Source organism: Vibrio sp. 10N.222.52.C12, assembly GCF_041474215.1.
GTDB lineage: Bacteria > Pseudomonadota > Gammaproteobacteria > Enterobacterales > Vibrionaceae > Vibrio > Vibrio crassostreae_C.
On the sequence record NZ_JBFRTR010000072.1, the window covers coordinates 1 to 57,671 of the forward strand.

The 57,671-nt window shown below is 43.2% G+C and carries 43 protein-coding genes and 1 pseudogene (1 of these 44 running past the window's edge); 20 read left to right on the forward strand and 24 right to left on the reverse strand.

Annotation, left to right across the window (positions count from 1 at the left end; all coding sequences use genetic code 11):
- The first annotated feature begins 76 nt into the window (after nucleotides 1-76).
- Entirely contained in the window at nucleotides 77-2,209 is a 2,133-nt protein-coding gene (locus AB4623_RS13615) for a TonB-dependent hemoglobin/transferrin/lactoferrin family receptor (RefSeq protein WP_017060089.1), read from the forward strand.
- Between the two features lie 358 nt (nucleotides 2,210-2,567).
- On the opposite strand, the gene galE is transcribed toward AB4623_RS13615, so the two are convergent.
- From galE to AB4623_RS13635, 4 genes are all read right to left on the reverse strand, one after another.
- Nucleotides 2,568-3,581: a UDP-glucose 4-epimerase GalE gene (gene galE, locus AB4623_RS13620; protein ID WP_372146655.1), complete on the reverse strand. Its 1,014-nt coding sequence runs from the start codon at nucleotides 3,579-3,581 to the stop codon at nucleotides 2,568-2,570.
- An 85-nt stretch (nucleotides 3,582-3,666) separates the two neighbouring features.
- Nucleotides 3,667-5,640: a diguanylate cyclase domain-containing protein gene (locus AB4623_RS13625; RefSeq protein WP_372146657.1), complete on the reverse strand. Its 1,974-nt coding sequence runs from the start codon at nucleotides 5,638-5,640 to the stop codon at nucleotides 3,667-3,669.
- A complete protein-coding gene (locus tag AB4623_RS13630) occupies nucleotides 5,640-6,176 on the reverse strand; it encodes a YfiR family protein (RefSeq protein ID WP_017060086.1) in 537 nt (178 codons plus the stop codon). Before AB4623_RS13630 ends, AB4623_RS13625 begins: the two co-directional genes overlap by 1 nt.
- On the reverse strand, nucleotides 6,166-8,229 hold the full coding sequence (locus AB4623_RS13635) for a TonB-dependent receptor plug domain-containing protein (RefSeq protein WP_372146659.1): 2,064 nt from the start codon (nucleotides 8,227-8,229) through the stop codon (nucleotides 6,166-6,168). Before AB4623_RS13635 ends, AB4623_RS13630 begins: the two co-directional genes overlap by 11 nt.
- Before the next feature lie 170 nt (nucleotides 8,230-8,399).
- On the opposite strand from AB4623_RS13635, the gene AB4623_RS13640 reads away from it, so the two are divergent.
- The 3 genes from AB4623_RS13640 (at nucleotide 8,400) to AB4623_RS13650 (ending at nucleotide 10,972) form a co-directional block, all read left to right on the forward strand.
- The gene (locus tag AB4623_RS13640; protein WP_372146661.1) at nucleotides 8,400-9,143 is read left to right on the forward strand and encodes a 5-oxoprolinase subunit PxpA; all 744 of its coding nucleotides are present in this window, start codon (nucleotides 8,400-8,402) and stop codon (nucleotides 9,141-9,143) included.
- Nucleotides 9,144-9,276: 133 nt separating this feature from the next.
- On the forward strand, nucleotides 9,277-10,029 hold the full coding sequence (locus tag AB4623_RS13645; protein WP_017060083.1) for an allophanate hydrolase subunit 1: 753 nt from the start codon (nucleotides 9,277-9,279) through the stop codon (nucleotides 10,027-10,029).
- Complete coding sequence (locus AB4623_RS13650) at nucleotides 10,022-10,972, forward strand: biotin-dependent carboxyltransferase family protein (RefSeq protein WP_372058323.1); 951 nt, start codon at nucleotides 10,022-10,024, stop codon at nucleotides 10,970-10,972. The genes AB4623_RS13645 and AB4623_RS13650 overlap by 8 nt, the downstream gene beginning before the upstream one ends.
- 180 nt (nucleotides 10,973-11,152) lie before the next feature.
- Here AB4623_RS13650 and AB4623_RS13655 read toward each other — a convergent pair whose 3' ends face one another.
- The 3 genes from AB4623_RS13655 to AB4623_RS13665 form a co-directional block, all read right to left on the reverse strand.
- On the reverse strand, nucleotides 11,153-12,607 hold the full coding sequence (locus tag AB4623_RS13655) for an FAD-dependent oxidoreductase (protein WP_102333626.1): 1,455 nt from the start codon (nucleotides 12,605-12,607) through the stop codon (nucleotides 11,153-11,155).
- Between the two features lie 532 nt (nucleotides 12,608-13,139).
- Complete coding sequence (locus tag AB4623_RS13660; protein ID WP_372146663.1) at nucleotides 13,140-15,578, reverse strand: ABC transporter permease; 2,439 nt, start codon at nucleotides 15,576-15,578, stop codon at nucleotides 13,140-13,142.
- A gap of 1 nt (nucleotide 15,579) precedes the next feature.
- The gene (locus tag AB4623_RS13665) at nucleotides 15,580-16,254 is read right to left on the reverse strand and encodes an ABC transporter ATP-binding protein (RefSeq protein ID WP_004730959.1); all 675 of its coding nucleotides are present in this window, start codon (nucleotides 16,252-16,254) and stop codon (nucleotides 15,580-15,582) included.
- Here AB4623_RS13665 and AB4623_RS13670 point away from each other — a divergent pair.
- The 5 genes from AB4623_RS13670 to mrdA all read left to right on the forward strand — a co-directional run bounded on the left by AB4623_RS13670 (nucleotide 16,253) and on the right by mrdA (nucleotide 24,289).
- Complete coding sequence (locus AB4623_RS13670; protein ID WP_017060079.1) at nucleotides 16,253-16,870, forward strand: arylesterase; 618 nt, start codon at nucleotides 16,253-16,255, stop codon at nucleotides 16,868-16,870. The two genes, AB4623_RS13665 and AB4623_RS13670, sit on opposite strands and share 2 nt — an antisense overlap.
- Nucleotides 16,871-16,951: 81 nt before the next feature.
- Complete coding sequence (gene fabV / locus AB4623_RS13675) at nucleotides 16,952-18,151, forward strand: enoyl-ACP reductase FabV (RefSeq protein WP_372146664.1); 1,200 nt, start codon at nucleotides 16,952-16,954, stop codon at nucleotides 18,149-18,151.
- Nucleotides 18,152-18,330: 179 nt separating this feature from the next.
- Nucleotides 18,331-20,238, forward strand: coding sequence for an EAL domain-containing protein (locus AB4623_RS13680; RefSeq protein ID WP_372146665.1), 1,908 nt, complete (start codon nucleotides 18,331-18,333; stop codon nucleotides 20,236-20,238).
- Nucleotides 20,239-20,358: 120 nt separating this feature from the next.
- Nucleotides 20,359-22,014, forward strand: a complete 1,656-nt coding sequence (locus AB4623_RS13685; RefSeq protein WP_017060076.1) for an ABC-ATPase domain-containing protein — start codon at nucleotides 20,359-20,361, stop codon at nucleotides 22,012-22,014.
- Between the two features lie 376 nt (nucleotides 22,015-22,390).
- Nucleotides 22,391-24,289 (forward strand): penicillin-binding protein 2, encoded by a 1,899-nt coding sequence (gene mrdA / locus AB4623_RS13690; RefSeq protein ID WP_017060075.1) that lies wholly within the window; start codon nucleotides 22,391-22,393, stop codon nucleotides 24,287-24,289.
- A 125-nt stretch (nucleotides 24,290-24,414) separates the two neighbouring features.
- Here the strand turns inward: mrdA and AB4623_RS13695 are convergent, their stop codons facing one another.
- Both AB4623_RS13695 and AB4623_RS13700 read right to left on the reverse strand, forming a co-directional pair.
- On the reverse strand, nucleotides 24,415-25,035 hold the full coding sequence (locus tag AB4623_RS13695) for a DNA-J related domain-containing protein (protein ID WP_029235437.1): 621 nt from the start codon (nucleotides 25,033-25,035) through the stop codon (nucleotides 24,415-24,417).
- A 309-nt stretch (nucleotides 25,036-25,344) separates the two neighbouring features.
- Nucleotides 25,345-26,184: an isopenicillin N synthase family oxygenase gene (locus tag AB4623_RS13700; RefSeq protein WP_017060073.1), complete on the reverse strand. Its 840-nt coding sequence runs from the start codon at nucleotides 26,182-26,184 to the stop codon at nucleotides 25,345-25,347.
- Nucleotides 26,185-26,385: 201 nt separating this feature from the next.
- Between AB4623_RS13700 and AB4623_RS13705 the strand changes: the two genes are divergently transcribed.
- Nucleotides 26,386-26,994 (forward strand): DUF2238 domain-containing protein, encoded by a 609-nt coding sequence (locus AB4623_RS13705; RefSeq protein ID WP_017064602.1) that lies wholly within the window; start codon nucleotides 26,386-26,388, stop codon nucleotides 26,992-26,994.
- 125 nt (nucleotides 26,995-27,119) lie between these two features.
- On the opposite strand, the gene AB4623_RS13710 is transcribed toward AB4623_RS13705, so the two are convergent.
- The 5 genes from AB4623_RS13710 to AB4623_RS13730 all read right to left on the reverse strand — a co-directional run bounded on the left by AB4623_RS13710 (nucleotide 27,120) and on the right by AB4623_RS13730 (nucleotide 30,946).
- Nucleotides 27,120-27,371 (reverse strand): hypothetical protein, encoded by a 252-nt coding sequence (locus AB4623_RS13710; RefSeq protein WP_372146666.1) that lies wholly within the window; start codon nucleotides 27,369-27,371, stop codon nucleotides 27,120-27,122.
- A gap of 21 nt (nucleotides 27,372-27,392) precedes the next feature.
- Nucleotides 27,393-28,298 carry a DMT family transporter gene (locus AB4623_RS13715; RefSeq protein WP_017064603.1) on the reverse strand — a complete coding sequence of 302 codons (906 nt, stop codon included), beginning with the start codon at nucleotides 28,296-28,298 and terminating at the stop codon, nucleotides 27,393-27,395.
- A gap of 48 nt (nucleotides 28,299-28,346) precedes the next feature.
- Nucleotides 28,347-30,038 carry an SgrR family transcriptional regulator gene (locus tag AB4623_RS13720; protein ID WP_017069657.1) on the reverse strand — a complete coding sequence of 564 codons (1,692 nt, stop codon included), beginning with the start codon at nucleotides 30,036-30,038 and terminating at the stop codon, nucleotides 28,347-28,349.
- Between the two features lie 153 nt (nucleotides 30,039-30,191).
- Entirely contained in the window at nucleotides 30,192-30,425 is a 234-nt protein-coding gene (locus tag AB4623_RS13725) for a DUF3389 domain-containing protein (RefSeq protein ID WP_017064605.1), read from the reverse strand.
- Nucleotides 30,426-30,520: 95 nt separating this feature from the next.
- Complete coding sequence (locus AB4623_RS13730; RefSeq protein WP_017060067.1) at nucleotides 30,521-30,946, reverse strand: hotdog fold thioesterase; 426 nt, start codon at nucleotides 30,944-30,946, stop codon at nucleotides 30,521-30,523.
- A gap of 139 nt (nucleotides 30,947-31,085) precedes the next feature.
- On the opposite strand from AB4623_RS13730, the gene AB4623_RS13735 reads away from it, so the two are divergent.
- Nucleotides 31,086-31,874: a M48 family metallopeptidase gene (locus tag AB4623_RS13735; protein WP_372146667.1), complete on the forward strand. Its 789-nt coding sequence runs from the start codon at nucleotides 31,086-31,088 to the stop codon at nucleotides 31,872-31,874.
- A gap of 137 nt (nucleotides 31,875-32,011) precedes the next feature.
- Here the strand turns inward: AB4623_RS13735 and AB4623_RS13740 are convergent, their stop codons facing one another.
- Nucleotides 32,012-33,094 (reverse strand): site-2 protease family protein, encoded by a 1,083-nt coding sequence (locus AB4623_RS13740; protein WP_017060065.1) that lies wholly within the window; start codon nucleotides 33,092-33,094, stop codon nucleotides 32,012-32,014.
- A gap of 358 nt (nucleotides 33,095-33,452) precedes the next feature.
- On the opposite strand from AB4623_RS13740, the gene AB4623_RS13745 reads away from it, so the two are divergent.
- From AB4623_RS13745 to AB4623_RS13755, 3 genes are all read left to right on the forward strand, one after another.
- Nucleotides 33,453-34,700, forward strand: a complete 1,248-nt coding sequence (locus AB4623_RS13745; RefSeq protein ID WP_050654485.1) for a porin — start codon at nucleotides 33,453-33,455, stop codon at nucleotides 34,698-34,700.
- A 14-nt stretch (nucleotides 34,701-34,714) separates the two neighbouring features.
- Nucleotides 34,715-37,135 carry a VolA/Pla-1 family phospholipase gene (locus tag AB4623_RS13750; RefSeq protein ID WP_372146668.1) on the forward strand — a complete coding sequence of 807 codons (2,421 nt, stop codon included), beginning with the start codon at nucleotides 34,715-34,717 and terminating at the stop codon, nucleotides 37,133-37,135.
- A gap of 229 nt (nucleotides 37,136-37,364) precedes the next feature.
- Nucleotides 37,365-37,922, forward strand: coding sequence for a PhnA domain-containing protein (locus AB4623_RS13755; RefSeq protein ID WP_017060062.1), 558 nt, complete (start codon nucleotides 37,365-37,367; stop codon nucleotides 37,920-37,922).
- An 83-nt stretch (nucleotides 37,923-38,005) separates the two neighbouring features.
- Here the strand turns inward: AB4623_RS13755 and AB4623_RS13760 are convergent, their stop codons facing one another.
- The 7 genes from AB4623_RS13760 to aspT all read right to left on the reverse strand — a co-directional run bounded on the left by AB4623_RS13760 (nucleotide 38,006) and on the right by aspT (nucleotide 46,842).
- A complete protein-coding gene (locus tag AB4623_RS13760) occupies nucleotides 38,006-39,157 on the reverse strand; it encodes a BamA/TamA family outer membrane protein (RefSeq protein WP_017067293.1) in 1,152 nt (383 codons plus the stop codon).
- A 261-nt stretch (nucleotides 39,158-39,418) separates the two neighbouring features.
- Entirely contained in the window at nucleotides 39,419-40,324 is a 906-nt protein-coding gene (locus AB4623_RS13765; protein ID WP_372058309.1) for a LysR family transcriptional regulator, read from the reverse strand.
- Nucleotides 40,325-40,482: 158 nt separating this feature from the next.
- Nucleotides 40,483-40,908, reverse strand: coding sequence for a hypothetical protein (locus tag AB4623_RS13770; RefSeq protein WP_017060059.1), 426 nt, complete (start codon nucleotides 40,906-40,908; stop codon nucleotides 40,483-40,485).
- Between the two features lie 17 nt (nucleotides 40,909-40,925).
- Nucleotides 40,926-42,098 (reverse strand): patatin-like phospholipase family protein, encoded by a 1,173-nt coding sequence (locus AB4623_RS13775; protein ID WP_017060058.1) that lies wholly within the window; start codon nucleotides 42,096-42,098, stop codon nucleotides 40,926-40,928.
- Between the two features lie 213 nt (nucleotides 42,099-42,311).
- Complete coding sequence (gene pdxY / locus AB4623_RS13780; RefSeq protein ID WP_017060057.1) at nucleotides 42,312-43,169, reverse strand: pyridoxal kinase PdxY; 858 nt, start codon at nucleotides 43,167-43,169, stop codon at nucleotides 42,312-42,314.
- A gap of 206 nt (nucleotides 43,170-43,375) precedes the next feature.
- Nucleotides 43,376-44,974 (reverse strand): bifunctional aspartate transaminase/aspartate 4-decarboxylase, encoded by a 1,599-nt coding sequence (locus tag AB4623_RS13785; protein WP_372146669.1) that lies wholly within the window; start codon nucleotides 44,972-44,974, stop codon nucleotides 43,376-43,378.
- A gap of 152 nt (nucleotides 44,975-45,126) precedes the next feature.
- Complete coding sequence (aspT, locus tag AB4623_RS13790) at nucleotides 45,127-46,842, reverse strand: aspartate-alanine antiporter (RefSeq protein WP_372110243.1); 1,716 nt, start codon at nucleotides 46,840-46,842, stop codon at nucleotides 45,127-45,129.
- Nucleotides 46,843-47,313: 471 nt separating this feature from the next.
- On the opposite strand from aspT, the gene AB4623_RS13795 reads away from it, so the two are divergent.
- From AB4623_RS13795 to AB4623_RS13820, 6 genes are all read left to right on the forward strand, one after another.
- Entirely contained in the window at nucleotides 47,314-47,526 is a 213-nt protein-coding gene (locus AB4623_RS13795; protein WP_017059802.1) for a DUF1656 domain-containing protein, read from the forward strand.
- Nucleotides 47,527-47,536: 10 nt separating this feature from the next.
- On the forward strand, nucleotides 47,537-48,403 hold the full coding sequence (locus AB4623_RS13800; protein ID WP_017059803.1) for an HlyD family secretion protein: 867 nt from the start codon (nucleotides 47,537-47,539) through the stop codon (nucleotides 48,401-48,403).
- Nucleotides 48,404-48,412: 9 nt separating this feature from the next.
- On the forward strand, nucleotides 48,413-49,768 hold the full coding sequence (locus tag AB4623_RS13805; RefSeq protein WP_102427946.1) for an FUSC family protein: 1,356 nt from the start codon (nucleotides 48,413-48,415) through the stop codon (nucleotides 49,766-49,768).
- 326 nt (nucleotides 49,769-50,094) lie between these two features.
- Nucleotides 50,095-51,753: a hypothetical protein gene (locus tag AB4623_RS13810; protein WP_372146671.1), complete on the forward strand. Its 1,659-nt coding sequence runs from the start codon at nucleotides 50,095-50,097 to the stop codon at nucleotides 51,751-51,753.
- 129 nt (nucleotides 51,754-51,882) lie between these two features.
- A complete protein-coding gene (locus tag AB4623_RS13815) occupies nucleotides 51,883-54,099 on the forward strand; it encodes a carboxylesterase family protein (RefSeq protein ID WP_372146672.1) in 2,217 nt (738 codons plus the stop codon).
- Nucleotides 54,100-54,178: 79 nt separating this feature from the next.
- Nucleotides 54,179-55,636: a phospholipase D family protein gene (locus AB4623_RS13820; protein ID WP_372146673.1), complete on the forward strand. Its 1,458-nt coding sequence runs from the start codon at nucleotides 54,179-54,181 to the stop codon at nucleotides 55,634-55,636.
- Nucleotides 55,637-55,737: 101 nt separating this feature from the next.
- Here AB4623_RS13820 and AB4623_RS13825 read toward each other — a convergent pair.
- Nucleotides 55,738-56,501: pseudogene (locus AB4623_RS13825) on the reverse strand (aspartate/glutamate racemase family protein).
- Between the two features lie 228 nt (nucleotides 56,502-56,729).
- Nucleotides 56,730-57,671: the 3' portion of an autotransporter assembly complex family protein gene (locus AB4623_RS13830; RefSeq protein WP_372146674.1), read on the reverse strand. It continues 777 nt past the right edge of the window; the window shows 942 of its 1,719 coding nt (coding positions 778-1,719); the start codon falls outside the window, past its right edge; its stop codon occupies nucleotides 56,730-56,732.

A 57,671-nucleotide genomic window follows, 5' to 3' on the forward strand; every position in this document is an offset into this window, starting at 1 on the left:
TAATAGTAATTATCATTTAGATCCAATATCATCTTCGCAAATCAAGATAATACTATGGAACTAAGGTAACTATCAGATGTATAAGCAATCCCTGCTCTCTGCTTCAATCGTTTTAGCGCTTTCATCAACATCAGCCTTTGCTGAAGATTATGCCCTATTTGACGAGGTTGTTGTATCTTCGACTCGTACTAATCAACAACTTGAAGATGTTGCTGCGTCGGTAACTGTGATTAACGATAAAGATATCGAAAAAAACATGGTTACGGATGTAGAAGACTTATTTAAGTACACACCAGGTGTCACGGTGACTACGAATTCTCGCCAAGGGATTCAAGGTATTAACATTCGTGGTATGGAAGGTAACCGAGTAAAGGTTATCGTTGATGGAGTATCACAAACTAGCCAATTTACTCCAAGTGGTACTCAGTCATATAACTTCATTAACTCTTCACGCATTGATGTCGATACGGATATGTTGAAGTCTGTCGAGATTGTTAAAGGTGCGGCTTCTTCTCTGTATGGTTCTGACGCGATTGGTGGTATTGCTGCGTTCGAAACAAAAGACCCGAGTGACTTTTTAAAAGACAAAGACTTCGGTGGCCACGCGAAGTTCAACTACTCTTCATCTGATAATACCTTTAGCGAATCGGTTGCTTTAGCAAATCGTATTGGCGACCTAGAAACGTTAGTTGCTTATACTCGCAGAGACGGTGAGCAAACTGATAACTTTGGTACACCTGATGAGCAAGATACTCAGAACAACAACTTGTTGGTTAAGCTTCAGTACCAATTAAACGAACAACACCGTTTAGAGTTTTCTGGTAACTTCATTGAGAATTCTGGTGATACCGATTTAAATAGTGCAAGTTACACCGACTACACTGGCGAAGACACAACTAGCCAACAGCAAATCGGTATCAAACATATTTGGGATGCAGACCTAGCGTTTGCAGATACTATTACTTGGCAAGCTGACTGGCTGAGCAAAGAAGAGAATGGCGTAACTAATCGTACTTCTAATGGCGGTATGTTCCTACCTCCGGCAGGTAATGTTCAGAAAAAGGACTATATCTACGAGGATGAAGGTTATCAATTTGATGTGCAATTCGATAAGTTCTTCATGACGGGTAATGTAGAAAACTACTTTATCTATGGCGCTTCATATTCGGACAAAGACATTAAAAACGTTAATAACGAATATAACTCCATCAGCGCAGACCAAGTTATTTTCTACATCCCTGCCGCATCTGAAAGAAAATATGGATTCTTTGCTCAAAATGAAATGACGATCGGAAATTGGATGATTACTCCGGGTGTTCGTTTTGATGGTTTTGAAACTGATCCAGGTGATACAAGTCAAAACCCAAGTGGTAACCCAGAAGAGTCTTATGCAAAATATTCAGACTCAGCTGTTACCGGACGTTTGGGTACAACTTACACGCTTAATGATGAAAATAAGATCTTCGGTCAAATCAGCCAAGGCTTTAGAGCTCCTGATTTCCAAGAGCTTTACTACTCATTTGGTAATCCTGCTCACGGTTATTTGAATGCCCCTAACCCTGACTTAGAAGCTGAAGAAAGTATTTCATACGAGTTAGGTTGGCGTCATAACACAAATTATTCATCAAGCGAAATCGCTATCTTCTACAGCGATTATGATAACTTTATTGATAACGTAGCAGTTAGTGGCTCAGCCACTCCGGCCGATCCAACAATATATCAGAATGTAAACATTGATGAAGCCGTAATTAAAGGTATCGAAGCGTCAAATACACAGTCTTGGAATAGCTTCATGCCAGTGAAAGGTGTTAGTACTCGTGTTTCTGCAACGTATACTGAAGGTGAAGATGGCGAAGGTAATCCTCTTAACAGTGTAAACCCTTGGAACGCTGTCGTTGGTTTTAACTATGATGCTCCTTCAGCACTATGGGGTACATCACTTAACATAAGCTACACAGCAGGTAAGAAGTCTAGTGATATCAACAGCGATGGTTTGAATGATGAAATTCTACCAATTGATTCAGCAACTGTAGTTGACCTAACAGCATACTACTTGCCGATGAAGGATCTTACGCTTAGAGCAGGTCTCTTCAACGTTACGGATGAAGAGTACTACTCGTGGAATGACGTTCGTGGATTCTCACAAGAAGATAAAGATTACACGCAAGCAGGTCGTAACTGGTCAATTACAGCTAAATACGAATTCTAACTCGTTAGAAAACTTAACGACAGAATCTGATACAGCAGAAACTAAAAAGCCAGCTTAATTGCTGGCTTTTAATTTATTTCACTAAAAAATTGTATAAAAAAGGTAATAAGTGAAATTACTTCTCTGCCATCTCTTTTTTAACCATTACTGCAGCAGCAACGATGAAAGTGATGATTAGGCCTAGTTCCATGATTAACTCCAAAGAAAATTAACATTAAACATATAATTCGCGAGCATAATAACACAGCGGATACAGAATGATACTTTTTAACCACTAATTTACTTTTTATTCGATTAAGATCAAAAAAGATGCCCGAAAGCATCTTTTAATTTTTGAATCATTCACGAAACCACTAGGTTAACCAGGGAATCCATTCGGGTTTGTTGACTGCCAGCGCCATGTATCTTCGGTCATTTCAGCCAATGTGCGGCTTGCATTCCAGCCCAGTTCTTTCTGAGCTTTAGCTGGATCTGCCCAACACTCTGCGATGTCACCAGGACGGCGTTCAACTAGCTTGTAAGGGATCTCTTTACCGCTTGCTTGTTCGAATGCTTTAACCATGTCTAACACACTTGAACCGTTACCCGTACCAAGGTTGTAGATATGAAGACCGTCTTTGCACCCTACTTTCTCAAGCGCTGCGATGTGGCCATCAGACAGATCCATTACGTGGATGTAATCGCGAACGCCAGTCCCGTCTTTTGTTGGATAATCGCTACCAAATACAGATAGGAATTCACGGCGGCCCACTGCTACTTGAGAGACAAATGGCATTAGGTTATTTGGGATACCTTGCGGGTCTTCACCTAGCTCACCACTTGGATGTGAACCTACAGGGTTAAAGTAACGCAGCAGTGTAATGCTCCAATCTGGATTAGCTTTTTGGAAATCGGTTAAGCACTCTTCAACCATTAGCTTACTACGACCGTAAGGATTGGTTGCGCTTGTTGGAAAATCTTCTGTGATAGGCACACTCGCAGGATCGCCGTAGACCGTTGCTGAAGAGCTGAATACTAAGGTTTTCACACCAGCGTCACGCATTGCATCAACAAGGACTAACGTGCCGTTCACGTTATTGTCATAGTATTCAAGAGGCTTAGCCACAGATTCACCAACCGCCTTTAGGCCAGCGAAATGAATAACGGCTTCAATGTTGTGTTGCTTCATGGTTTTAGTCAAAAGCGCTTTATCACGAACGTCACCTTCAATGAAATTAGGGCGAACACCGGATACTTTTTCGATACGCTCTAGAACGCTTGGTTTACTGTTATACAAGCTATCAAAAAGTACAGGTGTCATTCCTGCGTTGATCATCTGGATACTTGTATGGCTACCGATGTAACCCATGCCACCTGTAACTAAAACATTCATGTTTAGCAGACCTTTTAATTAAAAATATTCAACCTATCACTTATGATACAACAACTTAGGTAGAGGTCACAAACGCCTACGGCTATTAACTATCACGAGAGAACACAAATTGACCTTTTCCTTTGCGTTTTGCTTGGTACATCGCCTCATCGGCAACCTTTAGGATCACGTCTATATCACGCTCTGAACCATCAACTAAGTGTATGCCCAAGCTCGCTCCAACATGAAGCGAACGCTGTTTATGGGTCACCTCTTGCCCGATTAGCTCCAACAGTCGCTCCGCTAACTTTGCTAATAAGACTTTGTTTGTCTGTTTAATAATAAGAACAAATTCATCACCCGACAAACGTGCAACCAAATCCCCCGCTCTTACCTGAGATAATAACCGGTTTGACACTTCTTTAAGGATTTCGTCACCCGCATCGTGACCATAGTTGTCATTCACTTCTTTGAAGCCATCCAAATCCAAGTAAATAACCGCAAAATGCTGATTTGAATAGTGGCTCGACGTGACAACATCATCCATAACCTTATACAGCTGCGCTCTATTCGCTAACCCGGTTAATGCATCGTGATGAGCCAAGTGTTCGAGTCTTTCCATCTCTTTAACGTTGGATAAATCAGACAGCGTTAATACCATATCAAACTCGTCTTTCTCGTTGTCTGAGGCAATTCGATTCACTTTGACAAACATTGGAACTAACGTGCCGGACGCGCTTTTCTCCCACACTTCGCCTTGCCATTGACCATAGTTGTCTAACGAACTGCGAATTGTCGGCATCAATGATGAAAATTGCTGCCACGAAAATACTTCAAATGGTGTTTTGCCCACCAGCAGATCAGAGTGATAACCGAGAAGTTGTGTGATCGCCGGGTTAACCATGGTTATCACATTGGATGAGTTGAGCACGATCAAGCCGTCTTTACTGTTTTCGAAAACACCCGCAGCAATACGTTGGCGACTCATGGCCGTTTCTATGTCGGTGACATCTTGGATTGCATAAAGAATACGACCATGTTTTGTCAAAGAACGACTGCTCACACGAAGCCAGCGTTTTGATTGAAAGAGATCGGTGGTTTCCAGCAATTCGTCATTAAGTTCAATATTGGCATCAATAACATCTTGTAAGTAACCCGTTTGCTTGGTCGCGATCAACTCTTGGATCAACAAATTCTCAAGAAAGGCTTCCGAGCATTTAAAAATATCCCGAGTAGCTGCGTTCGCATGAAGAATGAGCCCTTTTTCATCCACCACCAACAAAGAGTGCTGAACGGTTTCAATGACCTCATTTGCGAATGATTTTTCTTCTTGTAACTTGTCTAACGTAAAATTGATTTGGTTATCGCGATGTTGAAGCCTTTCTAACATGGTATTGAAAGCTCGAACCAGATCGCCGATTTCATCGCGGTTCGTTACGACTAATTTAGGCTGCTTCGAACGACGCTCAACAAAGGCTTGCATCGCCTCATTGAGGTCAAACATCGGTTCGATAATCAAGCGTTGCACCAATTTGACCACTACTCCGCCTAACATCACCAGAAACAACAGGTAGACGACCGCAACCTTGAAAATATTCGTTAAGATCGAATTAAACGTCTCTTTCGATATTGTTACTCTCAAGTTCGCGATCACTGCGCCATCCAGTGTCACTGGAACGAGCAAGAAGATGAAATGCTCAGAGATGGCAAATTGATGATCGGCGATATCGTCTAATTCTTCTGCGTTTGGCCTTGGAACCAGAGTGTTGCTCACCTGATAGCTGGCAAAAAGCTGTTCGTTGATGTCATAGAGCTTCACTCTAACAATATCTTTATCTGCGACGAAAGCTGACAATATTTCCTGAGCCGATGACTTGTCTTCAAATAAAATCGCGGCTTGCAAGTTATAAGCAACACCTTGTGCTAGCACTTTAACACGCTGAATAAGACTCTCTTTCTCTCTCTCAAACGTGACAGTGTAATTTACCGATTGGATCGTTACAAAAGTGACTGCGATGAAGATGATAATGGGTAATATCAGCTTGTTTTTAATCGATATGTTATTAATGAAAGACAACATTATTGGCCCTCCACTATAGCGATTCGTAACAGGTTCGAGCCAATGACGTAGTCACCGCGCCTTGCGTTCTCTAGATTGATCTTAGGTTTGAGCTTATTATCGATGTGCGTGAGTTCAATGATTCCACCTAAGTCCGTAAAGTTAGGGATATCACTGATTGTCACAGTATGTGGCGAGTGCTCTTGACTAAGAAATTGGTCATTTTTACGGTCAGACAAATACGTAATATCACACTTAGAAGTAATCGACTGTTGAACTCGGATAGCGAGCGAACGAATAGATTTCCCCTCGGTAATTGACGTTAGCACTTGGCTTACCTTTTCATCGCCAATCACACAAAAGTTCACAGCGTTCATTGAGCTTTCATCATTCCAACGTATAAAATTCGCAATTCTAAAAAGGTACACCGCTTTCACTTCATAAGGTTTGAAGCTAGCAGCTGAGGTGTTCAACGGCACAATAAGCATCGTTAAAGCCGCTAAGCCTAGTTTAGATAAGCCGAGCTTAATGCGGTGCTTAAGCCATTTAGAATTCATGAGAGATCCTCACATACACCGATTCTTGATTGACGCTTTTCTGAGATGTGAATTCAGCTTGATAGCCGTCACTCTTACCTATATTTTCAACAACCACTTCAATTAAAGGTGCTGCGGACGATTTTTTCCATGCGAGACGCGCATCAAAGGTTATTTCATGTGGGTAAGACTGCCATTTATATTGAGTGCCATCGCCTGCTACCCAATAGTCTGGGTAATTCACATTAATGTACTGGCCTATCACATCGAATTGCCAACTTTCGGTGATATTCCACATCAACTGTGCCGTGGCTAAATGTTCATTATCAATATCGTAATAAACACTCGTTTGAGGACTAGATTTCAGGTCATCACCTTTATTCTCACCTTCCAATGTCGTATAGGCGTAACTCAGGTAACTGGCTAAATCTGCGGTGAGTTGGTAACTCGCGCCTAACTCTAAGCCATAAGTTTTTGCTTTATAATCATCAGACAACGCACCGACATAGACATGATTCGCAGGGATATCATTCGGGTCATAGCTGTGAAAGCGAAGGTTGTCATGTTCACTCAGATAAATCGTTGCATCGAGTTCGAAATTTGAATTGTTTAAGTAGCGATAACCCATTTCCGCCGTTACGACACTCTCTGTTTCAAGACTCGAGCTTGATTTATATACATCTAGGTAGCTGTTGTTTGAGTCAGCATTGTAACTATTGAAATAATAAGTGGAATTGGAATCCATATAAGATGGTGCAACGACCGCACGGCTAAGCCCCGCCCATACGGAGTGACGTTGGGTGAACTTATATAAACCACGCAATTGAGGTGAAAGCTCAGTTGATTCATTCTGTGTAAAGTGTTCAACCTTGGCACCAAGAGTAATAGACAGCGCTTCCGTCATTTGAATTTGAGACTGTATAAAAGCGTTCGCAATATAATCGTTGGCAGATTGGATGTTGTAAGCTCGACCGTAGTAATCGGGATTGTACCAATCCACGTCCGAAACTTGGCTTGAGGAGAAATCAATATTCATATATCGCAGGCCACCACCGAGTGTTAGCTGATGGCTTTCCGATAGTTGGTTGATATAAGTAGAGTCAAAATCGAGGGTCGAATAGCTTCCTGGAGCGTCTGGCGCATTATCCTCATTATATTCACCCCATAATGAATATGAGAGAGTCGAACTTTCATCAAAATGGCGAGAGTCGTTGAATTGGACATAAACAGATTGGCTCTTGTTATCGAAATCATTAGCTTGTGATACGACAAACGACCCTGAGTTATCATATTGGAACGTATATAACTCCGACTCATAAAAGCTTTTCTCACCACCAATACGTAATGACCAATTTTCATCAGTATTACTTGGCTGAAACACCATCCCTGCCGTTTGTGCTTTCCATTTTTCAGATTCATTTGTGCGATATGTTGGTTCTTCTCGGTATTTATAAAAGGCACGAGCATTCACACTGTCGTTGAGGCTTAATCCCTGACGAACACTAAATTCGTAGTTATCAGTATTAGACGCAACACCGGAGAGATAAGTCCCCTGCGTATCATTGGCAGACTTAGTAATGATATTGACAACACCATTAACCGCGTTACCTCCCCAAATTGTTCCGCCGGGGCCTTTTAGTACTTCGATGCGTTCTATGTCGGAAAGCACATAATCAACGTCGCTCCAATACGTACCGCCATAGACTGGGCTAAACAAGCTTCGTCCATCCATCATCACGAGCATCTTGTTATATAGCCCATCATGAAAGCCGCGTGTCGAAACAAACCATGAGGTTTCATTGAATTTGGTGACTTTGAGTCCGGGTACAAGTGTTAGGACTTCAGCAATGGTTTTCGCCCCACTACGCTGAATTCGCTCATTAGAAAGTACGTACACCGACGAGGGAATGTCAGTGAGTTTTTGTGTCACTTTCGAAGCCGTTTCCATTTCGACATCTAACATAGACAACTCTTCAAGGCTCATCGACATGAGCTGGTCTAGAGAGTTTTCTTGAGCAGAGACAAAAACAGGTATCGTTAATGCTAGTCCTAAGCAAACCTGGCGGGATATCATGTGCTCACCTAATATACAGATAGATATTAATCCTTTAATCAATAGTTCAACTATATATGAAATGCCATACTGGTAAATCTACGGTGTCGAAAGTTTGAGTTAGGTCACTGTTTATTTATGGTATTTATAAGACCGTCATTACTTACCTCAACGTAAAGGATTAGCACCACGTGACAACGAAGATTTTGCTTAATTGCGACATGGGAGAAAGTTTCGGCAATTGGAAGATGGGCGATGACGAGTCGGTCATGGAATGGGTCGATATGGCAAACATCGCTTGTGGCTTCCACGCGTCTGATCCGCACGTTATGTCCAAGACGATAAAACTGGCGCAGCACTATCACACCCAAATTGGTGCTCATCCCGGTTATCAAGATCTCGTTGGTTTTGGTCGCCGTTCTATTCCACACACCATGGACGAAATCAGTGAGCTGGTTTGTTATCAAGTCGGTGCATTACAAGCCATTTGCCGCTATCACCATACCACTGTTGGCTATGTGAAACCTCATGGCGCTCTTTATAACGATATGATGGCAAACATTGATGTGTTCAATGCGGTAGCCCAAGCCGTCGCTGAGTTTAACATCCCGTTGATGATTCTCTCTTCATCAGACAATCAACAGTATTTGGATATTGCTGACGACCATGACTTGCCTCTCTTGTTTGAAGCGTTTGCCGACCGTGCTTATTTAAATAACGGACAATTAGCGCCACGTACTCAAAAAGGCTCGGTTTACGTCAATCAAGACGATATCTATAACCAAGTTATGCAAATCATTAACTATGGCTCGGTTACGACTTTAGAGGGCGAAAGACTGCCTATTGAAGCCGATACTATCTGTGTTCATGGTGATAACCCTCAATCCATCGCATTAATTAGAAAAATCAGACAAGACCTCAACGCTTTTAATTAGTATGAAGCGTGTGATTGGTATAACGCATGGTCTAATCGCTCGTGAGATCTAATTGACTTGTATTGGCTTGGACACGGAAGTGAGACACGCCAAGTAAGCTAAAAAGGCAAGATAACAAACGTATGGAAACGAAATGACGACGAATCAGATTGAATTCAATATAGCGCCAGTCGCGGAATGCAGCGTTTTGGTGACCTTGACGCTATCGCCTTCAAATAATCAATCTAGCGCCGAATATGCGCAATACATAGCTCACTTTTCCGATGCCATTCGCCAAAACTTAGCATCGGTGTTGATGAATGTGACACCGGCTTACCAAACAATATTGGTCGACTACCTCCCTTATCGAATATCAGAACAGCAGCTCATTGAACAGCTCAATAATTTGTTGAGTCATGCTCTGTCGTCCTTTTCTAGTGTTAGTAAAACTCGCGATACGATTGAGCTTCCTGCCTATTACTCACCAGAAACGGCGCTCGATTTAGACCGATATCAAAACAAAGGCCTGTCGCTCGACCAGATAATTCAACATCACACCTCACAGACATACAGCGTCAGTGCGATTGGGTTTACGCCTGGCTTTGCCTTTATGTCGGATGTGGTTAATGAGCTTGCCTTGCCCCGTCACTCCACACCCCGCTTAATTGTGCCCAAAGGCAGTATCGCCATCGCGGATACGAAAACAGCTGTGTACCCTTCGGATTCACCGGGCGGTTGGAATATTATTGGCAATTGCCCACTTCCGTTGTTCGATCATAGCCAGTTGAAGAACGCCGATATCACGCAAAGACCACTGTCTCTGCTTAATGTTGGTGATACCGTCCGTTTCATAGCGATTTCAAAAAAAGAATTTGTAGAGTTGGGTGGAGGCATCGTAAATGGCTAAGACAAAAACTAAACCAACACTGACAGTGATTAAGCCCGGCCCGTTGAGTTTGATTCAAGACTTTGGGCGATTTGGTGTTGCTCATCTTGGATTAACGCAAGGTGGACCGGTTGATGACTACTCTTATAGCTGGGCTAACCATCTATTGGGCAACCCAGTCAACCAAGCGGCGTTGGAAATCACGCTTGGGCAATGTGCGTTGAGAATCGATTTTGATTGCGAGATGGCACTATGCGGGGGTGATTTACAAGCGAAACTCGATGGTAAACCACAGGCTAACTGGAGCACTTTTCAAGCTTTTAAGGGGCAAGTTCTCTCATTTGGTTTGCCTAAAAATGGTCTAAGGGCGTATTTAGCCATTAAGGGCGGTTTCGATGTTCCATCAACTCTTGATAGCTGCTCTACAGTCACTCGTGAAAAGATTGGTGGATTAACGCAAGATGGCGAGCCATGCCAGCAAGGGCAACAAATCGCTTTTACCCAACACCAACTCTCTCATCCATTTAAAGCGTTGAGTGTTACCTTCCGATACACGCCTGATTACAATCTACCCGTGAACCTACGAGTGATTGAAGGCTATCAAAGCGAGCTATTCTCCGAGTCAGCAAAAGAGACTTTGTATAACGCGCAGTATCACGTTGACCAAAACTCAAATCGGATGGGTTATCGACTCAGTGGCGAACCCGTAGACTCGCCTGACATTTCGCTATTGTCAGAAGGCATTGCCCTAGGTGCGATTCAAATTCCACAAGATGGACAGCCTATCGTGCTGCTTAATGATAGACAGACCATAGGTGGTTATCCGAAGATAGGATGTGTCGCCAGAATCGATTTACCACGCTTGGCGCAAGCAAAACCTGGACATGCGATATCGTTCAGCAAGGGCGATCGCTTGGGCTTACAAGATGTTTGGTGCCAATGGGCTCAGTTTTTCGGCTATTAGTTTTTGCGATGTGTTATGTGCTAAATGCTATGTAGCTGAGAATAATCAACTAGGAAGATGCCATTTAGATGAGGTTCGGTATCTAAGCAGATGTTGAAATGAAGATTCGGCTTACCTATTACAGTAAGCCGAATTGAAGAAATTAAACGCAGTCGATGATGATAGACTAATTATAGGCTATTAAGCGTGATCTTGACCTGACACCTTGGCAAGCGCTTCTGGGTATCCACGTTCTTGTGTCAAATCTATCGCTCTGTTTTCAATATCATTTAGATTAAGTGACATTGTCACTGAGTGTGTGTCTTCAATAGATGCCGCCTCTGATACATCAAACCATTGCTCAGCGACCTTTTGTGCCGCTTCTAATGTTGAAGAAGCTTTTACTACTTCAAGTCGAGCATAGCGATCCCCACAGAATGAAACGTCTGAAGCTCTCAAGCTTGGATCGGTTCCCGGAATCTGTTGTGCACCAAACAAAGGTTTACCACCGACCAATGCAGAACTGAAACTTGGGATGAACTGAGACATATGCGTTATTGCCGCGCGAGTTCTTAATTCAAGCTGATCTTCACTCCAACCCGATACGATTTTCTTAAGCAGCTTCGAAGGCAACTGTGGCTGTGACGAGTCTGTTGACGATGAAACAAGCCCACCCTCAAACAGAGTAATCCCTTCTGTCATGCCGTGAAGTTGGAACACACCATCAGCATACGGCGTTAATTGCGCCATGCCTTGCGGTGTGCCTCTCGGGCCATGGAAGATAACTTCTGGCCACTCTTCCTTACATTCTTGCGAATATGGCCACTCTGTAACGTATGCAGCTTTAAACTCAACAAGTCTTTGCTGCTTAGAGCCAACAAAGTCATCTACGATACCCGTTTCAAACCCACTCGCATTAATCAAGTAATCGGTCGTTAGTTGGCAGCTTTGGTTTTCGGCATCGGTATAAGTCAAAGACCAACCTTGACCTGTCGACTCAACAGAATGTAATCGGCTGTTGGTTAACACAGTACAGTTAGCTTGTTGCCCCAAAGAGAGTTGAGCGGTCGCAGAAAGTCGGAATACGCTCCAGCCATACTCTTGGACCATCGCAACAGGATACTTTAGGGTCTCTAAATCCGTATGCTTGGCGAAAGGAATACACCAATCATCAAGCGATGTTGGTTTCAGAGGCTGTGTTTTCGCAGAAAGTGCTAATAAATCTTCTTTGCTGTACAGCTTATAATACTCTTCCGGATCACCGAGCACTTGGTTGCTTTTATCTTGTTTAACAAGATCGGCATAAGCGCTTTTGATTATCTTGAGACGAGGAAGCAGATCCAACGGCTCTCCACCATCACTGTGCGGAACGGCGATGATTGTCGGACGAATATTGATCGTATGAGGAAATAAGCGGACGGTATCAATTGACTGCGTGAGCAACTGAAGACACTGCTCTACAGAAATATCTCGATACAAATTGCCGCCAGCGTGCAGGTGGCAAATTGGTGGACCATTAACCAAACTCGGCCCTTTTTCTAAGATAGTGACCTTAAAACCCAACTCACTAAAGTGAATCGCGCTCGTTGTTCCGGCAATACCACCACCAACAATGGCAATAGAAGGTTGATTTGTATCCGTTTTGTTGTGGTTCATCGTGTTCTGTAGAATAAGATTAACTGCCTCTATTCTACTTTTGTTCTGCGATGAATTAAAACACATTTTTATCAAGGTCTTAGATAGGCGGGATTTAATATCTATGTAAAAAACATAAATAATCTCTTGACTCAATAACTCCAGATAGGGTTTTAAAGGTTATTCTAACAGTCAAATTTGTCCTAAGTGACGCCACATAAAGGCTGCCTCAGTACTCTTAAAACATAGCGGTTAACTTATCCCTAAAGTTATCCACCGTTTTTGTGGATAACTGTTGATAACGTTCTTGCTAAGTTGCGCAAACCCTTTGTTTACAGGGACTAACCGCTGTTCATTAAATCGGCATTATTGGGTAATTAGTTTTAAAAAATGCTAAAAACAGTGGAATCTAAGGTGCGATATTTTTTACTTATGCTACCGGTTGGTTAAATAAAAAACGGTCTAAAGCGACGTATTATAAATAGTGCATGACTAAGTATAAATAATCTCACTTTTAGACCGTTTTAAGCGCTTGGCTAGATCTCGCTAACGACTAGCCAAAATCCTTGTTTACTGGTGCCAACAAACGTTTGATTAAGCTATTCACTACCGCGGCTAATGTGATGAACGTTAGCACCGGTAGCGCTATCCACAACATCGGGTGAAGTGAAGGTTGTAACTCAAAACCAAAGTTCATCACTCCTGCCACGCTGAGCTCAGAACCAAGGGCTGCAATTGAGCCTGCGACTAACGCCATTAAACCGTACTCACACCAAATAGTATTGAGAATTCGCTTCTTACTCGCGCCTAATGTTCGATACAAGCGTATCTCTTGTTGTCTTTGAGATAAGCTCAATCGCAATAGAGTGAAGATAAGCAACAGCCCCGCCACCACACCTAACGCCGCAAGTACGGTAATCGACCAAACAATCTGCTTAAGCAACTCTTGGATCTTGCTACCCATCTTACGAATATCCATCAAACTCACGGTTGGATGATTTCGAGAGAGTTCATTGAGCATCTGATTGTGTTGTTCTTCTAATCTGAAGCTCACTAGCCAAGTAGAAGGGATTGAACTCAAGACATCTGGAGTAAAAATGAAGTAGAAGTTCGGCTTCATTTCTCGCCACTCGACTTTGCGGATGCTATTCACCTTGGCAGAAACATTCTGGCTGTTGATTGTGAATGACAGCTCATCGCCAATCTTTAGATCCAGTTGCTCCGCGACATCCGATTCCACAGATACGCCATGCTCTTGCGTCCAGTTACCTTCTAACACTTCATTGTACTCGGGTAAGCTATCTCCCCAAGTGAAGTTGATCTCTCGACTTAGTGCGTCTGTTTCGCCTGAGGTATCGCTGTATTCCGACGCTTCAACACCGTTTATCGTCGTCAGTCGTCCTCGGATAATTGGAAACGCTTGAGTACGCTCTACTTCGTTTGCATCAATCGTCTCGAGATAACTGTCTTTTTCATAGCTTGCAATGTTAAGTGCAAACGCATTTGGTGCGTTCTCGGGTAAGGTTTGCTGCCAATCTGACAGTAAATCACTTCTTACCAACCAGATGATAGACAGCAACATCAGTGAAAGCGCTAAAGAGCCAAATTGAATCCCCGTTGCTAAAGGTGTGCGATTAATTCTGCTCAATGCTAAACGCATAGACGTAGATGTCGGTAACTTGCCAACCAAACGCAGAACAAGCGTACTAACGACCGCAAGTACTAAGAACAGGCAAGCGATACCCGCTAGAACTATCCATACCAATAGATTGTCGCCATACATCAGCATCATTGGAATAATCGGTACCAGTAACAACAAATATTTCTTGTAGCTTTCATTGGACTGGTGACTTGATTGGATAACGCTGATTGCCGAGGTATTGACCAAGCCAATTAACGGGATACCAAGAGCAGGAACACCAATTAAGATGCTTGATAAAATCGCCAAGATTGCAGGTTCAATACCATAGCTAGGAAGTGGCGTTGGTAATAAGTCACCCAGAGGTATACGAAGCAAAAACTCTAAGCCGATACCGATAGTTATTCCCAGTACTGCACCGATAACCACTAATAAAGATACCTGTACAGACAACCATTTAACGATCCACTGCTTGCTTGCACCCAAACTCTTAAGCATCGCGATGGTTTTACGGCGACTCGCAACATAATGTTGGCAAGTGAGTACCAAAGTGGTCGCAGCCATGATCACAACAATAGCAACGGTTAACGAAAGATATTGAGTCGTGCTTTCGAACATGTCGTTAGTACGGCTCGCAGAATCTTGAGTACGCCAGCGATCGCTTGGTGTTAATTCTACGCTGTCTTGCGCGGCTTGCAGTTTTGTATCATCACCGTTGAGAAACAGCCTAAAACTAACACGACTGCCCGGTTGAATCGCTCCCGTGGCATCAATATCGCTTGTATGAATCAGAACGGCTGGCATCTGTTGGAATGGGTTAAAGCTTAAGCCTGGTTCTTGAGTGATTCGTCCAGTTATCGCTAAATCGGCATCGCCAATAGTGACAACGTCACCAATCTCAACCTCTAACTGTGCAAATATACGCTCGTCTAACCAAAGTTCCCCTGGCTCAACATGGTTACTTGATGCTTTATCAGCACCCACTAAGATCATTTCACCGCGTAATGGATAATTACTTTCAACCGCTTTCACCGTCACTAACTGCATCGAGTTGTCACTGAATGCCATGGTTGAAAAACGAGTCAACTGAGAGCTTTCTAACTGTTCAACTTGAGTGAGGTCTAACAAGGATTGTGGAACAGGGTTTGCTGAGATAAACACGCTATCGGCAGTAAGCGCATCTTTGCCCTGCTTAACAATTACCTGTTCCATACGTTCGGCCAGCGCCGACAATGCAAATACACAAGCAATAATAAGCGTTAAAGCGATTGAAACTGGCCACAACTGACCGTGTCGAATCTCTTCGATACTCCATGAAAACAGGCGTTTATTCAGTCCGTTTGATGAATTCAATTTAGACTTCCTCTATCTGACCGACATGCATCTTGAGTGTTCTTTGGCAACGTTGTGCAAGCTTAGGATCGTGTGTCACCAAAACTAAAGTTGTGCCGTGGGATGAGTTCAATTCAAACAACAACTCAACAATTTTGGCTGCCGTTTGTTGGTCTAGGTTGCCTGTGGGTTCATCGGCAAAAAGAATTTTTGGCTTAATCATAAATGCGCGCGCCAACGCGACCCTTTGTTGTTCACCACCAGATAGCTGCGACGGTAAGTGATCAAGCCTGTCTTTCAAGCCTACTGATTCAAGCAGAGCAGTCGCGCGTTCGATGTCTTCGTCTTCTCCCTTTAACAAACAAGGTAACGTGACATTTTGTAGCGCTGAAAGACTTGGAATTAACAAGAAGCTTTGAAATACAAACCCTACCGATTCACTGCGGATCTTCGCTCTTGCCTCGTCATCAAGCTGTGAAAGTGGCTGTCCTAATAAACTGATTTCGCCTTTCGTTGGTACATCAAGACCAGCAAGCAGCGTCATTAAGGTCGATTTACCCGCGCCAGACGTGCCGACAATCGCGACAGTTTCGCCTTCACGAATATCGATATCGACGTGCTCTAGGATTGTTAAATGTTCTTGATTAGTAGACACTGTCTTCGAAACAGCTTCTGCTTTAATGATGGATGTATGCATGACTCGACTAATTTCCTTTTTATTCTTTATTTTATTTTCAACCGCTTCTTTGGCTCAAGATACCCGCTTAGATTCTAAGTTACTGGTCCTTGGTGATAGCCTGAGTGCTGGTTACAACATGGACATCAAACAGAGTTGGCCAAGCCTGTTACCAGACGCGTTAGCAAAGCATGACAAAACGGTAACCGTGGTTAACGGGAGTATTTCTGGTGATACAACGGGCAATGGTTTAGCCCGCCTACCACAATTGCTTGAAGAACATGCTCCAGACACCGTTCTTATCGAACTTGGTGCGAATGATGGACTTCGTGGTTTCCCACCTAAGCTGATGTCTGCAAATCTTGAGCAGATCATTGAGCAGATAAAAGCTGCGGGCGCCAAACCTATAATGATGCAGATTAAAATCCCACCAAATTACGGAAAGCGTTACAACCAGCAGTTTGAATACGTTTTTGCAGCGCTTGCTGATCAACAAAACGTGCCACTTTTGCCGTTTTTCCTAGAGCATATCATCCTCAAACCTGAGTGGATGATGAACGATGGACTGCATCCAAAACCAGAAGCTCAACCTTGGATTGCTGAATTCGTCGCCGAAGAATTATATCAGTATCTTTAAGTTTTAATGGTCTAGCTCAATAAATTTTACACAGCTTTACGTTAGCCTGAGTGCATATCACCGTTAACTGTAAGGTTATTTATGCTGATCGAACCTGTTATCAAGGGTGTGGTAGCCAAAAGCGCTCACCCTCTTGGCTGTCAAGAAGCCGTAAAGCAACAAATCAAGTTTGTTAAGAGTGCGCCGCAAATCAAAGATGGCCCTAAACGAGTACTGATTATCGGCGCTTCCTCAGGCTTTGGCCTTGCCGCTCGTATTGCCCTTACCTTTGGCGGCGCAAAAGCTGACACTATCGGCGTCTCATTCGAGCGCGGTCCAAACGAAAAATCCCTAGGTAGTGCTGGTTGGTACAACAACATCTACTTCAAAAAAGAAGCCGAACGAGAGCAACGCACTGCTATCAACATCGTTGGCGACGCATTTTCGCAAGAAACACGCTCACAAGTTGTCGAAGCCATTGAAACCTACTTCGAAGGTGAAGTGGATCTGATTATCTATAGCTTAGCTGCAGGCGTTCGTCCTAAACCAGATTCTGATGAGTTTTGGCGCTCTGCAATCAAGCCTATTGATGAAAGCGTAACTGGTGCAACCATTTCTCTGGAACACGATAACTGGGTGACCAACACACTTGATGCCGCGACGGAAGAAGAAGCCGAAAGCACGCTCAAAGTGATGGGCGGCGAAGATTGGGAACAATGGATAGATGAGCTCATCAACGCAGAATCTATTGCTCCGGGTTGTAAGACGATCGCCTTCTCCTATGTTGGCCCTGAAGTGACGCACCCTATCTACTTAGACGGTACTTTAGGTCGCGCTAAGATCGACCTTCATCAAACCAGCCACGCTCTTAATCTAGAGTTAGCTAACTTTGATGGCAACGCTTACGCGGCGGTATGTAAAGCCCTAGTCACTAAAGCGAGCGTTTTCATCCCTGGATTAAGCCCTTACTTACTTGCTTTGTATAAGGTGATGAAAGAGAAAGAGACCCACGAAGGTTGTATCCAACAAATGCAGCGTCTGTTTGGCAGTAAACTTTATGGTCAATCCAAAGTACCACTTGATGGTGAGCGATTGATCCGTATGGATGATTGGGAATTAGACCCAGAAACCCAAGCGCACGTAACTGAACTACTAGAAAAGATGGATGAAAACAACTTCCAAACTTTAGGTGATTACCAAGGGTTCAAAGACGAGTTCTTGCAGCTCAACGGGTTCGCGCAGCCATCAGTAGATTACAGTAAGAAACTGAATAGCGAAGACTTTATAAAATTAAAGCCCTAATCGAAATTTATCTCATTACTGAGACCCGTATTCACATTTGAAAACCTCTGCATAATTGCGGAGGTTTTTTCGTGCAACATTTCTTATACTTAGTTAACGTAAGATTCACAGTTTTCTTTGGTTCATCATAATTAACACAGGATGTGTTGATGCATTTAGCATAATTGACTCGGAGTCATATGAAGAAAATAAAAACTCTCGATTTAGATATCCCAGACGATATGGAGCACGGTTGGCAGAATATTGTCGACCTCTTAGCTCAAATTACTCAAGTGCCCGCAGCACTGATCATGCGTGTTCACGCCAATTATATTGAAGTATTCTCGACCAGCCGAAATGAAAATAACCCATACAACAAAGGTGATTCTGAAACCCTAGGCAATGGGCTTTACTGTGAGACGGTGATGGATTCCCAGCAGCAACTTGTGGTACCCAATGCGCTTGCCGATGTTGATTGGGAAAACAACCCCGACACGAAGCTTGGCTTAATCTCTTATTGTGGCATTCCGCTGCTTTGGCCGAATGGTGAATTATTTGGCACTATCTGCATTTTAGACTCGAAAGAAAACCACTACACCCCCACCTATATCAAGCTTTTACAGAGCTTTCGCACCTCGATTGAATCTCAGCTTAAAACCCTATTCCAACACGCCAAGCTTACCCAAATGAATCGCGACCTAAAAAACCGCGTTTACAATCGCACTAAAGATCTCGCGAGCCTTAATTACTCGTTGAATCAAGAAATTGATAAACGAAAAGCGGCTGAACAGAAGATTAACTTCCAAAAGAATCACGACCTCGGCACCGGCTTTTTAAACCGAAACGCATTTGAATCTCGCTTAAACCACAAGCTACTGTCACAGAGAAGGCTGACAGACAGCTCATTTGCAGTCGTTCATATTGGTTTTACCAACGGTAGACGCATACAAGCACGCTACGGCTATAACGCGTTAGACCAAGTGCTTGTTGAATACCGAAAACGCATCGACTGTATTTCTGATATCGATGTATTAACTGCACGCCCTACTTCGGTTGACCTCGTATTGGCGTTTAGCGTTAAAGATTTACACCATCGCCTTGAAGAACTTTGCCAGACGCTCGTTAAAGTTGGTCATTCAGAATTCGACATCGAAAGTGACAAAGTGCATTTGCACGCGTTTATTGGGATTGCAATTACGAACGACGAAGATGACGCGGAAAGCATTCTGCAGAAATCTTCTGAAGCGATGTTAGCCTGCAAAGATTCAGGACAAAAGTTCGCTTACTACTCTCAATCCCATACCGAAGAACAAACTCACATTAATAAGATCGAAGGCTATTTGCTTCAAGCCGTTCGTAATGATGACCTTATGCTCTACTTTCAACCCAAAGTTAGCCCGTTGACGCATCGCTGGGTCGGTGCTGAAGCTTTGCTTCGTTGGCGACATCCTGTTTTGGGTGATATCTCTAACGAAACCCTGATCCACATGGCTGAACAAAACGGTTTGATTTTCGAAGTGGGCAGCTTTGTTTTACGCAATGCGATTGAAAAAGCCAAAGAGTGGTCCGAATACGTTGAAGATTTCAAGATGGCTGTGAATGTGTCTGCAATTCAACTCAAGAACGTACACTTTGCGGAACAAGTGGTTCACCTACTCGAAACCTATCATTTAGAGCCTCGTTTCTTAGAACTTGAAGTTACGGAGAGTGGACTGATAGCAGATGAAGTGGTTGCCAAGAATACCTTGGGATCTTTGCACGATATTGGCGTTACATTGTCACTAGATGACTTCGGTACGGGCTACGCCTCCTTCAGTTATCTGAAGAAGTTCCCATTCGACACCATTAAGATTGATAAGAGCTTTATCGACCAAATGCTCAACTCACACGAAGACTCGGAAATTGTTCGTTCTATTGTCCAAATTGCCAAAAAGCTCGACTTAAAAGTGACGATTGAAGGCATAGAAACGGAGGTTCAGGAGCAATTTATTATTAACGAAGGCTGCGATGTGGGCCAAGGTTACCTTTACGGAAGACCAATGCCGAGCCAAGAATTCGAACACAGCTTAATCAATCAAAACTATTTGGGGACAACTCGTTACGCTTAAAGCGAAAAAGAGCAGTTAGTTTTGGATTTAGGCCTACTTTCTCTTTACTCTAAAGGTGGTGATTTTTATAATCGCCGCCTTTCTGTTTTTATCTTTCCCCTTATATAGGCATTCCTCGTTATGGATCAGTTGACTGCAAAGCTTAAAAAGCTCGAAAAACAAAACTACCGTGCATATCAACAAATTAAAGGTCAATACGACTTTGCTGATTTTGAATTACACATCGACCACATCCAAGGTGACCCATACGCGTCAGCTTCTCGTTTTCGTGCAACGCGCGCGTGGTCTTTGACCGGGTTAGATTGGCTGAAAGAAAAATCTTACGAATACCAAGTAGCCGCTCGTGACTTTATCGCACGTAGCTTCTCTGAGTTCGCGAAACAAGAGTCGACTGTTTCTATCGCGCTGACGGGTCAAACCGTATTAGACAACACAGCTGTTGTATTCACAGACCACGGCATCGAAATTCGTTTCCGTATTAATTTACCAGCTGATGGTCGTAGCATTCTTGCTAAGAAAGCGAACAACATCATCACTTTCTACTTACCGAAGTTTATTCGTCGCGCGACGCTTGAGCGTGAGTTAAACATCGATGCAATGATCAAACATTGTGAAACGATTGAAGACCAAGAAGCGCTGCGTGCTCAATTGGATGAAAACAACCTAGCCGCTTTCGTTGCAAACGGCAGTGTGTTACCTCGTATCGCGGGTAACTGCGACCTTCCAATGAAAGACGCGGTACCTTTCGCGGCTCCAGAATCATTGAGTGTTACGTTAAATACTCCAAACCAAGGTGACGTGACCGGCCTAGGCATTCCAAAAGGCATTACGCTGATCGTTGGTGGTGGTTTCCATGGTAAATCGACACTGTTGAACGCCGTTGAACGTTCTATCTACAACCATATTCCTGGTGACGGTCGCGAAGGCATTGTAACTGCGATTGATACGATGAAGATCCGCGCTGAAGATGGTCGATGTGTGCACAGCTTGAACCTGTCAAACTACATCAACCATTTACCAATGCAGAAAGACACATCTGACTTCAGCACACAAGATGCGTCAGGTTCTACGTCTCAAGCGGCTTGGTTACAAGAATCGATTGAAGCCGGCGTTCAAACTCTACTTATCGATGAAGATACGTCAGCGACTAACTTCATGATTCGTGACGAGCGTATGCAAGCGCTAGTGTCAAAAGGCGATGAGCCAATCACACCACTTGTCGACCGCATTGGTCAGCTTCGTGAAGAGATGGATATCTCTACCATTGTTGTAATGGGTGGCTCTGGTGATTACCTAGATGTCGCGAACACTGTGATTCAAATGCACGACTACCAAGCGGTAGATGTGACTGAAAAAGCAAAAGACGTGATTGCTCAGCACCCTACTCAGCGTACTAACGAATGTGAAACTGCTTTAGAAACGTTTGTACCGCGTTCATTGAACCGTGCTTCACTGATGAACATTCTGACTGACGGTAAATTCCGTGTTAATGCTAAAGGCAAAGAGTCACTGCGTTTTGGTAAAGAGTTTGCAGACCTTTCTGCGCTTGAGCAATTAGAATCACCGTCTGAAGTGAATGCGATCGGTTGGGCTTGGTTCCAATTCGCACAAACTCCAGGTTGGTCAAACAACCCTGCTAAAGAGTTTAACGCTATTTTAGAAAACGAATGGCACGCTAACATGCCTAACTACGGTGACCTAGCGAAACCAAGAACGTTAGATGTGATGGCTGCTCTGAACCGTATGCGTAAATCTCAGTTCAAGCCTTCGAACTGATTTCGTTAAATATCGGATTTATTGTGCTTCTAGGTTTTTGAAGTTTTAATCTTCTAATTTACTAAAGCTTCTAAGCCACTAAATAAGCAAATTAACCTTCTACGGTTCTCATTCTGAGGGCCGTAAATTTATCTAACCTCTTTTGACCTAACCTCTAGTGTCGTCAAAACTCTTGAACTTTATAAATTCATAAAACCAATCTTTACATCAATTACTTATCATCTTTTGTAATGAGAAAATTAAAGGCACTGTTTACCGCCATCTAATGCTGTCGATCCCTCAAAACATGACACAGCTTTTACAAAACCCTAGTGATATTCAGATAAAGTCCCGATTCGACAAGTGTAACCAAATGTAACAGACCCTTGAGGCTTCAATGAATCATAAACGCGTTAAGATGCGTGACCATAAAATCGAAGTGAACCTATTCAAAAACCGCGTAATCGTCGCGTTTTGTGGGATCTTGATGTTCACTCTTGTCTTAGTCGGCAATCTATACCGACTTCAAGTTGAAAATTTTAAAAGCTATCAAACTCGTGCCGATGGCAACAGAATCAAAGTATTACCTATCGCCCCTACTCGTGGACTTATTTACGACCGTAACGGCGTGTTGCTTGCAGAGAACAAGCTTGTCTTTGATCTAACCATGATTCCTGAGCAAACCGATGATGTCGATGCAATGCTCACCAAGCTAGACAAATATGTCCCCCGTGATGCAGAGCAGATCGCTCGTTTCAAAAAACGCTATCACAACACCCGCCGTTTTAAATCTGTGACTATTCTAGAGAACTTAACGGAGGAAGAGATCGCCAAGTTCTCCGTGCACCAGTACCAGTTCCCCGGCTTATCTATCGATACCAGCTTAAAGCGTTTTTACCCGAATGGTGAGGTGCTTACCCATGTTCTTGGTTACGTGGCGCACATCAATGATAGCGATCTCAGAAAGCTTGAAGAACAAGGGATAGAAGCGAATTATCAAGCTACAACAATCATAGGAAAACTGGGTGTTGAACGTTATTACGAAGATATTCTGCACGGCACCAAAGGTTATCAAGAAGTCGAAGTAAACAGCCGTGGGCGAATAGTCCGAACCATTGAGTACGTGCCGCCAGTAGCTGGTAAAGATATCGTGTTAAATATTGACCTTGAGCTGCAAAAATACGTCTTTGAGCAACTTGATCACCGAACTGGAAGCGCGGTTATTCTCGATCCGAAAGACAACAGCGTGTTGGCGATGGCATCAAGCCCAAGTTACGACCCTAACCTATTTGTCGACGGCATTTCGAGTAAGAACTACCAACGTTTATTGAATGATCCGGCTCACCCGTTGGTTAACCGCACCACTCTAGGCGTTTATCCTCCTGCCTCAACCGTTAAACCATTTATGGCTGTGGCAGGACTGCAAGAACATGTCATCTCTGAAGATACCATCCGTAACGACCATGGCGTTTGGAGAATTCCTGGCTCTAAACGAAACTCTAAATCGTGGCGTGACTGGAAACGTTGGGGTCACGGACCTGTCGATGTCACTCAAGCCATTGAAGAGTCGGTAGATTCATTCTTCTATCAAACCGCTTTCGATTTGGGTATTGACCGAATTTCAAGTTGGATGAACCGATTTGGATTTGGTGAACCGACAGGCATTGATATCTATGAAGAAAGTACCGCCAACATGCCGACTCGAGAATGGAAGATGATGCGTTATCGCACCCCTTGGTATCAGGGTGACACAGTTCCGATTGGTATTGGCCAAGGTTATTGGACATCGACACCTATGCAACTTGCTAAAGCAACGTCAGTATTGGTTAATCATGGTAAGGTGATGCCACCTCATATCTTAAGAGCCACCTTAGATCACGGTGAAGATTTCAGTACACAACAACTTGTCGAACCGGAGCCAATGCCCTCAATCACCGAAGTACCGGATAGAATTTGGGATGTGCCAATCAATGCGATGCGACTCGTAAACCACGGTAATCGAGGCAGCGGCAGACGTGCATTTAAGGGAACTGAATACACGAGCGGCGGTAAATCAGGAACTGCACAAGTCTTTGATCTTGCGAAAGACCAGGTCTACAACTCGAAGAAACTCGCTAGACACTTGCTTGACCATGCGCTTTACACGGCTTTCGCACCGTATGAACACCCTGAATATGTCGCAACTGTGGTTATTGAACACGGTAACGGTGGCTCAAAAGTTGGTGCGCCTTATATCCGTAAAGTACTCGACTATGCCTTTGAACATAAAAGTGGTGAGAGCAAAGATCACTCCTAACACCAATAACTTAAGTCGCTACAGCACATAGCGTAATAACGACAAAGCCCCACTTGTGTCACTCACAATGTGGGGCTTTCTGTTTTAGGGTTCTAAGCAATTAGACAGCTAAAAATGCCTGTCGATTATGAGCTTCTTAATACATGCCATGCTTCACAGAGCGTCTGAAATTTTGCGGTGTTGCCTTCGTCTCTGTCCGGATGCCATCTCAATGCCAGTTGTCGCCAACGTTTTCTAATTTCATGGTGTGTCGCGTCTAAAGGTAACTCAAACAGGTTCAATGCTCGACTTCGATCCATATCGAGTTCATCACCACCCACATACTTTCTATACCGAGTCCAAAATTCGTTCAACAGCCTTTTGACTTCACCTTCATCCGCTTCATAGTTAACCCAATTAATGTAGTATTCTCGAAGTGGGTCTTGATGATCGATGCTGTGACTGCTTCCGTGATAACGACCATTCATCAATTCGATGTCCATCGCTTGGACTTGGAGCCAACCATCTGGGTGTAAGGTTTCTTGAAGCTGATAAAGCGCATTCATGATAAGGAAGTTCTTTTTAAACAACTCTTTCTCAGGCACAGCATCCAACACTGGCACAAACCCAAGATCGTTCAGATGAGCTGCCAATGTGTGTACTTTCCATCCGCTTGGCTTTTGCTTAAGCACTTCCATTATCGGCCAAAGCAATGGGTTTTCCATATGGCAATGAAAGTTTGCTCTCACATCTTGATAATTCGACATAGTTGACTCAGTTAGCTTCTCTGAATTAATGGATTTCTAGAACTGTGGATACTATAAGTAACCTGTTTCACACCCGTTGCGTATCTTCTTTAATTGAAAGCGATTTTCTAAGATTTGTCGAGCTTAAGGACAAACAACTTTCTAACGTTTGGCTTAAAGGCACCTTTTATCATCAAAACTGAGTACCATTTCGTTGAATACAACCGTTAGTAATAAAGCCGCAATTCTTTGGTACGGATACAAAAAAGGTCAGCGACTTAGCTGACCTTTCACATATATCCCAATTTTAGGGACGAAGCATTGAACTGACTAGATAACGCCAAGCTCTCTTAGACGTTCCATTAGGTATTCGTTTGCTGTGTACTTTTCAGATAGCACTACTTCTGGTTTCGGGTGAAGGAATAGAGGCAAAGAGATACGAGACTTCTCTTGGCGTTCACCTGATGGGTTGATTACACGGTGAGTTGTCGATGGGAAGTAACCACCAGATGCTTCTTGAAGCATGTCACCGATGTTGATGATCATGTTACCGAAGTCACATGGAACATCTAGCCACTCGTCATTTTGAGCTTTAACTTGAAGGCCCGGCTCGCTTGCAGCAGGAAGAACCGTCAGTAAGTTGATGTCTTCGTGTGCCGCAGCGCGGATTGCACCTGGCTCTTCATCACCTTGCATTGGTGGGTAGTGAAGAACACGAAGCAGAGTCTGTTCACTGCCGTTGATCATTTCTGATAACGCAATAGAGAATTTCTCTTGTACTTCTTTAGGAGCATGAGCTTCAACCCAACCTAGCAGCTCTTGAGCAAAAGCATTCGCACGTTGGTAGTAATCTAGAATCTGTTCTTTCAGCTGTTCAGGGATTTGGCCCCAAGGGTATACGTGAAAGTACTCTTTGATGTCTTTTACAGTGTGGCCTTTAGCAACTTCAGACACTGAAGGTGGAAAATATCCATCTTGTGTTTCAACATTAAAGTGGAAGTTCTCTTTCTCTTCAGAGATGAAGAATTGGTACCAGTTTTCGTAAATTGACTCAACAAGCTCTTTCGGGATTGGGTGGTTCTTAAGAACACCAAAACCAGTTTCACGTAGAGAGCGAACAAATTGTTCTGCTGCGTCGTCAGCAAGGTAATCGACAGTTTCCAGTTTCATGACTTTCTTTCTTGTTATGTAGTAATAGAGCGATTTTAAGGATCGCTTTGTTGTAAATCAAACTTTTGTGAAACTCTAGCAACCGTTTGTCTAGATACTGGGCGATAACACCACTTTTCAACAAATCTGGTGATTAAGACCCAATTGAACACTGTTCATTATTGTGTAACACTATTAAAAACTTCGACGAGAGATCTTGATATGACAATCACGCCACTTGCTCAAAATCGACCATTACTGTCATTGACGACGCTGTATCTGATTGTGTTTCTATTTTCAGCGTTTGCTCCCTCTTCAAGAGCGGTATGGATTGCCGAAATTGTCCCAGCGCTTGCGATATTGGTGGGAATCTGGTGGTTATCAACAAAGCTCACCTTCACTAAGACAGCTTACGTTTTAATGTTTATCTGGCTAATTTTGCATACGATAGGCGCGAAATATACCTTCGCAGAAGTGCCATTTGATTGGTTCAACAACATGATAGGTTCTGAGCGTAATAACTTTGATCGTGTCGCGCATTTCTCAATTGGCCTTTATGCTTACCCACTCGCTGAGTACTTGATTCGTAAAAAACTGGCTCAACCGGTGCTGGCATGTTTCTTTGCGCTATTTGCGATTATGAGTGTTGCTGCAGGTTATGAAATTATCGAGTGGTGGTACGCGGAGATCGCAGGTGGTGATGAAGGTATCGCATTCCTTGGTTCACAAGGCGATATTTGGGATGCACAGAAAGATATGCTGTGTGACACCACGGGCGCAATTGTCTCGCTATTACTTCTTAAGCTTCAAGGGCGTGTCAATGCTTACTAAGCTCAATTATTTACACTGAGTATCAAAAGCAACGTTGAAATGCCACACACAAACCGTGCTGTGGCATTTTTAGTTTCAGCATTGTTTGCTCGTTTTAATATGACTGGTCGTTTCATCGTGACAGGTTATTTCATCGTTACCTTGCCACCAACAAACTTGTAGGCTGGCGTACCTCGAACCAAAGTGTCTCGCGCAAATTCAATCCCGCATTCAGGGCACACACATGGTTTTGTCGTGAAATCTTCAACGATACGCTCCTTAAAACATTTCACGAATGCACCTTTGCCACCTTTCCGATACTTAAAAAGCTGCGTTTTACATTTGGCACAGAAAATCTGAACCGTCTTGGTCGGTTGTTTCTTGTTTGGTTTAGCCATAGAAGTTAATGATTGAACTCTTTATTTCTTAAGTTTAGGGGCGACAAGAACCAAGCTTATCCCTAGAAGTATAACGGTTGATGAGACTATAAATTGCATGGTGACAGGTTCAGATAAAAGTAATACACCACCAAGTGTCGCGATAACTGGAACAGAAAGCTGTGCAATAGACGCCACCACGGTATTCAGCTTTTTCACCACGTAATACCACAAACTATAACCCACACCAGAAGCCACAGAGCCCGATATAACCGCGTAAATCAAACCTTGTTCAGTGATAGACACTTGCGTTAACGCATTAGGAATCAAAACTAACAAGCTTAATGCCAAAAGGATAACTAGCGAACTGAATCCAAAGTTAGCGGTGGTCGATTGCAGTGCGTTTGACGATGTCTTTCCTGCCAATGTGTAAATGCCCCACCCAACTCCGGCCAGAGACATCAAGATAATAGAAACTAAATCAGGTGCCTGTGTCGATTCCGTTGGCATTAATAAATAAACAAGCCCTGCTACCGATAACAAACATCCGCCCCATTCAATCAATGACATTCTGTTGCCAGAAAACAAGTGCGCGGCAATCATCGTAAATTGCACCGCGACAAACAACACCAGAGCACCAAGACCTGCGCCAAGCTCTAAGTAAGCAAACGAAAAACCAAACATATACACGAGCAGTGACAATATTGATGTGAGTTGAAACTGTGATTTGAGCTTTGTGTATAGCGATGTGTTACTTGCTAACTCACTTTTAGCTTTAGATTGGGAAGATAAAGCTAATAAAATCAAAAGCGTAAGCGCACCAGATAAGATGCGAACGATCGAAAAGCTCAAAGGATCGATCGTTTGATCCATTAAGGCCCAGCGACACAGAACTGAATTAGCAGCAAATGCCACCAGCGTAATAAATGTAACCATCAGAGTTTGCATCGTTTTTCCTAAATGAGTTATTTGGTCCTAATTGAGTTTTCTTGGATTTCAATCAACGTCAGGCTTCACCCAAACTTGGCTAAAGTCGAACCAACCTAATGCATTACATTTCGCGTTTTGCAACGTACCACATTGATCTTTATTGACGCCTAACCAGCAATGGAACATCGGGATCAATTGATTGCTTTGGACTAGTTGTTTACCTAACTGTCTTGCTGGGAATTGCTCGAATTCACCAGAACGCCAACGGTCAATCATGTGACACCATTGGTCGAAGTCTTCTGCCGGGCTAGATTCATCAAGAAAACTGTAGTCCATTAACCAGCCAGCCAAGGCGTCGTCTCTGTTATTGGCGATGCCCATAGGGTTAATCCAAACATCAACATCATCGGCGTGCGGCGGATCGGTTTCGTAACCGTAAAGATCAACATCGACGTTGTATTGCTTCAGCACCGTGACAATCGCCTTTGCAAGCGTTGGGAACATTGGGTGTTGGCATTGATACGCTAATCTTATGGTAGGCTTCGAATCTGCTGGTGGACAAACGGGCACTTTTAACTTTATGTCATACCAACCGGGTTTTATCCCATAAGCGTGTAACACGCCCAAATCGATAACAGTCTCTTTTGGAATATGAACAAACAGATCCGCCGCATTCAACGCGTTAGATAAAAACTGTGCCCATGCGGGATCTTGTGCAATACCCTTCTTTCTATTGAGCAGTAAATACGTGCAACCAGGATCGAGTTCTACTTCATCGCTATCGCCACGGTCGGCCATAACAGGCTTAGATAGGCTTGGGTAAACCATTGAAGAATAAGCCTCATCCACCACCCAAACTTCAACGCGATCAATTAACGGTCTGAAACCAAAGTACCCATTGAAAGCGGTTAACACGAGTTGTTTCTCGTCGTTCTTTTCAATGCGATAAGGTCCCGTTCCAATCGGTCGAATATCGTAGTCTTCACCACGTAAAGTGATCGGTAATGTGACTTTAGCGACCGATTCCGTTAGTGCGAGGGGAAAATACTTGTCTGGACGTGTGAGAAAAACATCTACTACACAATTTGCAGGTGAAGAGACATCTTTGATATGCGAAAACATGTTGAGAGGTTCGAGTGCAAGCAGTGTATCCACAACATGATTGGTTAACAGAGGTTCCCCGTTATGGAAACGAACACCGGGTCTCAAGAAGAATCGCCATTGGTAATCGCTGATTTTTTGCCATGAATGAGCAAGATCGGGTTGAAGTTGGTCATTCTCATCTAGACGAGTCAACCCACTGAATACCTGACAAGCGATATGTTGCTCTGAACGACGCATCGATTTGGTTGGGTTAAGCATTGAAAGCGGCCGGTAATAAGGCAAACGAATAACTTGTTCGCCTTCTTGATACTGTACGCCCAAGTAGTTTTGAATAACTTGCGTGAGTTTGGCAGCATTGTGATCAAGCACTGACAGCGCCTGTCCAATTTTTCCTTCCTGCAAGTAGCGTCTTGCTAAGTTCTCGCTGACATCACAACGATTCTGTTTAAAGATAAGTTGAGATAACTTTCCTCGACCTGCTGCAGGTAACCATTCTACCCACCCTTCTTCTTCAAGCTTGTTGAGTACCATTCGGGCATTACGACGGGTACAACAAAGCACATCCGTGATGTCGTCGAGTTGAACATCAGAATCTTTACCATCGAAGTATTCAAACAGGGTTTCAAATTGAACGCGAAGTCTTGGGCTGCTCATAAAGAGGAAAACTTATTCAAAGGACATTGAATTCAGTTTCCCTATTTTATGGCGTAAAATCAATATTACTGACACAATTTTATTGTGAATTATGAGTACGACATCCTAAGATGTTATTCAATCTTAAGGGTTAAGTGCCTTTACCGTAAAGGATTACATTACATCGCAGCCAATTTCATTAGCGATTTCACGGAGCTGCTGTTCATCGTCTAATTTTATCGACCATTTACACTCAGAACCGTTAGCTGAAATAACATTTGCCCCTTTTCCGATCAATTGAATTGCATCAACTTGGGCTTGCAGCGTGACTCTATGCTCCCCATCTAAACGAACAACCAATTCATGTGCGGTTGCGATGACTTTTCCACTTTTAAACGTTATGACCATGGGCTTCTCGGGTTACTTCTTTAAATACTGATTGCTTGTTCTAAGTACTGATTACTTCTTCTAAAGACAAAACCAGCGTACGACTGCCTAGTCTGTTATCGCTTATGTTTCTTAACGGCAATGGTTAAACGGCTGGTACAAACTAAGCGTTGACGATCATCAGTGATATTGATCTGCCATACTTGAGTAGAGACGCCCAAGTGAATAGGCTCAGCAGTACCAATGACATGCCCTTCACGCATTGACCTTACGTGGTTCGCATTGATATCGAGCCCAACGCAATAATAGCCTTCTGGTACGCAGAAGTTTGCAGCCAATGAGCCAAGCGTTTCTGCTAGCACAACCGATGCGCCGCCATGAAGCATACCCAGTGGTTGGTGCGTAAAGTGACAAACCGGCATGGTTGCTACCAAAGAATTGTCATTTACTTCGGTGTAAACAATGTTGAGGTGTTCAATTAAGGTATTTTTTGAGGTCGCGTTGAAGGTATCTAGGTCAACGGGCTTTTTCCAAATACTCATATAGGTTCCTTAATTATTGATCTTGTTATCGCGTGCATAGCTTTTTTCTATATTACCGCTGTTAGTTATCTTACAGCCCTTAGCTATTACGCAAGTTGATGTTAACATGCATAAAAACCGAATACACAGAGGATATTGTATGACGTCATGGATGAAGTTTGCCTCGCTTCTCACACTTGCAGGCCTAACCGCGTGTAGCGCTTCTCCGACAGGCAGAAACCAATTGCTGCTTTTTTCAGATAAAGACATGTCTCAGCTTGGAGCACAGTCTTTTGAACAAATGAAAAAAGAACAACCCATCAGCAAAGATGCCAAAACTAACGCTTATGTACAGTGCGTAGCGAACAGCATCACTCAATATATTCCTAAACAAGGTTTTAGTGAATGGGAAGTTGTTGTGTTTGATAGTGATCAAGTGAACGCATTCGCCCTACCTGGCGGAAAAATCGGTGTATACACAGGGTTACTCAAGGTTGCAGTCAATCAAGACCAACTCGCGACGGTTATCGGTCACGAAGTGGCACACGTTTTAGCGGACCACAGTAATGAGCGCCTTTCTCAGTCTCAAATCGCTAATACGGGCTTATCTATTACTAACGTTGCGTTAGGTGCATCAGAATACAAACAGTATCAAGGTATGACGATGGCCGCGTTAGGGTTAGGCGTTCAATATGGCGTTATTCTACCGTATGGGCGAACTCAAGAGTCTGAAGCCGATATTGTTGGTTTAGAGTATATGGCTCAAGCAGGTTTCGATCCAAACCAAAGTGTCAACTTGTGGCAAAACATGGCGAAAGCATCAGGGGGTAATCAACCGCCAGAGTTGCTTTCTACGCACCCTTCCCACAGTACGCGTATTAAAGATCTACAAGCAACGATAAAAACGCTTCCTCAATCAGGTTCACCAAGACCAAATTGCAAAGCGTAATCTAAGTAAGAATCGCCTAGCTGGTGTAAATACAAAAATGCCCTATCCATATTGGTTAGGGCATTTTCAGTTTCTTGCTTGCTAACAGTTCAAGTGTACTAAGCAGCTGGATAATTCCAACAACAGAAACTCACTCGTTAAGTACCAAGAATTTGTAATGGTAGGCTTAATAGCTGATCACCAGTAGATGCAAAATACCAGATAACACCAATCAAACTGCTCACTAAACCTACATACCAAACGAACGACACGACTTGCCCGTATTTGTCTAACGGTAACAAGTGACTGTGATGACGTCCTTTCCATTCAAACAGTATTTCGACACTGCCCATGATCAATAAGAAACCAAACAGGGTTAAATTCAACTGATAACTCAATACCACACCAGCAACGGCAGCCGCGACACAAAGTACAATGCCAAGCACACTGTTCATCGAGAAACTGATACTTTTAAGAACATGTCCGCCATCGAGAGGCAAAATCGGCAATAGATTGAACAGGTTTAATAGAGCATTAAATACTGCAAGGCCGGCAAAGAACATTTCGCCAGTCGCCCAATACAGCACCATAAATACTAACGACAATATCAGGCCGAACAATGGCCCCATGATTGAGATAACCACATCTTGCCAACGCGTATTAATCTTTTCATCGGATAACGCCAAGCCACCAAGAAATGGTATCAAATAGATCCCTTTGGTTTTCATGCCGAAGTATTTCATCGCTCTAATATGACCGTACTCATGGAACATTAAACAGGCGATTAAGGCCAAAGCGAACTGAATTGAAAACAACCATGAATAGGCCGCTAAACTCGCAGAAGCAAGTACGACCTTGATTAGCTTGGCGCTTTTAAGCGCTTTCATACCAAGCGACACCAACCCAATTAAGCTAAAACGCTTCTCTGGTTTAGGAGCGACAACAGGAGTTTGTTGTTCAATATCTTTGGTGTTTCGATTGCCTTCGGTAATGGTTTGCCCATTCACCGACGCTTTATACGTCATCTCAAACGGTTGCCACTGAACGGTCGATTCAACGTGACACTGCAACGTTTCTTCGCCAGCGCGTAGTGTAAATTCGTGTTTTCGGGCGTCTTCTTGGTCTGTGGTCGCATCTAATTGAGATACCAAAGTGTTATCCCAATACAACTGTTGCCACCCTGCCATTGATCCTTCTAAACGAAGCGGTTTTCCAAGAAACTCTATCGCGAGTAATTCCAAACTTAAAATTCCAATTTAATGACTTCTAACGAGTGTCGATATTATGCCGATTTAGCGAATGGTGGTAAACAGAAACAAAGTTGTTACATATTGAGCTATTGAACACTATTTATACCGCAACGATGCATAAACACTCTGGTCACACCTCCAACCACGAATAAATTATTGATTATACTTATATTATCGATGTTAAAGTGCCGCCCCTTTAAAACATAACCTCACAAAATAACAACTCTTTCTTTGACTTTATATAAAACATGAATTTAACATGCCATTTACATTAGAGCTTCAACACCAAAAATGCTCAGTGTGTTTTCAAACCATAATAACGAAATTCGATGCCCTAGGAGGGTCAAGGATGAAAACAATACAACGCTCTCTCGTTTCACTTTCAGTACTATTTGCATGTAACTCACTTGCGGCTGGTTTCCAAGTTGCTGAGCATTCTGCCTCAGGTCTTGGTCGCGCATTCTCAGGTGAAGGCGCTGTAGCCGATAACGCGAGTGTACTAGCGAGAAACCCCGCCGCAATGACCCTATTTGATACAGCCCAATTTTCAGGCGCGGTTTCTATCGTTGATCCAGAGGTTAACGTTTACGACGTTGACGCTAACGAGCATTCAAAAGATGTTGCTCCATTACAAGTCGTGCCAGCCGCATATTACATCAGCCCAATCAACGAAAAATGGGCTTGGGGTATCGGTATGTTCACCAATTATGGTGTTGCTACGGATTACCCTGATGACATCTCGGCAGGTGATATGGCTGGTGATACGTCGCTCTTATCTGTAAATCTAAATCCAAATATTGCGTATCGCGTGAATGAATCATTTAGCGTTGGTGCAGGTTTAAACCTTGTGTATGCGGAAGCTGAACTTACTCGCCATAAAGGCGAGCTCGCTAACTTTGTTGGTGGAAATCCATCTGACAAACTTATAGGCATGACCGGTGAAACATTTGCCTATGGTTGGAATGTTGGCGCGATGTATGAGCTGAACGAAAACAATCGCTTTAGTATCGCTTACCGCTCTTCTGTTGATCTTGATTTCGATGACGGTGAATTTACCAGCTACGATTCAGGTAGAGCAACATCTCCCAAGGTTGATGGTCGTCTTCAAATCGAGCTTCCTTCTATTCTGGAGCTTTCAGCATTTCACCAACTTAACGAACAATGGGCAATTCACTACGGTTGGCAACAAACTGATTGGAGTACTTTTAAGGAGTTAAAAGCAACAAGTCCAGATTGTACTGACAACGGTGTAGCAGGTCAGTGCTTCTACAAACCTGAAAAATATGAAGACAACAATCGATATTCACTAGGCGCAACGTACCAACTAAACAGTAAGTGGACATTAAGAGCTGGTTACGCTTATGACGAACAAGCTGGTGAAGCAACTTTAAGCATTCCTGATAGTGATCGTATGTGGTATAGCGCTGGCTTCACTTATGTTTGGAGCGAAAATATGACTGTCGATGCCGGATTCGCACTTGTTGTAAGTGATGACGGTGAGTTCACTGAGACAAATGGCGCTCAGCAAGAAAGGACTTTCGAAGCAGAAGGTACCGCTTACCTTTCTTCAGTTCAGCTTAACTACACTTTTAACTAAATCAGGATCGTATCATGAAACGTAACTTTAAGATCTCTCTACTATGTTCAGCGATCCTGCTAGCAGGTTGTGGCGACAACACCGAAAGTTCGGTAACAAGTAACCAACAACTTGAAGCCTATCTAGAAACGTCTTTGGCAAGAGCGACAACTCAAAAAATGCTCTTGCAAGGTAGTAATGCATCAGTTCCTTTAAGCAATAACCTATTATTTGACTCTACAGATGGCACGTTAGCGATCCCAACAGGTGGCGACGATAGCATTTCTAACCCAAAAGCAGCATTAAATTATGCCGATGGTTTTTCGACCAGCATGCCAATTTACATCGAGTTTGAAGGCGACGGTTTTGGTGATACTCCTGGAGTTGTTACTTCCGGAGTGACATTGTTGAAGCTTTCTAAAAAGCTAACAGACACATCCACAGCGGCTCAAGTACCAACACCTGTTGCTAGCTCTGAATACACAGTTTACAAAGTAGGCTCAAACCTAGCAATTACACCTAATACTCCTTTTGATGAGAAGTCTGAATATTTGCTTGTTGTTACTGATGATGTTACAGATGTAAATGGTAACCCAGTAGGTACATCGCAAAGCTATGCGGCTCTCAAAACAGCCACTAAAACTTATTCAACCGGTGACTTAGCTAGTGCGCAAACTTTAATTAAAGGTCAAGAAGCTATAGCTGCGGCTGTTGGTGTTGATGCGGAAAAGATTGTGTATTCAGCTTGGTTTACTACAACTTCTGTTGGTGATGTTCTCGCCTCTACAGCATCGTTGATTGGTGGAATGATTGATGCTGGAGCCCCACTTTCGACTTATTGGAATGGCAGTGCAAACCCAAATAGTGTCGATCTGTCAAACGCTTATAATCTTAGCCTAGATTCTTCATCAACAGTTCCGTTTGCCACAGCAATCGCTGCAGATGCTGACTTTAAAAAATATCTTGCCGATGACGATGCAACAGAAAATGCCACTTTGATTGGAGGCATAAATCTCCTTTACTCTAACGCTGGTATCAGCACTACGTCGGTAAACGTGACTAAAGGTACTGTTCAACTCCCATATTTCTTGGAAACCGATCCAACTAAGTTCTCTACAACGCCATTTGCATCAGCATTGGACAGTTTAGCGGTTATCAAAAGCGCACTAACGGATAGCTCTACAAGTTCTTTCGTTGGTGGAGAGTTGGTTAAATTAGGATTAGACCCAACAAACCTTAGCGCAGCTGATGTCACGACTTTAATGGGAAAAACACTCACAAAGGACGCAAGTGGAACAGCTCTAGATAGTGAACGTCTTGTCACTCAATATTCACCAATACCACAAATTAAATCACTCGAAGCTGTTGATGTGCTTTTGTTTACACCCACAACTGGCACGCCTTCAGGTGTAGTCATTTATCAGCACGGTATTACCTCTGTAAAAGAAAACGCGTATGCATTCGCGGCTAATTTAACGGCTGAAGGTCTTGCTGTCATTGCAATTGACCACCCTATTCATGGGTCTCGTTCACTTGCCGGAGGTGCTATTTCAACTAACGATAATGCTCTGTACTACTTGAATTTAAGTGCTTTGCCTGTTGCCCGTGACAATATTCGTCAAAGTGCGCTTGATGTAATAGGTCTTCGTATGGCACTTGAAAAAGTGGGTAATGACTTTACTGGTACACCATTAGCCGGAGTTGATGTAAAAGACACAACCGTTAAGTTTATGGGCCACTCATTGGGTGGCATTACCGGATTTACTTCTGTTGCGACATCAGAAATTGCTGGCACACATAAATTTAGCTCGGCGGTATATGCTAATTCAGGTGGTCACATAGCCGAATTATTGTTTGCTTCTGAAACGTTTGGTCCTGAAATCAAACACAATCTGGCTAAACAGTTAAATGCAACGTATCGGGATTCAGTGGCTTCAGCTTGTACTACGGACGACATTGAAGATGGCGATTGCTATACCGCTTTTGCTACTGGAAACCCAACCAGCGCCGCAGCAATTGAAACTGAATTAGTTGCATTTAAAGTCGCCGCTCAAACCCTTATTGACACGGTCGATCCACATTCACTAGCAAGCACTGAGGACCTGTCATCATTTAGTTCTAGCTATCCAACGTTGTTGATCCAGTCGCAAAACGACGAAACTGTACCAAACAATGGTAATGATGATAACGATAAACCATTGTCTTACACGGCTTCGTTTGTTGGTTCTGAAGGATTAGATTCAACTTTAGGGTTGGATGACTCTACAAAAGCTAGCACTTCAACTGGAAACCGAGTGTTTGTTCAGTATAACGAAACGGCTAAGCACTCTACGATCATCGGACCGCAAGCAGACCTTTCTGATGCCACTCATACCCTATCAATGAGAGCTCAAGTAGCTGATTTCTTAGAATCGGATAGCCTTGATGCAGCAGCACCGGATGCTTTATTGGAATAACTAAGACTTTAGCTTATTCACTAAACCAAATGCCAGCCTAACCGCTGGCATTTTTGTCTCTGTCGTTCGAACAAGTCCCCTAGTTAACCGTTTGCATAAAACTTTAAAACACAAATGGTTGATCTCAGCTAAAATTAATCAAGACAGAATACCGTACGACCTCTTTCTTTATTGTAAATAAAGTGGATAATAGCCCCGTAATTTAATACCTAATAAATGTGAGTCCATTATGTCTTCTGAAGCTACTATGCTAGAACGCTGCCAATCTAAATGTGAACTATGTGGTTCTGATTCTTCTCTTACTGCATACGCAGTGCCGCCACACAGCCACGTAACAGTGGATCACGGCATCATGGTATGTGACAAATGTCTTGGTGAGATTGACGATCCTAAAGATATCAACCACTGGCGTTGTCTGACTGACAGCATGTGGAGCCAGGAAGCGCCAGTTCAAGTAACGGCATGGCGTCAACTTACTCGTCTGAACACAGAAAGCTGGGCTCAGGACGCGCTAGACATGATGTACCTTGAAGAAGAAACATCAGTTTGGGCACAAATCGGCATGTCTGCTGATGACAAGCCTCTTGATGTGAATGGCGTTGAACTTAAGAAAGGTGACGACGTAACAGTAATCAAAGACCTGCCAATCAAAGGTACTAACCAAGTGATTAAGCAAGGTACTGTTATTCGTGGTATCAGCGTTGGTGACGATCCTAAGCTTGTTTCTGGTAAAACAAACGGCGGTCAATCAATGTACGTAATCGCTGAGTTCTGCCGTAAGAAGTAATCTTACTGTAAGAAAGTGATAGAAAACGAAAAGGCGCTAATTAGCGCCTTTTTTCTTGGAAAAATTTAACCTATTCCGTTGTTCTAGAAACCACTGCCTACGTTAAAGTAGATAGCGCGTTCTTCATGGCTTTGCGCATAATCCATCCCAAGGTGCAAACCGTAACGTCTCGCGATTTGGTATCGAAAGCCGACACCTCCGGCATTGACGGTACTGTCGTGGCTTATGCCGTTATCTTGCTTTGCAACCCCTGAACCGTAAAACCCAGACACCTTCCAACGATGAGTGATACTATACGTCAATTGGCCTTGGATTGTTTCAATCTCATCTCCTTGGTACCGATAAGATGACACCCCGCGTAACGACACGTACGGTTTCGCTGTGGGTGATACAAACAGGTCTTGCTGTTCGAAGCTTTGATAATTTGCAGCCAAGCCTAACGTCCATTTATTGGTAATTGGGATATAGGCTTCGCCATCTATGTTCAAATTTCGGTAATTGTAATCACTGCCAATCGCATCGTCGTACACCATGTAATCTGCAGACAATTTGTAACCTTTGGTTGGATAAAATAAATTATCTCTTGTGTCATATTCAGCCTCCAACCCTAAACCAGAAGTAACCGATTCGTTACCCAAAATTCGGTCTAAAACCATGTTATCAAATTCAATCTCAGACTTAGCTAATAACTGCTTTATTCCCAACATCCAAGGCGTATGCCCAATCCGGAACTGCACCTTTTGTGAAAGTACGGCTACCGAAGTTGACGTGCCTATTCTAAGGTCATGATCTATGGGGCCCCAGTTGATTGATGTGTACAAATCCAAATTCGCAACACCAAAGCCGCCACCTCCTGTGTAACGAATGGAATCATTCATCCAAGATCGTCTATGGCCACCAAATACAAACCAAGTTTCGTTCTCTGTCCCTACTGCGCCCACTACTGACATTGCTGAGGGTACTAACTGCGCACCACCATCTATGGCAGAAAGAGCAGCTTGCTTTCTTTGTCGCTTTTCCTCATCCGTCTCATGTAAAAACAAACCAGCCACACCGCCGCCGTACCCCACCGCAGGCTCGGTAATCAAAATTGGGATAGGCAAAAAGCCATGTGCGTTTTCCGCAAGGTGATGCCCCATATCAAATTGACCATCAACAGGATCATAAAACGATGCGAAAGAAGATGTTGTAAATAAAAAGCAGGAAAAAAGAGCAAAGCCGCCGCAGCGATTCATAAGATTGGCCTCAATAAAAAAGGCCGGGTAATAAAACCCGGCCGAAAGTTTGCTTCCTTGCAATAAACATAGAAATTAAACACTTATTGCCAATAAAGGGGTCCTTAATCGACAAGGTTAGAATAGGTCAAACTGTGGTATTGCCCTACTCTCATATGGAGGATCTAGCCCTACAAAATCAAATCATTCTAAAGATGACAAATACGAAAAAGGCTCATATAAATGAGCCTCTGTGAACAAGTAAACTGTGTTATTGGTTCATTAATCTCGCTTTAGCAATCGCTCTACGTTTTCTTTGATAACTGATAATACTGATGACTTAACTTCGCTAATTTGTTTAGAATGAGGGCACCATAGTGCAAAGCCAAATTTAAATCCTTGTTCCATTTCAGACGATTGTATAGGTTCGATGTCGTAATGCGAAAATTCAGAATGAGCGAACGTTTTTGGTAGAAGTGCCCATCCTAGACCTGCTTCAACCATTTTGATAACTAGCGCTAATTGGTCGACTTCTTCATTGTCAGAACTAACGGTTATTTTTTCGGACATTCCTTCTTCAATGAAGGATTTTAAGACAAACTGCTTCGCATTTCTTAGCGCTAAAAGTACATCTTCTTTTGCCAAAGATGAAAACTCACCATTTTTTTGAACGAAAGGAAAAAATTCTATATGGCCTAAAAAGGTGGCATCAAAACTGTGTATTCCACGACTGTCATGCACGTTGACCAATCCAAAATGATACTCACCGCTCTGAAGGCCTTGCTTAATGTCTTTTTTATTTCGTACAAGAAAATTCACTCGCATCATCGGGAAATCACGACGCAACTTCTTTCGAATATCCACAAGGATTTGATGAGGTATCACACTTGAATAAGCAAAAGTAATGTTTTCCAAACCGCCATAAGACAAGCTCAAGGCTACCTTGTCGAAAGTGCGTGCCTGTTCAATCGTTTGCTTAGCGTAGTGGTAAAGAAGATGACCATCTTCTGTCGGCTTTACAGAGCGTCCAACCCTTTCAAATAGGCTTACCGCGAGTTGGTCTTCAAGGTTAGTTATAACCTGCCCGATTGTCGTTCTGTGCTTGTTAAGCTTGACTGCTGCCTTGCTGAAAGAGAGTTGGTCATAAACGGTAACGAACGCGAGAAGTTGTTCAATGCTGAAATTCATGTTGTTGTGCTTACTTTTAATCGTTATGTATTTAAATTATCACAGGTTGGCGAAATATCTACTTTGTCAGAATAATATTAGTGAAAATAATTCGTCAATTTGAAACAAAAAAACCTACTTAAGCTAGTAGGTTTTATCGTTGATGTCAAACGAATAACTTAAATGTATTCGATAACTCGAGCTAGATAGTTAAAGTCCCCAGAATCACCGTGGTAATTACGGTAAACATCGACACTGAAATATCTAGGTTGGTCCACTTGAATATGCTCAGCAATTCGCTGCTCGATGGATTCTAGAGTTTCACCTGTTTGCGAGTAAATGTATTTCTTGGTGGTCTTTTGAAGCTGGCGTTCTTTAGCTTCTTTGTGTGTGACGTAATTGTTCACGTCAACCCACTGACCAATGTAGTCAATCTCCACGTAGTCTGAATTTTCTTCAACCATGAACAACGCCGCTTCTTGTTGAACGTCGGCCAGTTGTAGCATGTCGTTATCGACTTTTTGCTGTTCCATTGAGGTCACATTTTGTGCCATGGCAGCGCTAGACGTTGCCATGATAAGTAGCGCTAAAGCTGTTTTATTCATTTTACGATATCCCTAAATTAAGGTAATTCTGTTACCCAAGGTTTGCCCTGAGTTGCTTTGTGATAACCATATTCGTATATGGTTAATAAATAGTGTTCATCAAACATGTCTTTGGTTCGTTTGGCGTAACCAAAGTCGTGCTCGATGTAAGTAAATTGCATATCAATGTTGTTGATTTCACAGATGTATTTCATTCGATATAAATCACCACGTGTTTGAGCAAGAGTCAGGCTTGATACGCTCTTTGCTACTAAATCTAGACCCTTATCTCTCAGCGAGTGGTACGGCGCTTTCAGTGCTCCATTTCGAATAACATCGAGCTGTGGTGGTTTTTCTAACCCAAGAGCATCTGAGATCTGCTGATAGTCGAAGTTAGATGGATTGAAAAATACTTGAGCGGCTAAACCACCATCGACGTGAAGTTCTTCATAACTTTTACCTTCGTACTTCACATTGATAAACTGCGGTGGGAAGACTCCAGGAATAGAAGCACTTGCTGCTAAAACCTTATATATAAGTTCAGACTTATCTGGCATGTCACTATTTGCAATTGCGCCCACATTCCAAATGACAAGCTCTCCAGAATCAAAGTGTGTGCTACCAATAAACAAACGCTTACCGTTGCGGTGTCGCGCAGCAATTTGCTCGATCATCGGTTCAGGGAACGCCTGAGCGATAAATTGATTCAAGTTTTTACCGTCAGTAAAAGCATCTTTAAACACGGTGTTTAAAAAGTTCTTTTTGCCGAGCACTGATTTGTCATTGATGTTTAACATCACCTCCTTCATCTTCGGAAATGCATCTCCGCCGATGAATACAAATGGTGCCATTAGCGCTCCTGCACTGATGCCAGTAACTATTGAGTAGTCTTTCAATTGGCCAGATTCTTCCAGCCCTATCAAAATACCGGCTCCAAAGGCTCCGTTCGCGCCGCCTCCTGACAAAGCTAAGATATTTAGTTGCTCACCTGACACTTTAATTGGCGTTGTTTGATCGATTGGAGAGTATAAGAAGTCTGGGTTCTCACTCGCCCACATACGCAATGGCTCTTTTACTGATATCGCTTCTTCTACAACCACTTCTTTGTAATTGTCTTTGTGTACGCGTACATCCAACGTGTGGGGTGAGCTACATGCCACTACAAGTAATGACAAAGCAACGGTAAAACCCGAGGAAATTAGACGGTTCATAATTAGGCTCATTTAATGTTCTCTAAAATGATTCAGAAACTCTGTTTAATCAAAAGAACAGCTATAAACAGAGAAGTTAATAAATAGGGATAAAGTGAAGTCCGTCTCTTTCTGGGAGTAATATAGCTAGGTTTAGTCTTAGCTCGTAATCTCGTTTGTAGGATGCGACCCATCGAATAGGTACACCCTCCACCACTATCGGAGTTAAACGCTCTACCCGATTTTGACCACGTTGAAATCGTGGGTAGGCTCTACAAATTCATATTGTGCATTGATTGTTTGTAGCTCCCAAGTGCCATAGCTTTTAGTTAGCTCCAACACACCATAGACCGCGTTATTTGCATGTCGGAATGCAGCTACGGGAGACATTCTCTTTATTAACCCTGCGGTAAACAGGCCAGAGATAAGGTCACCGACACCAACCGGTTGTTGAGCAAATTCAATGTTCGGTCGTTGGGCTAAATAACATGCCTTTTTCGTTGCTAAAATCATACTGAACGCGTCATCGGGTAATGAGTGAAGATGCTTCACGAGCACCATCTTTGGACCAAGCTCCAATGCTTTCTTACATGCTGTAACCGCGTCATAAAGGGAGAGGATTTTAATGCCGGTCAATTCACTTAGTTCAAATTGGTTTGGCACTATAACATCGGCAATAGGAAGCAAGTGTTTAGTAATGGCGGTTCTAACGCCATCCTCAACGATACAACCTTTATCTGGGTCACCCATTACAGGGTCACAAACATAGAGTGCACTGTGGTTCTTTTCTTTAACTAAATTAACCGACTCGGCAACCGCTTTACATTGGTCTGCGCTTCCCTGATAACCCGATAGGATCGCACCACAGTCTTTCAGTACGTTGATGTTGTCTAAGCCTCGAATCAAGTTTCGAATATCATCTGAGCCGAATGTTTGCCCGGTCCAACCTTGTTGATATTGAGTGTGATTAGAGAACTGAACAGTGTGGATTGGCCACACATCGAGTCCCATTCTTTGGATTGGAAAAACCGCAGAACTGTTTCCTGCATGCCCGTAAACCACGTGAGATTGAATAGAAATAATGCTTTTCATGCGTCGCTCTTTCAGTTTGAAATGGATTTGAATACTTGGATAAGACGACTAAATAAACACAACGGAACATCAAGATAGGAAGTTTTATCGATCTAACCACTGTGCTTATTTGGTCGGAATAGCCTCGACATCGCCGAGGCTTATTCTTAATGAGTTGGACGTCATCGGCTTTAAATCATGTATTTGATTCTAAGCCAGACTTGAACTTATGCGTCTTGAAACTCAGCGAAGTGCTCGTCCAATACCTTGCGAGTTGCGCGGCCGATTAGCTCGTACTCGTGGTGAGTAAGGTTCGCTAGTGATACACGTACTGATGCGTGTACTGTGTCGAAACCTTTACCAGGTAGTAAGATTACGCCGGTTTCGTGAGCAAGACGGAATAGGAAGTCTTTACCTTTCTCGTTAGCTTTGAACCAGTCGACAAACTCTTGACCGTAAAGTTTGCCACCTAGCGTGTCTAGCTCTAGTAGTGTGTAGTAATCCACACGGTCTTTGTTCTCTTCGATTGCTACACCCATGTTTTTGTAAAGCGTTGTGTAGCGCTCACGGATGATGCGTTTACAAGCGGCTTTGTAGCGACCTTCTGAGTCCATTAGACAAGTTAGAGAAAACATCGCCATTTGCACTTGTTGCGGTAGAGATAGACCGGCAGTGTGATTCAAGGCTACGCTACGGCTATCCGCAACGATGCGGTCGATGAACTTAATGTCACGTGGCTCTGGAGTCAGTGTTTTGTAACGGTCATCAAGTTGACACTGTTTTTCTTCGCTGAAAGAACTTAGTGCGTCATCAAATACGTTTTTGTGTTGGATACCAATGGTACCTAAACGCCAGCCTGTTGCGCCAAAGTACTTAGAGAACGAGTAAACACAAAGTGTGTTGTATGGTAGTTTTGCAAATAGAGAAACGAAGTCATCGGCAAATGTACCGTATACGTCATCAGTGATGATGAATAGGTCACTGCGTTGCTCATTCACAAAGTTTGTTAGGTTCTCTAGAGTCTCGTCAGAGAATTTCACTGATGCTGGATTAGCAGGGTTAACGACGCAAAGTAGTTTGATGTCTGTATCTGCCAGTTTCTCGATTTCAGACATTGGAAGCTGCCAAGTGGTCTCATCAAGACGCAGTTCAACGATCTCTAGTTCGTACTCAGAAAGCTCTGGGATTTCTAGGTAAGGGGTAAAGATTGGCGTAATTAGCGCCACTTTATCGCCTTTTTTCAATAGACCATTGTTGAACATCGTTTGGAATGTGTAGGTCATTGATGCCGTACCACCTTCCGTTGCGAACAAGTCAAAGTCCGTGGTCATTGGAATTGGGCCATACATCTCTTCTGCAATGTACTGCTTCACCACTTTCTCAATGTTAGTCAACATACGTGGTGGTACTGGGTAGTTACACGCTAGGTAAGCAAGAACGAGTTCGTTTAGGAACGCTTGTTTTTGGATGCCTAGACGATCTTTTGCGTAGCTTAGTGCGCGCTCGATGAACTGAACACCTTTGTCGTTTGAGTATTCTTTAGTAAACGTATCGAAACGCTCAACGATACCCACGCCATCAGGGATACCACCGAAATCACCACCGAGGTAAGCGTAGTTACGTTCCGCTTCCATTACTGCAAATTCACCCAAACGAATAAATGCTTTACGTGGCAATGTTGCTAAGAAGTTTGGATTACCACGACCTGCGTCTAGTAAAGCACGGTCTGGCACTGCTTGAGCAACTTCAATTAATTTGTCTTTTAATTCAAATGGGCTTAAATCAGCGAATTTTGAAAAGTCGATATTTGTATTTTGTGTAGTCATAATATTTACCTAATAATTTAATATTAAACACTTGTAATTAAATAAAGTGTTTTACTTAAGCGTGATTATTCAGGCCTACCCTATTTTTGATTGGGTAGGTCTGTTAATAAGTTGATGATTTTTTTAAATCTATAATGAGTTGTAGGTTTTAATTACATACCCGCATTAACGGTAATAATGCCGACGATAATTGGGCCCCATAGAGTCAGTAACACGTTGGCTACGGCGTAAGTCACAGTAAAAGAGAATACTGGCGTTGCGTTGCCTGTTTTTTCCATCAATGCAGCGAACGCTGGGTTTGCACTTCGACCACCGGTTACACAACCTAAAGCTTCTACCGGATTCTTTATCTTCAATACAAAGTACGAGAAGAAGAATGAAATAATCTGTGGAATGATGGTTACTGCCATACCCAAGAACAGAAGTGACATGCCGTGTTCTTTGATGGTATCAACCGCTTGAGGGCCCGCTTGGAGGCCAACAATGCCTACAAATGCCGCTAGACCAAAGTCACGAATGAAGTTTGCTGCACCTACCGGGAACTGAGCCACATGTGGGTTTCGGCTACGTAACCAGCCAACAAGCAAGCCTGAGATCAAACAACCTGCACCAGAACCAATCGTTACGGGAATGCCTGCAATCTTGAAGCTAATTAAGCCAATAAGTAGACCCAGTACCATACCGAAACCCAGTACGATGAAATCAGTCATGGTTGCTGAACCCATACGCTTACCGATGTGCTTTTCAACTCGGTTGATGTCTTGTGCGGTGCCTGTTAATTGAATAACGTCGTTTTTCTGAACAATCAGATCATCAGTAATGGCGACTGAAGCACCAGCACGCATGTAGTCTGTAACATACACACCACGGAACGAACGTTGATTTGAGCTATCTTTGATCTCTCTTAGCGAACGACCAATCAGTTTGCGATTGTCAGCGATAAGTTGACGATTTTCTTCAATAACTTCATAGCTTTCCGGTAATGCGACTTCATTACTTTGCGCCTTGCTCTGTAGCTCATGAACCGCATTTCTACGGCCGGTAACCACAACAAGGTCGCCCGCTTTAAGTGCTGTGAACTTGTCTGCACTCAGCTCTTTTCCGTCGCGTTCAATAAGTTCGATACACGCAGCAAGTGATGATTGATTCAATTGCGCGAGTGTTTTTCCAACCAGTTTATCGTCGTGAGTGACTTTAAAAGCACGTGTCACTAGAGCTGTGACTGCGTTAAATTCGCCATCTGCCAAATCACGTTTACCGTTAGAATTTTTCTCCTCTAACGCAATTGCTTCAGAGCGAATGTCCCACTTCATCAACGTTGGGAATACCCAAGTCACCATCAAGATTGGACCTAATGAACCAAAGATATATGTTACAGCGTAACCTACAGCAACGTTAGTTTGCATCAGATGTTTGGCTTCTTCAGACACACCACCCAAACGGGCGATCGCATCGCCTGCAGTACCAATGATCGCAGACTGAGTTAAACCACCGGCAGCTAGGCCCGCAGCAGTACCTCTATCTAAGTCAAACAACCACGCAGCGGCAAGTACACACAATAAGCCTGAAACCGTCATAACAACCGCAGACAACAGAATGTTGATGGTTCTAAAGTTAAGCGCTTTAAAGAATTGTGCGCCGCCTTGATAACCCACAGCATAAATAAAGAGCGCAAAGAAAATACTTTTTACGCCGGGATCAATCTGAACACCAAATTGCCCAATAATTACGCCCATTAATAATGTTCCGGCCACACCGCCTAAAACAAATCGGCCGATAGTAATTTTACCAACCATATAACCCAATGAGAGTGTAATAAATAGTGCGACAAATGGTGCCATGTCAAACAGATTAGAAATAATGTCCATGACAAATTTACTCTTGTTACTAAATATAAGGAGTAAATAATCTAACTAATAACTTAATAATGATATTTGTTGGATTATTCAAAATAAATAAAGCATCTCGTTGCTTCGAACCGAATATTAAGAACAAAAGGTTTTATTATGTAATCCCATTTGATGGATCAAATCATCACTTTAACTGTTCGCATAGTTTTTGAAGTGCAATTTACACCTTAAGTGATTGGTTTAAATGGATTTATCTTAAATCGGCAAAAGTAGATGATTTTCGAAATCAATTTCAATTAAGTGTTTCCACTTCAAGAACGACAACCTACCTACCGTTGTTTTACTGGCTTACGGCTCTCAACAAAGAGGCAGTTGGCATAATCACCGAATAAAGTTGGATTTTGATGGGTACGATCCTCTATAAGCGATTATCACAATAAATCGAACTCCGTTATCGTTGCATTCATCAAACAAATAGAGAACAGAACCATGAATACCATGCCGCATGAGCTTGTGTGGGATGAAGTCTACTTCCCACCGCTGTTATTGGTTATCGCACTGGCTTACATACTGACAATGCTAACAGGGTCAATCGCGACACGGTTTGGCCTTCATAAGTACGTCGCCTTTCCTGCAATAGCAGAACTGAGCTTGATCGTGATTTTTACTGGCGCTATCGGCCATTTTATTACCATTTTTTGAGGCACTTACTGTGATCAAACGTTATCTCATCACACTTTTATTATTGGCTGCTGCGGGAACTGTGGTTTATAGCTATTACCAGTCGTACTCAAGTAACCCATGGACCAGAGACGGACAAGTCAGCGCTTATATCGTCTCGATTACACCTCGAGTCACGGGTCAAGTCATTGAAGTGCATGTCGAAGACAACTCGAAGGTAAAAAAAGGCGATCTTCTTTTTGAGATCGATCCGAGTATTTACAAGGCGACCTACAGAAAAGCACTTGCGACTCAAAAACAAGCATTTGCCCTACTCGCCAAAGCCAAAAACGAAGAGCAACGCGCGTTGAATTTAGAGAAAAGAACGCCCGGTGCCGTGCCCGTGCTGACACTAAACAACTTGAACAACGCGGTAGAAACCAGCGCCGCAAATGTCGAACTGGCAAAAGCGAACGTAGAAGAAGCACATCTCAACCTTGAGTACACCAAGGTATATGCGCCTACTAACGGCTATATCACCAATCTGAACCTACGTGTTGGCTCTCAAGTTGTCGCGAATTCACCTGTGGTTGCGCTAATTGATGAAGATAGCTTCTGGATTGAAGGTTATTTCAAAGAGACTGATTTAGTCGGTGTCGATGCTCAGGACACTGCTTATGTGACCTTAATGATGCACAACAATGTTCAGCTAGAAGGACATATCAAAAGTATTGGTTTTGGTATCGCGAAGCAAGACGGCAGCACAGGTAATGATTTATTGCCAAACGTGAATCCAAACTTCCAATGGATACGCCTAGCTCAACGCATCCCTATCAAAGTGAAGTTAGACAAAATACCAGAAGACGTACAACTGCGTGTTGGTATGACTGCCTCGATCAAAATAATCAAAAATAGCTAGGTGATTCTTATGTTCACTGCATCGACTAAAGACGCGATTAAAGTCGCACTCTCTATCGTTATCGCAATCTGCCTAGCGTTGTGGTTTGGTTGGGAAAAACCGTATTGGGCTGCGATAGCCGTCGCAGTGATGGCATTGAACGAGAGCTTCGCCCATTCAATAAACAAAGGCCATAACCGGTTAATGGGAACCTTGTTAGGGACCGGTTATGCCTTTTTCCTCATTGCGATGTTTTCACAAGATCGATTTTTGTTTCTAACATTTCTTACCGTGTTCTTAGGCACTTGTATTTTCATGTCTAGTGACGAGAAATACGGCTACATCTTTTCAATAGGATTTACCGTGTGTTCGATTGTTGCTTGTATGGGCGGGTTTGATAACCAAACCACCTTTCACTTTGCTGTACTTAGACTTCAAGAAACACTATTAGGTGTTGTTGTGTTCTCTATTGTGTATCGCATCGTGTGGCCTGTGAATACTGAACTCAACTTTGTACAACGTTTCGAAACCAGTAAACAAGCGTTGTTAGATGCGATGGAAAAAACAGACAACATCGACATTGCCGCACTTGAAAGCAACACCGCGAATATTGATAAGCTGTATCAACTTTTAGATCTGCCACTGACCGGAAGCTACCACCTTAAAGAGAACATCCAAACATGGCGCTTGCGTATCGATGAAATGGCACATATCCAAGATACATTACTCAAACAAAGTAACAGCGAATCAGACTTAGATATCCAATGGGCAGTTCTTACTCACAACTTGAAGACGTTCGATGTATTAACACCAGAACAATCTCTTGTTGAGGGTGAACTCAATGTCATAGGTGATCATAAAGACGTGTCTTGGCATCATGCACATCGCACGTTTGTTGAACATTTGAATGAAGATGGGCGCAAAGTGCTGCAAGGCGTGTCGATGTTTATCACATCGCTGTTGATTTGGATTTATCTTCCAGTTCCAGGTGGTTTCATATTTCCTATGTTAGCCGGTGTATTCTCTTCTATGGTGCCGACCATGCCACCAAGCGTTATTAAGGACGCTTTTTATGGTGTGTTGGGTACAGGGTCGGTGGTTCTGTTGCAATACATCTTTGTGATGCCATTAATGACAGAACTATGGGAGCTGGGACTATTCTACTTCCTTAACATTATGGTGATATGGAAAGTGTTCGCGACACCTAAGCTCATGGTACACCGAATATTGGGTATTAACTTATTAGTTGTTCTCACATCTGGTGCGCTCAACCTCACACCTGTTTATGGAATTGAAACGCCACTTTTGATGCTCGTAAACATTTTGATTATTCTGATGATAGCGAAGTTGTTTACTGATCTATTTAGAGTGAGGGTAACTGCTTAGAACTAAATGCGCTTAACAACTCACAACAAAACGGTCTGCCAAGTATTTTTACTTCACAGGCCGTTTTTTTATCTATTGAAAATCATTATAAATCAATTGATTAACGCTAATTATTACTAAGTGAGGATAGCGTCCATCAAAAGCGATTAACGCGATCTGCCACCTCCTCTTAAAATCCTCTCATTGATTGACGCAATGCATTTTTAGTCGCGACATTCACACTAGCAATCCTAACGGATAAATACATAACAACTGAACACGACGTTCAGTATTACATCGACTGTTTGAGTCTCGAAGGTTTGAGGCCACTCAGCGTGGAAACCGTCATGAGTTTTTTTGAAATACGCACCAGCGCCTGTAAGACCCATACTCTTTCTGTGTTAGCGAGCGCCCTATTACTTACCACCCCCAATTTTGCGTCTGCGGCAGAAACCAAGACTTACAGCGAAGTTATGGAAAAAGGTCGAGCACTATTTGACAAATATGGCATCAGTCATGATTTACCAAAGCTAGCAATCAGTTCGCTCGTACAGGGCGAACACCTAGTTGAACACGCACATCGAACCATACAAATTGGCGATGAGGTTCGTGACTCAAGCGTCTATCTGATAAAAAACACAGACAGCAAAGGCAACATCGACCTGCGCATCAAATACAACCCGCAAGAGCTGGATGAAAACGAAAAACTGATCGATGAAATTGAAGAGTTTACGCGCACTGAGTATCGACTAAGAAATTATGCAGAAAGCTTCGATCCATCGTCAGTGAAAGTCAATGAAAAAGACAACGGCGACGTGACCATTAGCTTCAACTATTCGAAATACGGCTTACCACAAGACATCGCCTATTTCCGTTTCTTGAATGTTGATATTGAACTTGTAGGCGGCACACCAAAACGCATGGTAATCACCAACGACAAGCCATTTAATCTTGGTAAGTCAAAAGTCGATACCTATTACCAAGTGATTGATTTCCAAACGTTAGACTCTGGTCAAGTCGTTATTGAACGTAAGACAATTAACATCGAGGGTACGTCTAAAACGAAACCGATGACCATGAGCGCTGTAACTGAACCCGTCGCAATTTATGAAGACGACAACGGCGTTAATGTCCTGCATGAAGAGCGTCTAAAAGAAGTTTCAGATCCTCGTATGCAAGAAGCGAGTGTTAAGTTAGATCGAGTATTCCCTTTAATGGGTGACATGGTGCGTCGTCAAGGTATCGATTTACCCCTTCCATTCGGCGTATCAGTGGCTTATCGCAATCAAGATATGGATATACCCATGACAGATTACGTGATTGGTGGAGTGCGCTTGAATGATTTATTTGACCCGGAAGACAGTGTTGCGACGGTCAAAGCGGAAAGTGTTTCGATACGCGGCGACGTAAATATCTTGCCATTCTGGAATGTATTCGGGTACGTAGGAAAGGTAAACGTTGATGCGAATATTGACGCCTCTTATACCGGCGCCGCAGGTGAATACTTAAAAGACAAGCTCAATAACAAATTGCCAGGGCTAGGTAACGCACTTTGCGAAGGTGTCTCTGCCTTATGTAACAGTGGTCGTTTGAATGTACCACTTCATCTTGAATATGACTTACGCGGCGCGGGCACCACATTATCTGTTGGTTACAAAGAGTTCTTTGCCTCAGTCACAGGTACCTATTCACAAACACGCCTAAAAGGAATGGACGATTGGGGAGATGGCATTGTCACGGTTCAACCCATGCTGGGTTACCAATTAGTTGATTATCGAGCTCAGTTTTTCGTGGGTGCTGAATACCAAGGTTTAAATTCACGTATGCAAGGCACCGTAAAAACCGACGACATCGAATTTGATTATGACGTTGGCGTCGATATCGACCAGTGGGCATTCCTAACAGGTGTTAACAAGCAGATCGGCAAAAACTACAACATGACCATGTTATACAACAAAGGCGAAACTCGTTCGGCTGTAACGCTGAATCTTGGCTACCGATTCTAGTCACCGAACTTTGATTACCAGCCTAGCCCTTAAACCAGGTTGTTCTTAATAAGAAATTTTGTAGTTCTGTTATCTACGCAGATAGCGATGAAACAGACTACGCCGAATACTATTGTGGAAACTCATTTTATGACTATTGCATACCGTTCAATGATCGCTCTTACTATTACTACTGCCTTAGCAGGTTGCGATACTGATAGTGCCCCTACTGTTCCATTCCCAGACAAGCCCGAACCGTTAGTTCCGGCACCGGCTAAACCGTTTGATGCTCAAATCGGTAACGTAACGATTAAAGCGACGATAGAAGAACTGGTTATAACTTCGAATACCGAAGACGACAAACTGGCTTCCGTTGAATCTTTCAAAGGGATTCAATATGCAGAGGCTCAGCGCTTTGAACACAGTGAAGTTGTAAACCTTGTTGAAGGTACTTTGGATGCGACTCAGTTCGGTTATGCTTGTCCTCAACTAAAAACGACAACACAAACACAAGATGAGAACTGCCTTAACCTCAATATCTGGCGCCCAGCAGGCGTAGATGCTGATGCAGATCTACCGGTTTATGTATTCATCCACGGTGGTGATTTCGAATACGGTTCTGGTGCAGAGTCGCTCATCCAAGGTGATACGGTTGTAGCGCAAGGCGCCGACGAAGGTAACCCGTTTATTTACGTGACATTTAACTATCGTTTAGGCTTACTGGGTTCAATGTGGGTTGAAGACGAAACTGGTGGTAACTTTGGTATTGGTGACCAAAAGCGTGCTATGGAGTGGGTTAACCAGAATATTGATAAGTTTGGTGGTAATGCTGGAAACGTCACTTTGATGGGCCAAGGTTCAGGAGCGATGTCGGTTGGCATACTTCAACAAGATAACGTAGTCGATTCGATAGTTAATGCTGATGGTGACGTAAAGTACTTTGAACGCGCTATTATGCAGAGTAACCCATACGGTTTTGAATATAAAAGCAATGCAACAGCACAAAATAGTAGTGTTGCTGTATGCGAGGCATTAGAGACAACCGATACGAAGAAAGAGGTGAATGGCTTGAAAGTCGCTTTAAAAGCTATACTGGCTTTAAACATATTGCCAGAGGATATTCAAGATACTTTAGAATCTATCGCTGATGATCAGCCATCTTTAGCACCTGTAACTGTATGTGCAGATGACTCTATCGAGCAGCAACAAAATTTAACACTAGACAAGATTCTCGATGCGCAACGTAACACCTTACTTTCACCTGTAAACAAGGTACTAAATTGGGTTGAAGGCAGTGTGTTAGGGGTCATAAATGATGATAACAATACTCCAATGTCGAATTTATTGCCATTTGCACCATATATTGACAGCAATGGTACAAATCAAGGTTTACACCTGACCAGCCAACCGATATCAGAAGATTTTTCTGTACCGACAGTCATTGGTAACAATGAAAAAGACGCGGATACGATGGCTATGCTGCCTAGTCTGACATTCCTAATTCCAACCATTTTGGAGCTATTAAAGGAAGATGTAGACAACGGTACTTTTGAATCGCTAAGCGAAGAGAATCAAGGTTTAGAGCTCGCGGTATGGCTGCAACTTGATGGCAATAAGCAACGTGTTATCGATATGGTGTCAGCAATGTCTGCTGAAGAGGTTCAAGCACAAATCAACCTCGATGATGCAACCGCTTATGGAGCCGTGACCAAGCTGTTTTTTGGCCTAGTTAACTCTGAAATGAGCAACGAATTACTGGAACTGGCAGACTACAAACCTGTGTCGGAAAATCAGTTGGGTGGTGCAACGCAGAACATGTCTGAGTTCAAAATGCTGATGAATGACATGCTATTCCAAGCGCCAGCACGTAACCAAGCGATTCGTTCGACTGAAAATGCAGATGTATACGCGCCAGTTTCAATGTACCATTTTGCGTTCAAGCCTAGCTTCAACGTTTGGACATACAACACTCAAGGTGAAAAAGCCGATTTAGATATTGGTGTGATAAAAACGCTTGCTTGTATCTCCGGTGCTTGTGGTGGTTCAGAACTGCCGTTTATTTTCAACAAACCTTATAAACTAGACGGTTCAGAAGTGAGCCTAAGTTCAAAAGACCAAGCTCTGATGAACGACATGTCTCGCCTATGGTTCAGCGACAATCTGTTTACAGACTATGAGTACAGCCAGCAACAAGATAACGTACTGTTCGTCGATGGTGATGGTCAAATAACCATTGAAGACGATTGGGATGCTCTATTCAACGAATCTGAAGATGGCAGTATGCCTAACGGTAGACTTCAAGGCTTAAATGATCTTGGGCTAACCTTAAAATACATGCCTGATTACGAAGTTCCTAACCAGAACTAACGCTTAGTCACCAATCACTCCCACAATGGCCAGTTGTCTGGCCATTGTCACCTATACCCTATTTTTACGGAACATCACAATGTACTTCACACGTATTCACGCGCTGATAGTGCTATTTTTGTCGATCTTAGTTACTGGCTGCGCCCAACCTTACCCCGATGTTGAACCCGACTTCGAAGCTAACTGGCAAAGCACAGAACATCAAGCTCAAATCTATTTGATCCCTAGTGCACCTGAAGCCTTTGCGCGCCGCATTGATCTGGTTCGCCAAGCACAACACTCTATTGATATGACCTACTTCTCTTGGGAAAACGACACTCTGGGTCTGATGCTGTTAAACGAGCTGAAACACGCCGCTGACCGCGATGTGGCCGTGCGCCTCACACTGGATGACTTGTTGGTATTCAATGACAAATGGTTGGCCGAGCTAGACTCACACCCCAATATTGAGATTCGACTGTTCAACCCTTTTGAGTCACGTAAAGCTGGCTGGATTGGTCGTGCGCTCAACTTCTCTACTCATCAAAAACAGTTAGATAATCGGCTGCATGAGAAATACTTTAACGTTGATCACCAATCGATGATCCTCGGTGGGCGCAACATCGGTGATGACTACTTTGGCTACAGCGAAAGTGCCAACTTCTTTGATATGGATGTGCTGTTTAAAGGCGACGTGATTGCTGCTTTCGACCGAAACTACCAAGCGTTGTGGAACAGTGAGCATGTAGTGCCAATTCAAGAACGCATTAAAATCAAAGAGAAAGAGCAATACCAAGCGTTCACCAAAGCGTTGAACAAAGGTGAAAAGAATCAAGCATTGATCACGTCTGAAGTCGAAAGGCAGATAAAGAGCTTAAACCAACCGAAGTTCATTTCAGCCTCTGTCACGCCGGTATTTGACTCACTGGAGAAACTCAATGACAACAAGCCCTACTTTCGCCAACGTATTGAACACTTGATGAAGCAAAAAGTACCGACACCTTCTAAGGTTATTATTTCTACGCCTTATATGGTGCCAAGCGATAACAAGTTTGTATTCGTCGATGCACTTAGAGAGAGCGAAGCCGAAGTCACCTTACTGACGAATTCATCGGCTTCTAATGATTCGGGCTTTGTGCCTGCGTATTACGAAAAACACCGTGAGACTCTACTCGACAAGGGCGTAAGTATCTATGAGTACAAAAGCCAAGCGATCAATGATGATCACTACTTTCATGTTGATACCTACTACCACAACAAGACAGTAATTTTAGATGAGCGTGTCACCTATATTGGCTCTTCTAACTTCGATCCAAGATCAGACTTTCTCAACGTTGAGTTTGGGGTGTTGGTTGACAGTGAAGAGTTTGCGAAGCAAGTGACACACTACTTAACACGTCAGAAAGAGGAGTTGTTCTGGGCTGTGTCGCGAGAACAATCAGGTGACACCATCTGGGCTTCAGAGGAACAAATCCATACTAAGAACCCGAACTACAGTTCATGGAACAAGGTACCTGATTGGTTATTTCGAAAAATGAATGGCGAGTTCGAGCTTTAAGTGTTCAGCTTCGAATCTTAATTTTTAATTTTCTCCAGTCCAAATGTAAAAAAGCCGCGTAATTCGCGGCTTTCTCATGTTTCAAATACACGTATCTGAGCTTATAGACGGTAGGTCATCGCTCTTTGGGCTACGTAGTTCACCATATCAAGCGTTGTGAAGATCGAATTAACATCATTAATGTTGTAATCCACATGTCCACGCTCCACATATTGCTCAGCGAGACGGTAAATATCAACGACACGCTCAGCTACCGCTTCCATAGGATCAATAAAAGTGACTGTTGGAAATGCCGTTTCAAGTTGGTTTCTAACCAAAGGAAGTTCCGTGCATCCCCAAATAGCCGTATCAACGCCCTTCTCTACGATGGATTGAATCGCTACAGCAAGCAGTGCGGCATTACGCTCAAACTCGCCCGCTTTGATCCCGTTGGTTTCTCGGATTGCTTGTCCACACTCTGTCATCTCACCGGTTACTTCACCATAGATAGCACTATGCACGTTATGCTCTTGCTCAAAGGAATCTGGCTTAACGAACACCAGATTCGCGTCCGTTAGGTAACGATCATAGATTCCCGAATTGTATGTGCCGTTGGTACATAAAATACCAACAACAGATTCAGAGTTCTGCTCTTTGATTTGATCAACGGTGGTTTGAGCATGTCGACGATATAAACGTTGGTGTGCTTTTGAACCTCAGGTCTAAAGTAATGAGCGGTGTTACAGGTCATTACGCCAAACTGAACATTGGCATGTTCTAAAATGCACGCTGACTCAATCAGTTCAGGCACAGGATCGGTACCGCCTTCGTTAATCACTTCAGATCGATCGGGGATATCTGAGTTTTTCACCACTATCATGGCCATGTGGTCTTAGTCTTTAAGTGCGCCGTGTTCAATTTCTTTCTTGGCGACGATATCTTGGAACAGAGCATCTGCTTCAGGGCCCATATTACCAAATACACCGAATCGTAGCTTTTTCATTGTTTTTACCTTTGTGTTTGCTAAAGCACAAAGGTTATTACGCTCTTTCGATTTACTTGAATCCTATTAGATGGTTCGCATCCTCGCGAGTGCATAAACAGCGTACAAAAATCAGAATTGAGTACCAAAGGAAAAATGAATACGAAATTCGTCGCCTTCAGGCGCATCTAAGCCGTAAGCAAAATCGAGCTTAACTGGTATTAACTGTGAGTTCCAAATCAAACTCACGCCCGTCCCACGCTTCCAATCCGCTTGTTGATCAAATGCATCACCCACATCAAGAAATGCGCCCAACCAAATTGAACGATAGACTTGATGCTGATATTCGAGCCCAGCAGTTAACATATAACGTGCCCCCGTTAGTTCACCATTCTCGTCTCTAGGGGAGATAGATTCGTAACCATAACCTCGCAGGTTTCCATCGCCACCAGCAAAATACCGCAGTGACGACGGCACATCAGATAATGATTTGGCAATGTTGATGCCTACGTTGGAGCGGAAATGGAGCTTCTGCCTGTCACTAATATCCCATGAAAGGACACTGTTTCCTTCCAACCGCAACAGCCTTGAGTCAGAGAACAGACTAGGGTCAGAATACTCGACAGAATAGATGTGTCGATGATTGAGCTCCAACTGATCATTTTTACGATCAACCTGAGAAAAACTGATGCCAGGTAACAGCAATTGCGATTGCTCTTCCTCAGACGCCTGACGGTACTGTTCGTGCAAGTATTTGACATAAATGGTGCTTTGCCAATCACTGTCTAATTGCCAGTAACGTTCGAACTTAAGATCGTTTGTAAAGCTATTGGTATCTCGATGATCAATTCGTTTCGATTCAAACTGAATACCAAAGTAATCCGTTGTGACTTTCTCTGTGGGGATTTTGTACCCCAACTGAAGTGATTGCTCCTGTTCAGACAAATATGTCTGTGTTTCAAAGCTGTGGCCTCTCCGGTTATACCAAGGCTTTGACCAACTGAGAGAGGCGCGTAAACCGAGATCTGTAGAATAGCCGCCACCGACCTGCACGATATTTCGAGAACTTGGCTC

What these genes read in the sequence shown, in the direction of transcription:
- AB4623_RS13615 (WP_017060089.1), top strand. Translation starts at nt 77, where the DNA reads ATGTATAAGCAATCCCTGCTCTCTGCTTCAATCGTTTTAGCGCTTTCA.
- galE (WP_372146655.1), bottom strand. Translation starts at nt 3,581, where the DNA reads ATGAATGTTTTAGTTACAGGTGGCATGGGTTACATCGGTAGCCATACA.
- AB4623_RS13625 (WP_372146657.1), bottom strand. Translation starts at nt 5,640, where the DNA reads ATGTTGTCTTTCATTAATAACATATCGATTAAAAACAAGCTGATATTA.
- AB4623_RS13630 (WP_017060086.1), bottom strand. Translation starts at nt 6,176, where the DNA reads ATGAATTCTAAATGGCTTAAGCACCGCATTAAGCTCGGCTTATCTAAA.
- AB4623_RS13635 (WP_372146659.1), bottom strand. Translation starts at nt 8,229, where the DNA reads ATGATATCCCGCCAGGTTTGCTTAGGACTAGCATTAACGATACCTGTT.
- AB4623_RS13645 (WP_017060083.1), top strand. Translation starts at nt 9,277, where the DNA reads ATGACGACGAATCAGATTGAATTCAATATAGCGCCAGTCGCGGAATGC.
- AB4623_RS13650 (WP_372058323.1), top strand. Translation starts at nt 10,022, where the DNA reads ATGGCTAAGACAAAAACTAAACCAACACTGACAGTGATTAAGCCCGGC.
- AB4623_RS13655 (WP_102333626.1), bottom strand. Translation starts at nt 12,607, where the DNA reads ATGAACCACAACAAAACGGATACAAATCAACCTTCTATTGCCATTGTT.
- AB4623_RS13670 (WP_017060079.1), top strand. Translation starts at nt 16,253, where the DNA reads ATGACTCGACTAATTTCCTTTTTATTCTTTATTTTATTTTCAACCGCT.
- AB4623_RS13665 (WP_004730959.1), bottom strand. Translation starts at nt 16,254, where the DNA reads ATGCATACATCCATCATTAAAGCAGAAGCTGTTTCGAAGACAGTGTCT.
- fabV (WP_372146664.1), top strand. Translation starts at nt 16,952, where the DNA reads ATGCTGATCGAACCTGTTATCAAGGGTGTGGTAGCCAAAAGCGCTCAC.
- AB4623_RS13680 (WP_372146665.1), top strand. Translation starts at nt 18,331, where the DNA reads ATGAAGAAAATAAAAACTCTCGATTTAGATATCCCAGACGATATGGAG.
- AB4623_RS13685 (WP_017060076.1), top strand. Translation starts at nt 20,359, where the DNA reads ATGGATCAGTTGACTGCAAAGCTTAAAAAGCTCGAAAAACAAAACTAC.
- mrdA (WP_017060075.1), top strand. Translation starts at nt 22,391, where the DNA reads ATGAATCATAAACGCGTTAAGATGCGTGACCATAAAATCGAAGTGAAC.
- AB4623_RS13695 (WP_029235437.1), bottom strand. Translation starts at nt 25,035, where the DNA reads ATGTCGAATTATCAAGATGTGAGAGCAAACTTTCATTGCCATATGGAA.
- AB4623_RS13700 (WP_017060073.1), bottom strand. Translation starts at nt 26,184, where the DNA reads ATGAAACTGGAAACTGTCGATTACCTTGCTGACGACGCAGCAGAACAA.
- AB4623_RS13705 (WP_017064602.1), top strand. Translation starts at nt 26,386, where the DNA reads ATGACAATCACGCCACTTGCTCAAAATCGACCATTACTGTCATTGACG.
- AB4623_RS13710 (WP_372146666.1), bottom strand. Translation starts at nt 27,371, where the DNA reads ATGGCTAAACCAAACAAGAAACAACCGACCAAGACGGTTCAGATTTTC.
- AB4623_RS13715 (WP_017064603.1), bottom strand. Translation starts at nt 28,298, where the DNA reads ATGCAAACTCTGATGGTTACATTTATTACGCTGGTGGCATTTGCTGCT.
- AB4623_RS13720 (WP_017069657.1), bottom strand. Translation starts at nt 30,038, where the DNA reads ATGAGCAGCCCAAGACTTCGCGTTCAATTTGAAACCCTGTTTGAATAC.
- AB4623_RS13725 (WP_017064605.1), bottom strand. Translation starts at nt 30,425, where the DNA reads ATGGTCATAACGTTTAAAAGTGGAAAAGTCATCGCAACCGCACATGAA.
- AB4623_RS13730 (WP_017060067.1), bottom strand. Translation starts at nt 30,946, where the DNA reads ATGAGTATTTGGAAAAAGCCCGTTGACCTAGATACCTTCAACGCGACC.
- AB4623_RS13735 (WP_372146667.1), top strand. Translation starts at nt 31,086, where the DNA reads ATGACGTCATGGATGAAGTTTGCCTCGCTTCTCACACTTGCAGGCCTA.
- AB4623_RS13745 (WP_050654485.1), top strand. Translation starts at nt 33,453, where the DNA reads ATGAAAACAATACAACGCTCTCTCGTTTCACTTTCAGTACTATTTGCA.
- AB4623_RS13750 (WP_372146668.1), top strand. Translation starts at nt 34,715, where the DNA reads ATGAAACGTAACTTTAAGATCTCTCTACTATGTTCAGCGATCCTGCTA.
- AB4623_RS13755 (WP_017060062.1), top strand. Translation starts at nt 37,365, where the DNA reads ATGTCTTCTGAAGCTACTATGCTAGAACGCTGCCAATCTAAATGTGAA.
- AB4623_RS13760 (WP_017067293.1), bottom strand. Translation starts at nt 39,157, where the DNA reads ATGAATCGCTGCGGCGGCTTTGCTCTTTTTTCCTGCTTTTTATTTACA.
- AB4623_RS13765 (WP_372058309.1), bottom strand. Translation starts at nt 40,324, where the DNA reads ATGAATTTCAGCATTGAACAACTTCTCGCGTTCGTTACCGTTTATGAC.
- AB4623_RS13770 (WP_017060059.1), bottom strand. Translation starts at nt 40,908, where the DNA reads ATGAATAAAACAGCTTTAGCGCTACTTATCATGGCAACGTCTAGCGCT.
- AB4623_RS13775 (WP_017060058.1), bottom strand. Translation starts at nt 42,098, where the DNA reads ATGAACCGTCTAATTTCCTCGGGTTTTACCGTTGCTTTGTCATTACTT.
- pdxY (WP_017060057.1), bottom strand. Translation starts at nt 43,169, where the DNA reads ATGAAAAGCATTATTTCTATTCAATCTCACGTGGTTTACGGGCATGCA.
- AB4623_RS13785 (WP_372146669.1), bottom strand. Translation starts at nt 44,974, where the DNA reads ATGACTACACAAAATACAAATATCGACTTTTCAAAATTCGCTGATTTA.
- aspT (WP_372110243.1), bottom strand. Translation starts at nt 46,842, where the DNA reads ATGGACATTATTTCTAATCTGTTTGACATGGCACCATTTGTCGCACTA.
- AB4623_RS13795 (WP_017059802.1), top strand. Translation starts at nt 47,314, where the DNA reads ATGAATACCATGCCGCATGAGCTTGTGTGGGATGAAGTCTACTTCCCA.
- AB4623_RS13805 (WP_102427946.1), top strand. Translation starts at nt 48,413, where the DNA reads ATGTTCACTGCATCGACTAAAGACGCGATTAAAGTCGCACTCTCTATC.
- AB4623_RS13810 (WP_372146671.1), top strand. Translation starts at nt 50,095, where the DNA reads ATGAGTTTTTTTGAAATACGCACCAGCGCCTGTAAGACCCATACTCTT.
- AB4623_RS13815 (WP_372146672.1), top strand. Translation starts at nt 51,883, where the DNA reads ATGACTATTGCATACCGTTCAATGATCGCTCTTACTATTACTACTGCC.
- AB4623_RS13820 (WP_372146673.1), top strand. Translation starts at nt 54,179, where the DNA reads ATGTACTTCACACGTATTCACGCGCTGATAGTGCTATTTTTGTCGATC.